General features: G+C 60.4%; 49 protein-coding genes. 28 read left to right on the top strand and 21 right to left on the bottom strand.

Annotated features, from left to right (window positions below; all coding sequences use genetic code 11):
- Positions 1-1,572, bottom strand: a 1,572-nt coding sequence (locus HU762_RS24920) for a DUF6531 domain-containing protein (protein WP_238340437.1), incomplete at its 3' end; no start/stop codon positions are given.
- A gap of 233 nt (positions 1,573-1,805) precedes the next feature.
- On the opposite strand from HU762_RS24920, the gene HU762_RS24925 reads away from it, so the two are divergent.
- The 8 genes from HU762_RS24925 to HU762_RS24960 all read left to right on the top strand — a co-directional run bounded on the left by HU762_RS24925 (position 1,806) and on the right by HU762_RS24960 (position 11,250).
- On the top strand, positions 1,806-3,059 hold the full coding sequence (locus tag HU762_RS24925; protein WP_186641399.1) for a cystathionine gamma-synthase family protein: 1,254 nt from the start codon (positions 1,806-1,808) through the stop codon (positions 3,057-3,059).
- Between the two features lie 134 nt (positions 3,060-3,193).
- Positions 3,194-4,624, top strand: a complete 1,431-nt coding sequence (locus HU762_RS24930; protein ID WP_186641401.1) for an amino acid permease — start codon at positions 3,194-3,196, stop codon at positions 4,622-4,624.
- 57 nt (positions 4,625-4,681) lie between these two features.
- The gene (locus tag HU762_RS24935) at positions 4,682-5,566 is read left to right on the top strand and encodes a LysR substrate-binding domain-containing protein (protein ID WP_186641403.1); all 885 of its coding nucleotides are present in this window, start codon (positions 4,682-4,684) and stop codon (positions 5,564-5,566) included.
- Between the two features lie 19 nt (positions 5,567-5,585).
- Entirely contained in the window at positions 5,586-6,950 is a 1,365-nt protein-coding gene (gene thrC / locus HU762_RS24940; protein ID WP_186641406.1) for a threonine synthase, read from the top strand.
- An 11-nt stretch (positions 6,951-6,961) separates the two neighbouring features.
- Positions 6,962-7,399, top strand: a complete 438-nt coding sequence (locus HU762_RS24945; RefSeq protein WP_186641408.1) for an Lrp/AsnC family transcriptional regulator — start codon at positions 6,962-6,964, stop codon at positions 7,397-7,399.
- 267 nt (positions 7,400-7,666) lie between these two features.
- Positions 7,667-8,725, top strand: a complete 1,059-nt coding sequence (locus tag HU762_RS24950) for a homoserine dehydrogenase (RefSeq protein ID WP_186641410.1) — start codon at positions 7,667-7,669, stop codon at positions 8,723-8,725.
- On the top strand, positions 8,722-10,134 hold the full coding sequence (locus HU762_RS24955; RefSeq protein WP_186641411.1) for an aldehyde dehydrogenase family protein: 1,413 nt from the start codon (positions 8,722-8,724) through the stop codon (positions 10,132-10,134). The genes HU762_RS24950 and HU762_RS24955 overlap by 4 nt, the downstream gene beginning before the upstream one ends.
- Before the next feature lie 756 nt (positions 10,135-10,890).
- Positions 10,891-11,250 (top strand): DUF6124 family protein, encoded by a 360-nt coding sequence (locus HU762_RS24960; protein ID WP_186641413.1) that lies wholly within the window; start codon positions 10,891-10,893, stop codon positions 11,248-11,250.
- Between the two features lie 190 nt (positions 11,251-11,440).
- On the opposite strand, the gene HU762_RS24965 is transcribed toward HU762_RS24960, so the two are convergent.
- The 3 genes from HU762_RS24965 to HU762_RS24975 are packed head-to-tail and all read right to left on the bottom strand — an operon-like array spanning position 11,441 to position 13,748.
- On the bottom strand, positions 11,441-12,529 hold the full coding sequence (locus HU762_RS24965; RefSeq protein WP_186641415.1) for a macro domain-containing protein: 1,089 nt from the start codon (positions 12,527-12,529) through the stop codon (positions 11,441-11,443).
- On the bottom strand, positions 12,526-13,170 hold the full coding sequence (locus HU762_RS24970; protein WP_186641417.1) for a DUF4433 domain-containing protein: 645 nt from the start codon (positions 13,168-13,170) through the stop codon (positions 12,526-12,528). Before HU762_RS24970 ends, HU762_RS24965 begins: the two co-directional genes overlap by 4 nt.
- The gene (locus HU762_RS24975) at positions 13,167-13,748 is read right to left on the bottom strand and encodes a DarT ssDNA thymidine ADP-ribosyltransferase family protein (RefSeq protein ID WP_186641419.1); all 582 of its coding nucleotides are present in this window, start codon (positions 13,746-13,748) and stop codon (positions 13,167-13,169) included. Before HU762_RS24975 ends, HU762_RS24970 begins: the two co-directional genes overlap by 4 nt.
- Before the next feature lie 229 nt (positions 13,749-13,977).
- Here HU762_RS24975 and HU762_RS24980 point away from each other — a divergent pair, with 229 nt between their 5' ends.
- Positions 13,978-15,093 carry an endonuclease NucS domain-containing protein gene (locus HU762_RS24980; protein WP_186641421.1) on the top strand — a complete coding sequence of 372 codons (1,116 nt, stop codon included), beginning with the start codon at positions 13,978-13,980 and terminating at the stop codon, positions 15,091-15,093.
- Between the two features lie 165 nt (positions 15,094-15,258).
- Here the strand turns inward: HU762_RS24980 and HU762_RS24985 are convergent, their stop codons facing one another.
- The 12 genes from HU762_RS24985 to HU762_RS25040 all read right to left on the bottom strand — a co-directional run bounded on the left by HU762_RS24985 (position 15,259) and on the right by HU762_RS25040 (position 31,897).
- Complete coding sequence (locus tag HU762_RS24985) at positions 15,259-18,459, bottom strand: DEAD/DEAH box helicase family protein (protein WP_186641423.1); 3,201 nt, start codon at positions 18,457-18,459, stop codon at positions 15,259-15,261.
- On the bottom strand, positions 18,459-19,859 hold the full coding sequence (locus HU762_RS24990; protein WP_186641425.1) for a restriction endonuclease subunit S: 1,401 nt from the start codon (positions 19,857-19,859) through the stop codon (positions 18,459-18,461). Before HU762_RS24990 ends, HU762_RS24985 begins: the two co-directional genes overlap by 1 nt.
- A complete protein-coding gene (locus HU762_RS24995; protein ID WP_186641427.1) occupies positions 19,856-21,832 on the bottom strand; it encodes an N-6 DNA methylase in 1,977 nt (658 codons plus the stop codon). Before HU762_RS24995 ends, HU762_RS24990 begins: the two co-directional genes overlap by 4 nt.
- Positions 21,833-22,352: 520 nt before the next feature.
- Complete coding sequence (locus tag HU762_RS25000; protein WP_186641495.1) at positions 22,353-23,084, bottom strand: helix-turn-helix transcriptional regulator; 732 nt, start codon at positions 23,082-23,084, stop codon at positions 22,353-22,355.
- Positions 23,085-23,279: 195 nt separating this feature from the next.
- Positions 23,280-23,807 carry an inorganic diphosphatase gene (gene ppa, locus HU762_RS25005; RefSeq protein ID WP_186641429.1) on the bottom strand — a complete coding sequence of 176 codons (528 nt, stop codon included), beginning with the start codon at positions 23,805-23,807 and terminating at the stop codon, positions 23,280-23,282.
- Between the two features lie 111 nt (positions 23,808-23,918).
- Complete coding sequence (locus tag HU762_RS25010; protein WP_186641431.1) at positions 23,919-24,731, bottom strand: M90 family metallopeptidase; 813 nt, start codon at positions 24,729-24,731, stop codon at positions 23,919-23,921.
- 6 nt (positions 24,732-24,737) lie between these two features.
- Positions 24,738-25,394: a DedA family protein gene (locus HU762_RS25015; protein WP_186641433.1), complete on the bottom strand. Its 657-nt coding sequence runs from the start codon at positions 25,392-25,394 to the stop codon at positions 24,738-24,740.
- Between the two features lie 473 nt (positions 25,395-25,867).
- Positions 25,868-26,329: a GNAT family N-acetyltransferase gene (locus tag HU762_RS25020; RefSeq protein WP_186641436.1), complete on the bottom strand. Its 462-nt coding sequence runs from the start codon at positions 26,327-26,329 to the stop codon at positions 25,868-25,870.
- Positions 26,330-26,435: 106 nt separating this feature from the next.
- The gene (eutC, locus tag HU762_RS25025; protein ID WP_186641438.1) at positions 26,436-27,260 is read right to left on the bottom strand and encodes an ethanolamine ammonia-lyase subunit EutC; all 825 of its coding nucleotides are present in this window, start codon (positions 27,258-27,260) and stop codon (positions 26,436-26,438) included.
- An 11-nt stretch (positions 27,261-27,271) separates the two neighbouring features.
- Complete coding sequence (locus HU762_RS25030) at positions 27,272-28,666, bottom strand: ethanolamine ammonia-lyase subunit EutB (RefSeq protein ID WP_186641440.1); 1,395 nt, start codon at positions 28,664-28,666, stop codon at positions 27,272-27,274.
- A gap of 57 nt (positions 28,667-28,723) precedes the next feature.
- The gene (eat, locus tag HU762_RS25035) at positions 28,724-30,172 is read right to left on the bottom strand and encodes an ethanolamine permease (RefSeq protein ID WP_186641442.1); all 1,449 of its coding nucleotides are present in this window, start codon (positions 30,170-30,172) and stop codon (positions 28,724-28,726) included.
- Between the two features lie 204 nt (positions 30,173-30,376).
- Positions 30,377-31,897, bottom strand: coding sequence for an aldehyde dehydrogenase family protein (locus HU762_RS25040; protein WP_186641444.1), 1,521 nt, complete (start codon positions 31,895-31,897; stop codon positions 30,377-30,379).
- A 469-nt stretch (positions 31,898-32,366) separates the two neighbouring features.
- On the opposite strand from HU762_RS25040, the gene HU762_RS25045 reads away from it, so the two are divergent.
- From HU762_RS25045 to HU762_RS25060, 4 genes are all read left to right on the top strand, one after another.
- On the top strand, positions 32,367-34,271 hold the full coding sequence (locus HU762_RS25045; protein ID WP_186641446.1) for a sigma-54-dependent Fis family transcriptional regulator: 1,905 nt from the start codon (positions 32,367-32,369) through the stop codon (positions 34,269-34,271).
- Between the two features lie 114 nt (positions 34,272-34,385).
- On the top strand, positions 34,386-35,735 hold the full coding sequence (gene mpl / locus HU762_RS25050; protein ID WP_186641448.1) for a UDP-N-acetylmuramate:L-alanyl-gamma-D-glutamyl-meso-diaminopimelate ligase: 1,350 nt from the start codon (positions 34,386-34,388) through the stop codon (positions 35,733-35,735).
- Entirely contained in the window at positions 35,732-36,379 is a 648-nt protein-coding gene (ubiX, locus tag HU762_RS25055) for a flavin prenyltransferase UbiX (protein ID WP_186641451.1), read from the top strand. Before mpl ends, ubiX begins: the two co-directional genes overlap by 4 nt.
- Positions 36,372-36,656, top strand: coding sequence for a YceK/YidQ family lipoprotein (locus tag HU762_RS25060; RefSeq protein WP_186641454.1), 285 nt, complete (start codon positions 36,372-36,374; stop codon positions 36,654-36,656). The genes ubiX and HU762_RS25060 overlap by 8 nt, the downstream gene beginning before the upstream one ends.
- 73 nt (positions 36,657-36,729) lie before the next feature.
- Here the strand turns inward: HU762_RS25060 and HU762_RS25065 are convergent, their stop codons facing one another.
- The 3 genes from HU762_RS25065 to HU762_RS25075 form a co-directional block, all read right to left on the bottom strand.
- Entirely contained in the window at positions 36,730-37,371 is a 642-nt protein-coding gene (locus tag HU762_RS25065; RefSeq protein WP_186641456.1) for an NAD(P)H-binding protein, read from the bottom strand.
- Positions 37,372-37,398: 27 nt separating this feature from the next.
- On the bottom strand, positions 37,399-39,117 hold the full coding sequence (locus HU762_RS25070; protein WP_186641466.1) for a C13 family peptidase: 1,719 nt from the start codon (positions 39,115-39,117) through the stop codon (positions 37,399-37,401).
- Positions 39,118-39,210: 93 nt separating this feature from the next.
- Entirely contained in the window at positions 39,211-39,666 is a 456-nt protein-coding gene (locus HU762_RS25075; RefSeq protein ID WP_186641468.1) for a MaoC family dehydratase, read from the bottom strand.
- Positions 39,667-39,855: 189 nt separating this feature from the next.
- Between HU762_RS25075 and HU762_RS25080 the strand changes: the two genes are divergently transcribed.
- The 3 genes from HU762_RS25080 to HU762_RS25090 are packed head-to-tail and all read left to right on the top strand — an operon-like array spanning position 39,856 to position 41,535.
- Positions 39,856-40,221, top strand: a complete 366-nt coding sequence (locus tag HU762_RS25080) for a CidA/LrgA family protein (protein WP_186641470.1) — start codon at positions 39,856-39,858, stop codon at positions 40,219-40,221.
- On the top strand, positions 40,218-40,934 hold the full coding sequence (locus HU762_RS25085; RefSeq protein WP_186613720.1) for an LrgB family protein: 717 nt from the start codon (positions 40,218-40,220) through the stop codon (positions 40,932-40,934). The genes HU762_RS25080 and HU762_RS25085 overlap by 4 nt, the downstream gene beginning before the upstream one ends.
- 10 nt (positions 40,935-40,944) lie before the next feature.
- On the top strand, positions 40,945-41,535 hold the full coding sequence (locus HU762_RS25090; RefSeq protein ID WP_186641477.1) for an LON peptidase substrate-binding domain-containing protein: 591 nt from the start codon (positions 40,945-40,947) through the stop codon (positions 41,533-41,535).
- Positions 41,536-41,553: 18 nt separating this feature from the next.
- Here the strand turns inward: HU762_RS25090 and HU762_RS25095 are convergent, their stop codons facing one another.
- Positions 41,554-42,870: a bifunctional DedA family/phosphatase PAP2 family protein gene (locus tag HU762_RS25095; protein WP_186641479.1), complete on the bottom strand. Its 1,317-nt coding sequence runs from the start codon at positions 42,868-42,870 to the stop codon at positions 41,554-41,556.
- Positions 42,871-42,930: 60 nt separating this feature from the next.
- A complete protein-coding gene (locus HU762_RS25100) occupies positions 42,931-43,611 on the bottom strand; it encodes a DNA-3-methyladenine glycosylase (protein ID WP_186641481.1) in 681 nt (226 codons plus the stop codon).
- Between the two features lie 198 nt (positions 43,612-43,809).
- On the opposite strand from HU762_RS25100, the gene HU762_RS25105 reads away from it, so the two are divergent.
- The 12 genes from HU762_RS25105 (at position 43,810) to lipA (ending at position 55,256) form a co-directional block, all read left to right on the top strand.
- Positions 43,810-45,081, top strand: a complete 1,272-nt coding sequence (locus HU762_RS25105) for a glutamate-5-semialdehyde dehydrogenase (protein WP_186613712.1) — start codon at positions 43,810-43,812, stop codon at positions 45,079-45,081.
- 28 nt (positions 45,082-45,109) lie between these two features.
- Complete coding sequence (nadD, locus tag HU762_RS25110; RefSeq protein ID WP_186641497.1) at positions 45,110-45,766, top strand: nicotinate-nucleotide adenylyltransferase; 657 nt, start codon at positions 45,110-45,112, stop codon at positions 45,764-45,766.
- A 70-nt stretch (positions 45,767-45,836) separates the two neighbouring features.
- Complete coding sequence (gene rsfS, locus HU762_RS25115) at positions 45,837-46,331, top strand: ribosome silencing factor (RefSeq protein ID WP_186613710.1); 495 nt, start codon at positions 45,837-45,839, stop codon at positions 46,329-46,331.
- A gap of 9 nt (positions 46,332-46,340) precedes the next feature.
- Positions 46,341-46,808, top strand: a complete 468-nt coding sequence (gene rlmH / locus HU762_RS25120) for a 23S rRNA (pseudouridine(1915)-N(3))-methyltransferase RlmH (protein WP_047229490.1) — start codon at positions 46,341-46,343, stop codon at positions 46,806-46,808.
- A 10-nt stretch (positions 46,809-46,818) separates the two neighbouring features.
- Positions 46,819-48,714: a penicillin-binding protein 2 gene (gene mrdA, locus HU762_RS25125; RefSeq protein ID WP_186641483.1), complete on the top strand. Its 1,896-nt coding sequence runs from the start codon at positions 46,819-46,821 to the stop codon at positions 48,712-48,714.
- Positions 48,715-48,745: 31 nt separating this feature from the next.
- Positions 48,746-49,849 (top strand): rod shape-determining protein RodA, encoded by a 1,104-nt coding sequence (gene rodA, locus HU762_RS25130; protein WP_186641499.1) that lies wholly within the window; start codon positions 48,746-48,748, stop codon positions 49,847-49,849.
- A gap of 17 nt (positions 49,850-49,866) precedes the next feature.
- The gene (mltB, locus tag HU762_RS25135; RefSeq protein ID WP_186641485.1) at positions 49,867-50,877 is read left to right on the top strand and encodes a lytic murein transglycosylase B; all 1,011 of its coding nucleotides are present in this window, start codon (positions 49,867-49,869) and stop codon (positions 50,875-50,877) included.
- Complete coding sequence (locus HU762_RS25140) at positions 50,877-51,905, top strand: septal ring lytic transglycosylase RlpA family protein (protein WP_186641487.1); 1,029 nt, start codon at positions 50,877-50,879, stop codon at positions 51,903-51,905. The genes mltB and HU762_RS25140 overlap by 1 nt, the downstream gene beginning before the upstream one ends.
- 168 nt (positions 51,906-52,073) lie before the next feature.
- Positions 52,074-53,231: a D-alanyl-D-alanine carboxypeptidase family protein gene (locus HU762_RS25145; protein ID WP_186641489.1), complete on the top strand. Its 1,158-nt coding sequence runs from the start codon at positions 52,074-52,076 to the stop codon at positions 53,229-53,231.
- An 81-nt stretch (positions 53,232-53,312) separates the two neighbouring features.
- On the top strand, positions 53,313-53,585 hold the full coding sequence (locus HU762_RS25150) for a DUF493 domain-containing protein (RefSeq protein WP_186641491.1): 273 nt from the start codon (positions 53,313-53,315) through the stop codon (positions 53,583-53,585).
- Complete coding sequence (lipB, locus tag HU762_RS25155; RefSeq protein WP_186641493.1) at positions 53,585-54,232, top strand: lipoyl(octanoyl) transferase LipB; 648 nt, start codon at positions 53,585-53,587, stop codon at positions 54,230-54,232. Before HU762_RS25150 ends, lipB begins: the two co-directional genes overlap by 1 nt.
- Positions 54,233-54,257: 25 nt before the next feature.
- Positions 54,258-55,256 carry a lipoyl synthase gene (lipA, locus tag HU762_RS25160; RefSeq protein WP_186613785.1) on the top strand — a complete coding sequence of 333 codons (999 nt, stop codon included), beginning with the start codon at positions 54,258-54,260 and terminating at the stop codon, positions 55,254-55,256.
- The last annotated feature ends 206 nt before the right edge of the window (positions 55,257-55,462 follow it).

Raw genomic sequence — 55,462 nt, forward strand, 5'->3', positions numbered from 1 at the left:
CAGGCTCGGTCGGGGAAACGTGGTGCGGCGGTTTTCCTGGTCGATCCAGATGACCTGCTCGCCTTCAATCAACAGGCGATGGGCCAGGGCATGGCTCCAGCCACGGCCGAGGCCAATGTCCAGGTCGGCGGCGCTGGTGCGATAAAGGCGGGTGAAGACGAAGGGCAAACGCCCGTCGAGGGTGCCGTCTTCCAGGGTCAGCAGTTCTTCGCCGGTGACCATCGACACCGGGCAGCCGTGGGTGCGGGTTTGGTCGGCGCTGTCGGCGGGATCGCCGTTGGGGTTTTTCGATTGGGTGGGGGCGTCGTCGTGGTGTTCGTGCCTGCTCAGTTGCGTCGCTGCCTTGGACTTTTCCCGCACGACCGGGGCCGGATTGCTGACCGACAGCGGCGCGGAATCCCCAGCGGTGATCTGTAAAGGCGTGACCGGCGTCGGTCCCACCGACGTTCCTCGGCCACTGACCACCAGTGGTTTGAGAACATCGGCGTGTTTGTCGAGGCTGTCGCCGCCGAGTTGTCCCAGGCGTTGGCTGGATGCCTGCAACCACTCCCGGGCTCGTTCCGAACGGATCAAGTTCAGCGCCTTGCCACTCACGCGCAGACCCAAGCCCAGGCCACCGGTAATGGCCGTCAGGAGAAAGTTGATCAGCACCGAGGCGCGCATTTCGCCCATGACTTCGGCAACGTACTGCGGCGGCAGCATCTGCAGCCAACTGGTGAAGGCCGCGGTGTAGACGAAGAGCAAAGGCTCGTCACTCAAGATCATCAGGGCCTTGGCAATCGCCTGCGATGAAGCTTCCACCAATTGCTCAAGCTCGACCTCGGTGAGGTATTCCAGCAACTTTTCACTGTTGGCCTGCAGGTCCGCCAACAGATCAAAGATCTGTTTGACGTTGTCCCACAGTCCATACACGGCTCTTTCAAAACCGCGCTGCTCGGCTTCTTGCAACACGTTAAAACGCTTCACGAAGCCGCTTTCGGAGAACTCTTTCCACAGCGGTTGAAACTCGTCCCACTCGGCTTTCAGCCAACCTTCGAGTTCGGCGATCACGAGGTGGTAGGAGGCGTACAGAGCCTTCACATGATCGGTCGTGACATCAGGGAAAAAGGTGATGCGGTAGCGCTGCCCGCGATCGCACTTGGGGATTTCCAGGATGCCGCTGGGGCCGATAACGTGACGGACTGGCTCGCCAAATACTTCCTTCCCCTGCTCGCCCCCAATGATCGGTTCGAGCATCACCGGCGTGTCGCCGATCGGCACGAAACGCGCGGCCTGGAACATGTGCACCAGCGTCAACGGGCCTTGGGCCGGGCAGGCCGCCACTAAGGCGCTGACCTGTTTGCCGCCATTTTTTGCTGGCGCGAGCGACACCTCGTTGCCCACCTTGAACATCTGTTCGATGTCCAACGCCCGACCAGTCCAGAAACGCTCCGCCCAACTGTCGTAGTCGTTCAGGCAGTGGCGAAAGTCCTGCAACATCGCCTCGACATCCGGCTGGTCAGAGTCCATGGCTGCCATTACCAGCGAACCAATGATGTTGCCCTGGGCAAGGATTTTGTCGTAGTTGGACATGCAGACATCTCGCAACACAGAAGTGGGCGCGAGACTGTGCCGGGGTTGGCTGAAGAAATAAGTCAGGGAAGGTGACAGTACGTGTAGGGCAAATCCCTAATTCATCCAGCCATTAAAAAAACCGCCCCTTTGGCACCGATAACATCGTTTCTCGGCGGCACGGCTTTTCCCTATATTGGCCCACAGATCCGGCGGATGGCTCAACGTCCGCCCCCTCAGTGCGAGTAGTCACAATGAACAAAAAACCTGACAGCGCAGGGCTGATCAACGCAGGAGCGGGCACCCGGGCGGTGTGGGGCGGGGAGCAAGTCAGGCATCCCTACAACGCCACCCAAACCCCCATCGTGGTCAGCGCCGCATACGGTTACGACGACATCGACGTCTGGTACGACGTCGCGCTGGGCAAGGCCCCCGGCTTCATCTATAGCCGCATGAGCAATCCGACTGTCGAGACCGTCGAAGCGAAGATTCGCGAGTTGGAAATGGCTGAGTCCGCCGTGGCGTTCAGCAGCGGCATGGCGGCGATCAGCAGCGTGCTCTACACCTTCCTCGCCAATGGCGATCGCGTGGTCTCGACCAAGGACAGCTACGGCGGCACCAATAAAATCTTCGAAGAATTCCTGCCGCGTACCGGCGTCGCGGTGACCTTGTGCGAGACCTTTGATCACGAGGAAATCGAGCGTGAGATCGCCAAGGGCTGCCAAGTGCTGTACCTGGAAACGCCGACCAACCCGACCTTGAAAATACTCGATATCCGCCGTCTGGTCGCCGCCGCAAAACGCGTCGGCGCGGTGGTGGTGGCGGACAATACCTTCGCCACGCCGCTGAACCAAAACCCGCTGGCGTTGGGCGTGGACGTGGTGATCCACAGCGCGACCAAATTCCTCAGCGGCCACGGCGATGTGCTCGGCGGCCTGGTGTGCGGCAGCGAAACCTTGATGGCCAAGGTGCGTCACTACCGGGAAATCAACGGCGCGACACTCGATCCGTTCTCGGCCTACATGATCATCCGTGGCATGAAGACCCTGGCCCTGCGCATGCGCCAACAGCAGGCCAGCGCCCGCGCCCTGGCCGACTACCTCTGCACCGAACCCTTGGTGGAATCGGTCAACTATCCCGGCCTGCCGAGCCATCCGAATCACGCCGTGGCCTGTGCGCAAATGTCCGGTTTCGGCGCCATCGTCAGCTTTGTCCTGAAGGGCGGCATGGACACGGTCAAGGTGCTGTTGCCGCGCCTACGGTTTGCCCATTGCGCGGGCAATCTTGGCGCGGTGGAAACCATCTATGGCCCGGCCCGCACCACCAGTCACGTCGAAAATACTTTAGAGGAACGCCTCGCCCTGGGCATATCCGAAGGGCTGGTGCGGGTCTCGGTCGGCATCGAAGACACGGACGATCTGGTGGACGATCTGAAACAGGCATTCGCCTTCGTCAGAAAGACCCTTGATCCGCAACTCCATGAAGTCCACAGCGAGACCGCAAGCTGAAGTTTGCACGTTGATACTCCGCAACAAGGCCGTTAGCGGGGCGTTCATGAATAGGAATAATAATAAAAGCTCAGCGGCGCTTGTCTTCCTCGCGCAGACGCAGATGCGCGCCCTGGCATTTCATGAGAACAACCATGTCCATAACAGAACAACAACTCAATACGCGGGCCGGCTTCAAGCAGGAAATGCAGACGCGCCATATCGTCATGCTCGCCTTGGGCGGCGTGATCGGCACCGGGCTGTTCCTGACCTCCGGCTACACCGTCAACCAGGCAGGGCCGATGGGCGCGGTGATCGCCTATATCATCGGCGCGCTGATGGTCTACATGGTGATGATGTGCCTGGGTGAACTGGCGGTGCAGATGCCGGAAACCGGTTCGTTCAGCACCTACGCCACGCGCTTCCTCGGCCCCGGCACCGGCTACACCGTGGCGTGGCTGTATTGGCTGACGTGGACGGTGGCGATCGGTTCGGAATTCACCGCCGCCGGCATCCTCATGACCCGATGGTTTCCCGACACACCGGTGTGGATCTGGAGCGCACTGTTCGCGGGCTTGGTGTTTTTGACCAACGTGATTTCGGTGCGGCTGTTCGCCGAAACCGAGTTCTGGCTTTCGCTGATCAAAGTGCTGACCGTGGTGGTGTTCCTGCTGATCGGCGGTGGCGCAATTCTAGGCCTGTTGAACATCGACCAGGCCCACAGCATCGGCTTGAGTAACTTCACTCGTGAGGGACTTTTTCCTACCGGCTTCATGCCGATTGCGATGACGCTGTTGGCGGTGTCTTTCGCCTTCTCCGGCACTGAACTGATCGGCATCGCCGCCGGCGAAACCAAGGACCCGCAACGCAACGTGCCCCGCGCCATCCGCACCACGGTGCTGCGCCTGGCGGTGTTTTTCGTCGGGACCATTTTTGTCCTGGCGACGCTGCTGCCGCGCGAACAGGCCGGTCTGGTGGAGAGCCCGTTCGTCACCGTCTTCACCTACATCGGCATTCCGTATTCGGCCGACATCATGAACTTCGTGATTATCACCGCCTTGCTGTCGGCGGCCAACTCCGGTCTGTACGCCGCCTCGCGGATGCTCTGGACCCTCAGCGACCAAGGCCACCTGCCCAAGCAGTTCTCGTCCCTGACCCGCATGGGCACGCCGCTCAATGCGATCATCGTCAGCATGGCCGGTGGCGCGGCCTCGTTGCTCAGCAGCGTGTTTGCCGCCGACACCATCTACCTGGCGCTGGTGTCGATTTCCGGCCTGGCCGTGGTGGTGGTGTGGATGAGCATCGCCGCAAGCCAGATAGCGTTCCGTCGACACTTCGTCGCCAACGGCGGCGATGTGCGCGACCTGACGTTCCGCGTCCGTGGTTATCCGTGGGTGCCGCTGGGAGCGCTGGTCTGCTGCAGCCTGGCGTGCGTGGGCATTGCCTTCGACCCAGAACAGCGGGTGGCGCTGTACTTCGGCTTGCCCTTCATCGCCTGGTGTTACTTCGTGTATTACATTACCCGCAAAGGCCGTCAGCGACGCTTGTCGGTCGCCCTTGCGGCACAACCGTCCGACGCGTTCTAGGCGCCGTCGGCGGGACGGGCAACCTGCCCGGTGCCTGGGGGTTAACGAGGTAAGACCATGAAGCAGAAAACGTTGCCCCCGTTGAACTGGCTACGGGCGTTCGAAGTGTCCGCCCGCTGCCTGAACTTCACCCACGCCGCCGACGAATTGTTTTTGACCCAAGGTGCGGTCAGCCAGCAGATCCGCCAACTGGAAAGTCACTTGGGCGTGGCGCTGTTCAAGCGTTTGCCCCGTGGCCTGGGCCTGACCGAAGAAGGCCAGGCCTTCCTGCCCGTGGTCCAGGACGCGATCACGCGATTGGCGGTGGGCACCAACGAGATCTTCGGCCAGCACAAACGCCGGCCGATCAAGGTGCGCGGCAGCCTGGCGTTTTTCGTGCATTGGCTGGCGCCGAAACTGGTGGATTTTCGCCAGGCTCATCCGCAGGTCGACATCCGCTACATCAGCAACATCTGGGTCAAGGAACTGGACGGTGAGGATGACATGGAAATTCGCTGGGGCCACGGCCAATGGCCTGGCCTGGTGTCGCAGCGCCTGACCTGGGACACCTTGTTCCCGGTGTGTTCGCCAGCCCTGATGGCCACGCTGAACGTGCCGGCGGACGTGGCAAAACATCCGCTGTTGCACGTGCTGGGCTACGAAGAAGGTTGGGGTTATTGGTTGAACAGGGTCGGCGCGGACTCGGTTGATTCCTCGACCGGCATGCAGTTCGACACGCTGGTCTGCACCTTGCGCATGGCCGAGCTGGGGCAGGGGATTGCCTTGGCGCGGTCGTCGATGGTCAGTGACTTGCTGGCGGACGGGCGTCTGGTCGAACCCTTCGCCCAGCGCATCGAAGCCAGCGAATCGTTTTACCTGGTGCGCAGTTCCGGGGCCGAGCAACACCCGGACGCGGCGAAATTTTCCACCTGGTTGGTGGAGCAGGCGCATCGTTTCAAATGAAGTGTTTACGGAGTTGACCATGCGCTATGTGAGTACCCGAAATTCCGCCGTGCAGGTCGATTTCGAAAAAGTCGTGCTGTCGGCCATCGCCGAGGACGGCGGCCTGTTCGTCCCCATCGAATTGCCGCAATTCGAACCCCAGGACATCGCCAATTGGTCCACTTTGTCCTATGACGAACTGGCCTATCGAGTGATGCGTCCATTCGTGGGCGAGGCGATCCCGGAAGATGATTTCAAGCGTCTGCTCAAGGAGGCCGGCAGCCAGTTCAGCCATCGCTCCCTGGCGCCTTTGCATCAAGTCGATCGCAACGAATGGGTGCTGGAATTGTTCCACGGCCCGACCCGTTCCTCGAAGGATTTCGCCGCGCAATTGCAGGCGCGGCTGGTGCAATATTTTCTGCGCAAACGCGGACGCCGCGCCGTGGTGATTGGCGTCACCAATGGCGACACCGGCCTGGCCGCCATCGAAGCGTTCAAGCACTGCGACGAGACCGACGTGGTGGTGATTTATCCCGAGGCCGGCGTACCACAAGACCAGCTTCAAGACCTGCAAGCGACGGCCCATCCGCGGGTGCATCAAGTGGCCGTGGAGGGCAGTTTCGATGAGTGCCAGACCCTCGTCACGCAACTGTTCCGCCAGCATGAGGCGATCAGTTTCAACTCCAGCAACTGGGTCAGCGTCATGGCGCAGCTGGTGTTTTATTTCCACGCCGTGCTGCAACTGGGCGGCGGTCAACGGCCCATCGGTTTCAGCGTGCCGGCGGCGAGTTTCGCCGAAGTCTATGCCGGCTACATCGCGCAGAAGATGGGTTTGCCGATCACGCAAATGATCGTCGCCACCAACCAGAATGACGCGTTGCATCAGTTCTTTTTGAAGAACCACTACTCGCGACTGCGCGCCAGCAAGACCCTGTCGCCGGCCATGGATCTGTCGATCTTCTCCAACCTGGAACGGTTTCTCTGGGAGCTCTACGGGCACGATGACCAAGCCGTGAGCGCGCTGATGCACACCTTTGAAACCCGTGGCGAAATGAGCATCGCCAACGAGTTCTGGTTGCAGGCGCGGATGATCATCGACTCGTACGCGGTCAGTGATGAGCAGACGCTGGAGGAGATCACTTCGTTGTACCGCGACACCGGTTATGTCATCGATCCACACACTGCCACCGGCGTGCTCGCGGCCCGTTTGTACCGCCGCAGTCTGGTGGCGCCGATGGTGACCCTGGGCGAGATCTCGCCTATTAAATCGGCGGTGTTGCTCGGTGAGTTGGGGATCCCCGTGGCGGCTCAACAACGTTCGATGTCCGCGCATGGCCCGGCGCAGATCCATCGCATCCAGCCGGACGACCTCGGCGCTCTCCATCAACTGCTCGGCACCCTGTAGCCGGAGGCCCCATGAAGCGAATCCTCGACCCCCTCGACGAACGCATCATCGCCGAACTGCGCCTCAACGCCCGCGCCGCCCACGCCGAGCTGGCGGCCAAGGTCAACCTCTCGCGCAACGCCGTTCGCCAACGCATCGAACGCCTCGAACGCGACGGCGCCATCCAGGGCTACACCGTACGCACCGGGGAGGGCACGCAAGCGTCGTCGAACATCAACGCGGTGATCTTCGTCTACCGCTACGACCGCATGCGCGGCGCCGAAGTACTTCAGGCCCTGCAAGCCATGCCCGAAGTGCTCCAGTGCGATGTGATGAGCGGCGAGTTTGATTTGATGCTGCGGGTGGCTGCTGCGAACCCGGAGCGGGTGCACAAGGTGTGGAAAGACATCTCTGCGCTGCCGGGAGTGGAGAACACCGTGACGTCGTTTGTGTTGTCGTCGGTGGTCTGAAGCCCGGTGATGCCGATCATTCCCACGCTCCGCGTGGGAATGCCGCCAGGGACGCTCCGCGTTCCGCTTCTGAGAGAGTGACGCAGAGCGTCACGGGCTGCATGCCCACGCGGAGCGTGGGAACGATTGAATCCACACCCACCACTTCGCCCACCCCTTGGTCAAAACGCCCAAAAAATAGAGCAAATTGGCATATTTCACTGCCCACCCCACACCCCTAATCTTGATCCAACAAACCTCATCACCCGGATCAAGGACATAACAAAAATGATTGAATACAAACTCGCGCTAGTCGGCTTCGGCGGTGTAAACCGGGCCTTGGCTCAGCTGATTGCCGAGCGCAATCCACAGTGGAAAACCGAACTCGGCTTCACCCTTAAAATCGTCGGCGTGACGGACCTGTTCCTCGGTTCGGTGATGAACCGCCACGGCCTCGACGCCGCGTCGCTCGCCCGACTGCCCGCCACCCAAGGCGCCATGGCGCAACTCCCCGGCGGCACCGTCGACGCCCTCAACGAAGCCGTGATCAAAGACTGCGGCGCCGACATCATCGCCGAAGCCACCTTCACCAATCCGGTGGATGGCGAGCCCGCCACCTCGTTCTGCCGCTGGGCCCTGGAGCGCGGCAAACACGTGGTCACCACCAACAAAGGCCCCATCGCCCTGCACGGCGCCGAACTCAAGGCCCTGGCCCAACGCAACAACGTCGCCTTCGAATACGAAGGCTCGGTGATGAGCGGCACCCCCGTCATCCGCCTCGCCAAACAATCCCTGGCCGGCAGCGTCATCACCGGCTTCGAAGGCATCCTCAACGGCACCTCCAACTTCGTCCTCACCTGTATGGAAGGCGGCCTCGGGTTCGCCGAAGCCGTCAGCCAGGCCCAAGCCCTGGGCTACGCCGAAGCCGACCCAACGGCAGACGTCGCAGGCCATGACGTGCGCCTGAAAGTGGTGATCCTCGCCAACGAACTGCTCGATGCCAAACTCACCATCAACGACGTCACCTGCAGCGGCATCGCCTCCCTCAGCCTCGACGACATCGAAAAAGCCCGCCACGACAACGCCCGCTGGAAACTCATCGGCGCCGCCACCCGCCAGGCCGACGGCTCCATCAGCGCCAGCGTCGAACCGCGCCTGCTCAGCAACGACCACCCCCTGGCGAGCATCAGCGGCGCCACCAACGCCGTCTCCTTCACCAGCGAACTGCTCGGCGCCGTCACCGTCTCCGGTCCGGGCGCAGGCCGCACCGAAACCGCCTTCGCACTGCTGTCGGACATCATCCACATCCACCAATCGGCAACCCGCAAACAGGAGCACAACCAGTGAACGTATCGCGCCTGGCCCTGGCGGTCGTCGAGCCGCACATCGAAGTCCTCAACCCGTTTGACGGCAGCGTCGTCGGCACCGTCGCCGACGTCTGTGCCTCAGAAGTCCCACACCTGCTCGAGACCGGACGCAGCGGCGCAAAAGCCTGCGCCGCACTGCCGCGCCATCGCCGCGCAAGCATCCTCGAACACGCCGCCCTCAACATCGAACGCGACGCCAAAGCCTTCGCCCGGCTGATCGTCGACGAAGCCGGCAAGACCCTCAAACAGGCGGAAAAAGAAGTCAAACGCTGCGTCAACACCCTCAAACTCTCCGCCGAAGAAGCCAAGCGCAACGCCGGCGAAATCGTCCCGTTCGACGCCTACGAAGGCGCCGAGTCGCGCCAGGGCTGGTTCACCCGCGAACCCCTCGGCCTGATCGTCGCCATCACCCCCTACAACGACCCGCTCAACCTGGTCGCCCACAAACTCGGCCCCGCCATCGCCGGCGGCAACGCGGTCATCCTCAAACCGTCCGAACTGGCGCCGTTGTCAGCCCTCAAACTCGTCTCCTACCTCGTCGCCGCCGGCCTCCCCGAAACCGTAGTCACCGTCGCCACCGGCGGCGCCGAACTCGGCAAAGCCTTGGTCGCCGCCCGCGACGTGCGCATGATCTCCTTCACTGGCGGCTTCGTCACCGGCGAACAAATCGCCCGCACCGCCGGCCTGAAAAAACTCGCCATGGACCTCGGCGGCAACGCCCCCGTCATCGTCATGGGCGACTGCAACCTCGACGCCGCCGTCGAAAGCTGCGTCTCCGGCGCTTTCTGGGCTGCTGGGCAAAACTGCATCGGCACCCAACGGCTGCTCATTCATGCACCGATCTACGAAGCTTTCCGCGAACGCTTCGTCAACCAGGCCCAAGCGTTGGTGGTCGGCAACCCACTGCTCGGCAACACCGACATCGGGCCGATGATCACCCAACAAGCTGCGCAGAACGCTGAGCAAGTGGTCAACGAAGCCCTGCAACAAGGCGCCACGTTACTCTGCGGCCATCGGCGTCAGGGCAATTGCTATGCGGCTACGGTGCTGGAAAATGTCGATCACTCCAGCCGGATTTGGTGCAACGAAGCGTTTGCGCCGGTGGTGGTGTTGCAGGTGTTCGAGACGTTTGATGAGGCGATTGCGTTGGCTAACGAGCCTGAGTACGCGTTGCATGCGGGGATTTTCACCAATGATTTGTCTACGGCGATGAGCGCTGCGCGGCGGATCGAGGCGGGGGGTGTGATAATCAATGACTCGTCGGATTTCCGGTTCGATGCGATGCCGTTTGGCGGGTCGAAATACGGCAGTTTGGGCAGGGAAGGGGTGCGGTTTGCGTATGAGGAAATGACCCAGCCGAAGGTGGTTTGTTTAAATACGTTGGGGTGAGGGGCGAGTCAGTCCGAAGGAGTCGCTTTACCTGTCATGTCGCTAAAACGCAATTTTGACGACACGTTCTCTTCTCATGTCGCCGGCAGCGACATGAGGAGGGAACGTGTCGCAGAAATCAAAAAACAGCGACACGTTATGTCAGCCCTCTGTGAAGCGGGCTTGTTCACGAAAAGGCCAGTAAACCCGACCTCGCGACCAAGTCAAACCCTTGTGGGAGCAAGGCTTGCCCGCGATGAACGATAACGCGGTTCAGTTGTTACACCGCGGCGCAGCCATCGCGGGCAAGCCTTGTTCGCAATAGCGCAACACCAGCCACATCAAAACAACTGACCCACCGCCATAACAGGCATTCCACACATCCCCCCTGTGTGCGAGCCTGCTCGCGATAGCGGTGTATTCGCAACATTTCAGCCAGTTGTTTATCGTGACGCCACGAGACCAGCCACGACCGACATCGCCTTGCGCCATTGCCTACAACTACGCCAGAATCCGCCGGCTTGTGCGTCCTTGGCCGCGTCGGTAGCTTTGATCCTGTCACTGCCCATCAGTGATCGGGTTTAGCAGCCCGTCGAGTTGAGTCGCATCAAGCTTCATCAGTCAGGTATTCCCATTCCTGCATTTGATGGTGGCTGTGCGTGGGGCGCCCTCGGGCGCGCCGATTTCTTAACTCGTCGGTCTGCTAACCCGCGTACAGCTGCCACCCACTCGTTTAGCAGCGAGAGGGTTGTGGCCTCACCAAAGAGAGTTAAGGCTATGGTCAAAATTACACCGAACCCTCCGACTGCAGATGAGCATGTGTCTCGCGCTCAGTCTGCTCGTAACAATAAGCTTGATGACGCTGCCAACCGGGCGTTGGATTACTACCTGAAGCCTAAGCCGAAGGAAGAAACGTCTGACAAGCCCAACACTATTTTCCGTATTGCGCCTGATGTTGATCCGGAGTGTCTGCTGGCCAATCTCAGTGAGAACCTGGCTTCGGCTAATGCCATGATCAGTGATTTGGCGTTTGGGCTTGAGGGCTCACGACGGCATTTTGCGTTGGGGATCTTGCAGGTGATTGAGGTGAGTGAGCTGCTGGCGAATCGGGCTTTGGATATTGTTGAGGTGAGGTAGAAGGGGCCGCGCTTACCCCAGGTATGAAAAAAGGTCTTGCTCGGCAAGACCTTTTTGTATTCGAGAGTCCCCGAAACGATGAGCTCTAATTGTGCAAGAGGTACTTGCACAATTGCGGAACGTCATCGTGAGGATGAACGCTGAGATTGTCCAACAACCTGTTGGATAATTGTCCAGTCACGCGTTACCCCTAACAGGTCGCAACCTCCGGCCTGAAACTACTGGAAGTAAGCCGCTTCAGTGCGATATCAAGCGCCTGATCATCGAACAACTTGCTTTTACGAGCCGCAGCACCAGCGCCGCCATCCCAGAGCTTCAATGCCTCGCGAACGGCAGGAACAGTTGGGGAAATACCTTCCTGGCTCAGCAACCAGTCGACCGTAGCCAACAACTCCATACCGAAAGGCGACTCAAAACCATCGATCAATTCGGCGGTGCGCTCCAAGGCCTGGGTGTACTCCTTGGCCTCTGTTTGAATATAGGTCTGCAAGAATGTTTTGCGCCCTTCGTCAAACCAGATCACGTCACTAATACCCGCATCACTGATGCGCTTGTCACAATGCAGATAGCTGCCGTCCAGGTTATTGAGCAGATGCTCCAACCGGTTGGCATACGGCCCGTACTTATGAGCGACGAACTGAAGATTCAGAGGGTTTTCGGTGTTTGGCAGCTTTTCGATGGCGCGCTCGAGGAACCAGGCCAGCTTCTGAATCTCAAGCAGGCTGCATTCCATACCCAGAACCCAGTAACGACGAACCAACTCAGCAATCAGTGCACGAGCAGGCGTGAGCTTCTCCACACCGTTACGCTTAGCAACGTTCAAATACTGGTTGGACGGCTCGAACACCAGCACATCGACATCCAGATCACTCAAGACTTCAACAATCTGCTCGCGAACCTCGGGCCACTTCAAACCACCGTTGCCAGCGCCTAACGGTGGAACCGCCACGGACTTCACATCGTTTTCGATCAGAAAGCGACGTAGGTCGTGCAGACCTTCGGTTATCCACGCCATCTGCGAAGGTGAGCGCCAGTGACGTTTGGTCGGGAAGTTCACAATCCAGCGTGGCCCCTCCAGTTCGCTGACCGCCGTCACGTGAACCTTGCCCGTCTCCACTTCGCCAGCCTTGCAGGCCGCCAAGTACAGACGGTAATTCTCCGTGAAGCGCTCTTTGAACATCAGCGCGATACCTTTACCCATCACGCCCACGGTATTCACCGTGTTGACCAGGGCTTCGGTTTTGGCTTCCAGAAGGTTGCCTTGGGTGAAACGGATCATTGGAAATACCATCCCGGACGCGCATGAACAGCCAACGTCAAGCCACGATCGGCTACGTCCCGTTCTATGCGTTTTTTCACTGCATCGGTGTAGCACATGATGCCAAGGAGTCCTGTAATGGGTAGATGACTGTGGATCAGCGCTTCGGCCTGATACCGCTCCATCTTCTGAGGGTCGTCAGGATCGCGTTTGAAGTCGCGTCGTTGAATGATAGACCAATCGATCTGGCCGAGATTCGCCAAGTCGCTGTAATAGTCTGTCCAATCAGGGTAGGCATGGGCAGTCGTGTAGACAAACGGAAGGCCCATCTGCTCAATGCGATACAGGCTAGAGACCAGAATCACGATCTCGTCATTGCTGCGCTGCTGAACACTCCGCCCCGAGTGGATATTTTTCATCATCACAGAGAAGGGCGTGAAATAGAAGGGCACGTAGTCGGCTAATACCCCTCCCGGAGCTATGGGGACGTGCCGAGCTCGGCGTTTGTCGATCAAGTCAACGTTGCCGATGTTTACGTACTGCGGTGACTGAACGTTCGAATTTGCACAGTGCAGACCGTTATCCAGAATCCAAGGCAGGTTATCCCGATGGACGATACGCCAAATCAGAGCCTTCTCTGGATTCAGTCTGCTGTAGATCATTTACGAAACATTCCGGGATTCACGGTGAGGCGTACATTAACACCGGCCCCCCGCATTTTTTCCGTGCAAAGCGCCTCGACGTCAGAATTCGGAACAAAAAGTGTAGAAAAGTCATTCGGAGCGACGATGCCGGGAGAGAGGCATTCAGCCATGCAAATGCTCTTGCAGTCGTGGTCCTGGTAGTCTCGGGTGCTCATGACCTCCCAGTTGATGGCTTCGAAGCCCTGGTCGTACTCAAGTAGCTGAATCTCATCGTTTGCCAGCGGGTGGCGAGGAATGACTTTCCAACCATTTTTTTGGGCATGTGATCGGTAAACCGAGATCAGTACAAATGTTGTTTTCGGTCTGTTGAACTGCACACTCCCGTCAAATGGATTTGCAGCAAACCAGTGGAAGGGCACATAGCGATCAAGCTCAAGGGCTTGGCGTTTTTTCAGAATCTCGCTGTCGGCTACGTCAATAAAGGTGGTGAGAGCAGCTCGAGGTTTCAGGCCTTCCCTAAATATCCCGTCGAGGTTTTCAGCCGAGGTAAGGTGGTACAGAAGCTTTTGATCCTTGATATTTTTGACTTCTGACATGCTGGTCTCCTTGACCTATGTATCTAATCTGAGCATCTGAGCAGGCTTCAGCCCCTCATTATTGTTCGATCTAGCAAATGGCGCGTTCCCCTGTAGAAATTAGTAAAGCATTTTTTGTGATTCTGTTGTGCCATTATTCGGGGGCGGCTCGGTCCCTTGTCTTGACCGGTCATCAAGGTAGCAATCACCCTTCATCGCTCGGTTACGCAAATCCCAAAGGACTCAAAACTTGCCTATCAAAACGGACGTCTGGACCGTCGGCCTTGTACCGAACAAGCTTCGCCAAAGCCGATTGGCCAGCGAGCAGTTGCTGGAAGAAATGATCATCAGCTCGCCCAGCATTCTCTCTGAGGAGTGGATGCTGGTAGGCAGGCAAGAATCCACCGGAATGGGCGGCCGCATTGACCTGCTGGCCATTGCACCTGATGGAAGTCTGGTTCTGATTGAACTCAAAAGAGATCGCACACCCCGTGAAGTCGTTGCTCAGGCCCTCGACTATGCCGTTTGGGTTGAAAGTTTGCGTGAGAACGAAATCGCGGCGATCTATCAACGGTTCCGACCTGGGAGCAGCTTGTATGCAGATTTTCTCGCGCGCTTTGGTCGTGTGCTTGACGATGATGATCTGAATAAAAGCCATCAACTGATCATCGTCGCCACAGAGTTGGACGCCAGCAGCGAACGAATCGTTGAATACCTCAGCAAGCGAGATATTCCGATCAACGTGCTTTGCTTCCAAGTTTTCCAGGTAGGTGATCAGCAGTTGCTGAGTCGCTCCTGGTTACTCGATCCTGTTCAGACTCAGGTGAACGCCGTATCGACAAGTGAAGGGCACGGCGAGCCTTGGAATGGAGAGTTTTACTGTTCGTTCGGCGACTCCGTCTCGCGCTCATGGGCTGATGCCGTGGAATTCGGTTTCATTTCTGGTGGCGGAGGTGCGTGGTACAGCAAGACCTTGCAACTCCTCTCTCCGGGAGATCGGGTCTGGGTAAATATTCCCCAGCAAGGTTATGTCGGTGTTGGGCGTGTTTTGGGAACGTCCACGCCTGCAAATGAGTTCACAGTCATGCAGGATGGCGAAGAGCGGCCGGTACTGGAGGTTGCGAAACGCGCCACCTATCACGCTGAGTTTGCCGACGATCCGGACCGCTGCGACTACTTTGTTCCGATTCAATGGCTGCAGAGCGTGCCTGTAAGTCAGGCTGTGCGGGAGGTCGGAATGTTTGGAAACCAGAATACGATTTGTCGTCCCACTACGCCCAAATGGCGGTGGACGATTGAGCGACTGAAGCAACGATTTCCGCATTACGACGAAGTGGCTGTTGCCGAGGATGTGAGCAAGCGGTAGCGGCGTCTATATTCGCAGGGTTGGGGGATGGGATCGCGCTGAAAATGGGCCGCATCGTCAAAGCGTAAGCCATTGTGTCGCCCGGGGGGAGTGGTGCAGCAGAGCTTTTCTGCACCGCAAAATCCCCGTCGTTTTAGTAATTGAGTTTTTCCGATGAATGCGCCATCAGGCACCGTGCCGCGGATCCTCATCGAAGCCAGCCGTCGTCTTCAGCATCTTTAGAATCACCAGGGCGAATGCCCGGCTTTTGGTTTCGTTGTCCAACACTTCCAACGACAATTTTTCGTGGTCGGTCATGGCGTCCAGTACGGTGTTCAGCACTCGCTTCGGAAACAGGCCGTGCATCACTTGTTCGATCGAGTGGTTATTTACCTGCGCCATCACATCTTCCTGACGACTGATGCGTTGAGCGATGCCGGCAAGGAATTGCAACTGGTCGTCGTCACTCACTTCGGCGCCAAATATCTCGTTGAGGGCCTCAATGATTTCCGATAAGCGTTTTTTCTCCGGGTCATGAGGTTTACCGCTGCCCACATCGCTGCCAGGCTTTAACTGGTACTTACCTTGTTCCTCGCTCAGGTGCAGTTGATGCTCGGCACGTTTGCTCAGTCGGTAATGGGTCAGTTGCAGCTCGCCCACGTCCACGTCGTCTTGTTGCAGGCGATCCAAACGCAGCAGTGGGTGCAAATGCTTGGCATATACACAAAGCTGCTCCAGTTCGCGGTCCTCGTAAGCCACAATCTGCGAGAGGAATTCGTATAGACGCACGAAGCTCTGTAGATTTTTTCGGAACAGGTCGAGTTGATCTATTTGTTCACCAGCGTCTTTCAGCGCGAACTCAGCTTTTTTCAGTCCGTTATTATCGCCGTTAGCTTCGGCCGTACGTTTGAAGTCTAGCGCCTGCTGGCGCGACTCCAACGACATGGCGTAGCGCTTGGCAAAGCGCTCCTTGGCGGGCGCGCAGTAATAGCTGAGCTTACTGGCCGCAGCCTTGGGGTCGAAGAAGGCCATGGCGAACGCCTCGACCTCCTGCCAGTAGTAGATTCCCTCGGCATCCAGCTTCTTCTGAAGGTCATAGATGATTTGTGGGTCGGTTATATCGCTCAGCTCGGCTTTGGTGTAGTACGGCAAGAAGGCGTCGAGAATATCCTGTGGCTCGTTGAAGAAGTCGAGGATGAAAGTTTCCTTGCTGTCGCCGAAAGTGCGGTTCAGCCGCGACAGGGTCTGCACACAGTCCACGCCTTGTAGCTTCTTGTCCACGTACATGGCACACAGCTTGGGCTGATCGAATCCAGTTTGATACTTGTTGGCCGCGATCATCACATTGAAGTCTGGGGCATCGAACGCCAGTGCCAGGTCGCGGCCATTTAGGCCAGGGTTGAGCAGGCTGCTGCTTTCCGTCACTTCTTCAGGGATCGCCTCATCGGGTAGCACGCTGCCAGAGAATGCCACCAGCGGGTGGACGTCGTTGTAGCCCATCTGCTTTACATAAGCTCTCACCGCTAACTGGTAACGCACCGCTTCCTGGCGGCTGCTGGTCACCACCATGGCCTTGGCTTGGCCATTGAGCAAATTGCGGATATTGGCGCGGAAGTGCTCGACGATCACTTCAACCTTTTGACTAATGTTGTATGGATGCAGGCGCACCCAGCGAGCTAGCTTGATACGCGCCTTCTTGCTCTCCACCTCGTCGTCTTCGCCATCTGGGTGGGCAATCTTCCAGGCGGTGCTGTAGGTGGTGTAATTGCGCAGCACGTCGAGAATGAAACCTTCCTCGATAGCCTGGCGCATGGAGTAAAGGTGGAAAGGTTCCGGCCTATTACTGGAACTGGCCGGCAGCGTAGGATCAGCCGGACGACCGAACAGCTCCAGGGTCTTGGGTTTGGGCGTCGCAGTGAAAGCGTAGTAGCTGATGCGCTCGTTCGGTTGGCGCGCTTGTACGGCGGCGTCCAACAATTCTTCGGCGCTGATTTCCTCGGCGTCTAGTGCATCGCTACCGAGTATCTGCTTCAGCTTGCTAGCTGAGGAGCCGGTCTGCGAAGAGTGCGCCTCGTCGGCGATTACCGCGTAGCGCCCGCTAGCCAGCTTGGGATACTTGTCTAACGCATCGAACAGTGCAGGAAAAGTCTGGATGGTGACAATGATGATGCGCGTCTGTTCGGCAAGCGCCTCAGCCAATTGTTCGGATTTGCTCTGGTTGCCGATATCGCGACTGATTGGTTTAACTACACCCTGGGCATGCTCGAACTGGTAGATGGTGTTCTGCAGCTGGCTATCGAGCACTGTTCGGTCAGTGACTACGATCACCGAGTTAAACAGGCGCTGACCGGCATCGTCGTACAGCGAAGCCAGTTGATGCGCCGTCCAGGCGATGGAGTTGGACTTGCCTGAGCCGGCGCTGTGTTGGATCAGGTAGCGCTTTCCCGGGCCTTCGGCACGGGTTGTATCAATCAGTGTGTTGACCACCTCCCACTGGTGATAACGCGGGAAGATCATTGTTTCCTTGGTTACCGGCGTGCCGTCGAAGCCTTCGCTGGTCTTCTTGTCCAAATGCAGGAAGCGGCCCAGCACCTTGAGCCAGGCATCCGGCTGCAACAGGCGTTGCCACAGATAGCTGGTGGCGTATTGGCTGTCGTCGGCAGGCATTGGGTTGCCTGCACCGCCTTCCTCGTTGCCGAGGTTAAACGGTAGGAAGAAGGTGTCCTTACCTGCCAGCTTGGTGGTCATCGCCACCTCGTTCTGGCCCACAGCGAAGTGCACTAGCGCACCGCGTTTGAAGGTCAGTAGTGGTTCGGGCTTGCGTGTGAGCGGATCTTTTACCGGGCGGTCGTAGCGGTACTGGCGCTTGGCGTTTTCCACCGACTGCTTGAATTCACTTTTCAGCTCCAGCGTGGCGGTGGGGATGCCGTTGACGAATAGCACCAGATCGAGCCGTGGGTCGTAGCTTTGCCCGCCGCTGCCGGTCTCACGCGCATGAGGGGAGTAAGACACCTCCGGCACCACGCGCAGGCGGTTGCACTCATAGCGCTTGAGGGTATCTGGGTTCATGTCGTGGTCGGGCTGGAAGCTGCACAGCTCGACTTTTACCGCCGGCAGCTTAAAGCCATGACGCAGCACATCCAGGGTGCCACTCTGTTCCAGCTCACGTACCAGCTTTTGTACCAGCACATCATTCGGGTTATTCGGGTTGGCCTTGGCGAACTTGTCCCAACGCTCTGGCCAGGCGTCCTTGAAGTAGCCCAGCACATCTTCTGTGTATAGCGCCGTGCGGCGGTCGTAGCCGCTGGCCATGCCCACTAGCCAGCCTTGGGTGACCAGGGCGTTGATGATGTCCTGTTGAAACTGCGCTTCCTTGCTGTTCGCCATTACACGGCCTCTTGTGCTAATTCGGGAGTTGGAGAACAGGCCGGTGGCTGCCAGCCGCGTACGTCGATTTTGCCGGTGACGGCGGCGGAGATTAAGGCGGAGCGGCGCTCAGCCAAAAGCGTATGTGATTCAGTGCCGACCCTTATCAACTCATCAAGCTTACAAAGCTTTTCCGAAATAAATTTTGAGATTTCAACTTGCTCGCTGTAAGTAGGCAGAGCTAATAACCATGCTTTTATATGGCCTTGAGATATTTTGGCCATCGACATGCTAGAGCCGCGCGCATCGCTCTTAATCTGGGCCCGGCCAACGTGGCTGAGTAGAAAATAACAAATAAAGCTAGCGTCAATGCTAGGCAGCAATCTTAGGCGATAAACCAAATCAGATAGCATCAGGCGTGAACCTGAGTCATTTCTTACAATGCAGGCGTCGCCAACCAAATTCGGCGTGTTGGCCCTAGTGATAAGTACATCACCATTTTTTATCTCAAAGGCCGGTTCGGGCTGTGTGTCTTCAAGCAGGGCTTTGTTTTCTGAGTCGAAAAAAACTCCATTTTTTATAGCGCTAATTTTAATTACGCCCCACTCATTAGGACCTGCCGGTTCATTCGACGCGTTGGGACTCCAACCTTGCTCAACTTTTTCTAAGACGCGAGACAGTTGCATCACCACCCAATGCGCCGGCACTGCGCCCAGCCACTCTCCCCCGGAGTCTTTCAACGGCACCGTCGAGTCGAGGCCTTTGGTGACAGCGTGGGAGATTAAGGCTTGGCGTTTTTCCTTGAGCAGTTCGATCAGGCGCTGCTGTTCTAAGATTAGAGCGTCTATACGGGTAGTTTCATGGTCTAGGAAACGGGCGATGTGAGTTTGCTCTGTAAGAGCGGGCAAAGCATAGGGTAGATTTTCAAATGTCTCTTGGTACAAATGGATAATAGTGCTTCCGGTTTTGTTTAATCCAATAAAATCATGAAACACCGATGACTGCATAATCCAAAAATAGAAGCGTGTAGAGTATTTTTGCTGGAGTGGCCGGATAACAAATATTCCGCTGTTCAAAGTGGCTTTCCCAGGAAGGCCTTCGACAAGAATCAGTTTCCCAATGGTTCCGTCTTTCGTGATAAGAAGATCACCTTCCTCTAGCTGTATATATTTATCCTGCTCAAATCGTTCGCTTGTGCAGTGATAACAGCTAGCCCACTCGACGGTTCTATTCTTGAAGTCACTCCCCGTCACAAGATAAGGCCCTACATCAGTGAATTCGTCAGACTTAAGGCCATGCCATCCTACTCGAGCTTTAACATAGGAGTCGTATTTAACCTTTGATAGCACCCAGTCAATAGGGATATCACCGAGCCATTTCACGCCAGAGGTTTTATAGGCTGGATAAGCTGGAAAACTCATGTAGACAGTCCCTCGATCATCTGCTTGATGCGGTCGGTGCAGGCTTTCAGGTCTTGGTCGATTTCGGCCAACGGACGCGGCGGCAGGAAAACGTAGAAGTGACGGTTAAAGGGAATCTCGAAGCCAACAATGCCGACTTCGCCATCCTGAGCATCAGTTTTGCTTTCGTCTATCCAGGCATCCGGTACATGGGGAATGACTTCGCGCTGGAAATAGTCGTAAACCGACTCCCCCAACGGCACGTTCTCGTTGTCGCGTCGGCTGGTGTCCGCTTCCGGCTGGCCCTTGATGGTGCAGATATCCGCCTCGGGGTCGCGCTCGCTCAGGGCATTGAGCAGGGCTTTCAGCTCTGGCGCGCCGAGGTTAACGTTATGCGCGGTAAGAGCTTTTTTCAGCAGCTTGCTGAATTGCTCACGGTTGCGGTGCAGCCCGCTGGCGTCGATGGTTTGCAGGGCGGCTATTAGTTGCTGTTGGGTGGTGCTGTCAAGTTTTTGTAGAGTCTTTTCTTCCAACACGTTGCCGATTCGCTCGGCGCTGGTCTGGAAGTTCAGGCGCAGCGGGCGCTCGACGGTTATGCGGCGATAGCCGAAGGCGTCGATGGAGAAGATCTTACTCTGCGCGGTGTGCTCGAAGCTGCCATATAGGCGCACCAGTTCATTGATTTGATCCTCAGTGATGTACTGGCGCTTGCTGCCCAGTGACTTGCGCATTTTGGCATAGTGCTGACTGCCATCGATCAACTGCACTTTGCCTTGGCGCGCAGCGGTCTTGCGATTGCTGAGTATCCACACATAGGTGGCGATGCCGGTGTTGTAGAACATGTCCGTCGGCAACGCGACAATGGCTTCAATTAAGTCGTTCTGTAGCAGGTAGCGACGAATCTCCGACTCACCCGAGCCCGCGCCGCCGGTAAAGAGCGGCGAGCCATTGAGAATGATGCCGATGCGCGAGCCACCGTCGCGCGGGTCACGCATCTTGCTGACCAGGTGCAGGAGGAACAGCAGCGAGCCGTCGGATACCCTCGGCAGGCCGGGGCCGAAGCGGCCATCGAAGCCCTTTTCCTTGTGCTCGTTGGTGATCTGCTTCTGCACCTTCTTCCATTCCACGCCGAACGGTGGGTTGCTGAGCATGAAGTCGAAGCGTTTGTTGGCCAGTTGGTCGTTGGACAGAGTGTTGCCGAGTTTGATGCTGGCCACGTCCTGGCCTTTGATCAGCATGTCCGCTTTGCAGATGGCGTAGGACTCGGGGTTGAGCTCCTGGCCGTGCAACGACACACTGACCTTTTCGCTGATGGATTGGATGTACTCATCACCCTCAGACAGAAATCCACCCGTGCCCGCCGTCGGGTCATAGATCGTGACGATGCTGTTGGGCGTAAGTTTGTGATCCTGATTGGTAATCACCAGGGAGGTAGTCAGATGCACGATATCGCGTGGAGTGAAGTGCTCCCCGGCAGTTTCGTTTGAGCTTTCCGCAAATTTGCGGATCAGCTCTTCGAAAATGATGCCCATACCGAAGTTGCTGATGCGCTCGGGACTCAGATCGGTAGCAGCAAATCGTTGCACCACTTGATAGAGCAGGTTGGCGCTGGATAACTGTTGAACGAAGTCTTCGAAGTGGAAGTGCTCGAAGATCTCGCGGGCGTCCTTGCTGAAGGCCTGTACGTAACTCATTAAGTCGGCGGCGGTCTGGGTGTCCGACAGAGTTCCTAACGTCAGCGGCGAAGCATTGAAAAATTGCTGGCCTGCGGAACGCAGCAGGATCATTTCTCGCACGGTATCTGGACGGCCTTCTTGGGCGAAAGTTTGCTTGATCACTTCGTCTTTCGTCGGTGCCAGCACACATTCCATACGGCGCAATAAAGTGAACGGTAGGATGATGCGGCCATACTGGGATTGCTTGAAATCACCACGCAGCAGGTCGGCAATCGACCAGAGAAAGGCGGCCGTCTGGGAATGATTTTCCGTATTCACGCAGCAACTCCTTGGAGTAGGCAAAAAAGCGGAGTTTAACCCGCCGGACTGCCTACATGTCATAGGCGATGCAGGATCGATAGGTTCTTGGGGGATCTGGGCGTTGATCGCTTGGGTACGGGGGGGAGTCTGGGCTGGAGCAAGGGTTATGGAATTAAAACTCAGACATTAAAAAGCCGGCTTATGGCCGGCTTCTCGTTGACTGATTCAGCTCGTTTTTGACAAACCTTACCAGCCTTCAAAACGTACATCCGGCTCTTGCGGCCGGCTGTGGGACTTGGTCAGAAAGTGATCTGCCTTGTCGGTGCGAGGCGTGGGCTCGCAAATGTGGGGCGGAGGATACGCGGGTTTTCTTTGGAATCCCAGTGGTAAGTGGTGTGGAATCATTGGGTTAGGGGTGATTCAGGGGGAAAACAGGGGGCTGCTGCGCAGCCCAGCGGGGATAAATCCCCTCGCCACAAAAAAGCTCCTGCCACAGCTCCTATTGCAGTTCCTGCCACGGTTTCTGCTCTTGGGTGGGTTAGTCGAACACCGGCGGTCTCTGTTTGTTGAGGGTTGACCACCAGAACACCCAGCCGATCACGTGGATGTGTTGCGCGTCGATCTGTTCTGCGCTGAAGACCTCGTCCGGATACGCAGCACTGTTATGACTACGCAGCCGCAGTCGGTTACCGGGGATTCGATGCAGGTATTTGATGCGCAACATGCCGTCGTGTTCGAGGGCATAGATCTGACCATCAACGATCTGCGTCAAGCCGCGGTCGATGGCGAGGGTGGAGCCGTCTTCGATGCGTTCGGCCATGCTGTCGCCGACCATGGTGGTGCAGATGGCGTCTTTAGGGTCGATTTCGAGCGATTCTAAATGGCTGCGTGGGAGGCGGATGGATTGGTCGGGGATTTCGGTGATGTGGGTTTTGCTTTCGCCGGGGGCGATGGGGACTTCCTTATAGAAAGGCAGTTCGATGTCCGTGGGTTCCGCGACGCTGTAGACGCCGTCGTTTTCGGCGGCTTCATAGGTGATGCCGGGGCCGAGGCCGAGCGGGGTCTGTGGGCCTTCGCCGGTGGCGAGCCATTGCGGGCTGACGGTCAGCAGGCCGGCGATGCTGTAGATGCGTCCCGGTGGGATGCCACGGTTGAACCAGTTGTTCACGTGCTGCGATTTCACGCCGTACAACTTCGCGAAGTCGGCGGATCGGATGTTGGCTTCTTTGAGAAGGGCTCTGAAGCGATCGCCACTGGAAAGTATTTTCATAAACGGAAAGTTTAGAGACGACCGTGCGTTCGGCAATAAACATGTCGTGCAAATTTATAAGATGATCTTTCCGTTTGCAGGAATCGAAACTGGCGCGTTAAACGCATTTAAACGCTGCTAATACGAGGTTGTATTAACTTCCCTGAAAGCATAAAAAAACCCCGGTACGAGCCGGGGTTCTTTCTTAGTTCGGTCTTAGCCTTTGTAGGCGGCAACCGACTGGGTGATCGCTTCGCGGGCGGCGTCTGCGCCGGCCCAGCCTTCGATCTTGACCCACTTGCCTTTTTCGAGATCTTTGTAGTTCGCGAAGAAGTGCTCGATCTGCTGGATCAGCAGTGGCGGCAGGTCGGTGTATTCCTTCACGTCGACGTACAGTTGCGACAGTTTGTCGTGTGGCACTGCGATGACTTTGGAATCGCCGCCGCCGTCGTCGGTCATGTTCAGGATGCCGACTGGACGGGCGCGGATGACCGAGCCTGGGGCAACCGGGTAAGGGGTCACGACCAGCACGTCGAGGGGGTCGCCGTCGTCGGCCAGGGTGTTGGGGATGTAACCGTAGTTGGCCGGGTAGAACATGGGGGTGGCCATGAAACGGTCAACGAACAGGCAATCGCTGTCTTTGTCGATTTCGTATTTGATCGGGGCGTGGTTGGCCGGGATTTCGATCGCGACGTAGATGTCGTTCGGCAGGTCTTTGCCAGCCGGAATCTTGCTGTAGCTCATTGGGCGGTGCCCCCGTTAGTTGACCAAATGACTGGTCGGATTGACCAAAAAGTGGCGGCGATTATAGGCATATTCGACCGCTGATGCCACGTTACCAGGGTCGTAGAGACCTTAGTATGACGCCTGATAGACCGGATCTTCGGCCTGAAGTTGCCGCAGCCGGGCCAACGGGTCCTGGCGGTAGAACGCTTTGAGCTGTTCATACACTGCCGGATAGGCCTGGTGCAGCAGGTCCGGGGCGCTGAAGAAGTATTCGCTGGTGACGGCAAAGAACTCCGCCGGGTTTTCCGCCGCGTAGGGATCGATGGCGGTTTCAGCGTCGGGGTTCTGGTCAAGTTGGCGGTTGAGGTCGTCGAAGGCGTGTTGCATGGCCTCGGCCCAGTCGCCGACGCGCATGTCGGCGTGCAGCGGTGGCAGGCCGTTGGCGTCGCCGTTGAGCATGTCGAGTTTGTGCGCCAGTTCGTGGATCACCAGGTTGTAGCCTTCCCAGCCGCCGCTGGCGAGCACGCCGTCCCAGGCCAGGATGATCGGGCCTTGGGGCCAGGCTTCGCCGCTGTGTTCGCCGTCCCACTCGTGTTCGATGCCGCTGGCGTCGCGGTAGCGCTGGGGGCTGAGGAAGTCGTCGGGGTAGAGGACGATTTCGTGGAAGCCCTGGTACCAGTTCAATTCGCCGAGGTGCATCAGCGGCAATTGGGCTTGGGCGGCGAGCAGCAGGCGTTGTTCCTGGTGCAGTTCGACGCCGGGCAGGGCGGTGAGGTGCTTGTCGTGCAGGAACAGTACGCAGGCTTCCCTTAGCCATTGGTCTTCTTCAACGCTGATGCCGTCGAGAAAGCTCAACTGATGACGCACCCGCTGCCAGGTTTCTTCGGTAATGGGGTGTTTGGCGAGGGTGCGTCGGCGACGCCAGTTGCTTAGCGACCACATGGGCGATCAGCGCGTTTCGGCGTTCGAGCCGCGCTGGCTCATTTTGCTGCGCACCAGGCCGATGATCATCGGCAGCAGCGACAGCAGGATGATGCCGACCACCAGCAGCGACAGGTTTTGCTTGATGAAGGGCACGTTGCCGAAGAAGTAGCCGAGGGTCACCAGGCCGCCGACCCAGAGGATGGTGCCCAGCACGCTGAAGCCGAAGAAGCGTGGGTAGGGCATTTTGCCGACGCCGGCAACGAAGGGGGCGAAGGTGCGGATGATCGGCAGGAAGCGCGCCAGGGTCACGGTTTTGCCGCCGTGCTTGGCGTAGAAGTCGTGGGTTTGTTGCAGGTAGTCGCGGCGGAAGATTTTCGAGTTGGGGTTGCTGAACAGTTTTTCGCCGGCGGTGCGGCCGATGATGTAGTTGGTGCTGTCGCCGAGGATGGCTGCGAGCATCAACAGGCCGCCCAGCAGGACCGGGTCCATGGCGCCACCGGCGGCTACGGCGCCAGCGATGAACAGCAACGAATCGCCCGGCAGGAACGGCATGACCACCAGGCCGGTTTCACAGAAGATCACCAGAAACAGGATGGCGTAGACCCATGTCCCGTAGTTGGTCACCAGCAGGTCGAGATAGACGTCGAGATGCAGAATGAGGTCGAGGGGGTTGAAGTCCATGCGTAACACCTTGGTGGCGGCCCGGCTCGGCGGGCTGGTGGGTCTGGCTTTGAGTATGACTACAGCGTGTGTAGCTTTTTCTTACAAGCCGGGAAGAGCGGCATTATACGGCGGGGCGGGGGAAGTGCGGGGTGAGTTTGTAGCTGGGGATTTCTGGGGGAGGGGCTGGATGAGGCCTGACTCGGATCGCTTTTGTGGCGAGGGAGCTTGCTCCCGCTGGACCGCGAAGCGGTCCCAAGGCAGCCAACTTGGGCAGCCTAGTGTACCGGGTGCTTAGGTTTTGGGGGCTGCTGCGCAGCCCAACGGGGATAAATCCCCTCGCCACAGGGGGCGGTGCTGTGTCATTGGATTTTTGGGTTGCAGGAAGGTTGGGGCTGCTGCGCAGCCCAGCGGGAGCAAGCTCCCTCGCCACAGGGGTTTTACTCAGCCACAGGGGGTTCACTCAGCCACAGAGGTTCACCCAGCCATAGCGCTCAAAGCCCTTCGCTGATCGGCAGCACGTAGTTCTTGAACTCGGTGTCTTCCTTGAAGCCGATCGATTCGTAGGTTTTCTGCGCGACGTCGTTGTTGCTGCTGGTGGAGACGCGCATGCGGACGGCGTTGGTTTCCTTGGCCATTTTCTTCGCGGTGCGGATCAGGTTGTCGGCGACGAGTTGGCGGCGGGCGTCTTCGGCGACGTAGATGTCGTTGAGGATCCACACGCGCTTGAGCGACAGCGACGAGTAGCTTGGGTAGAGCTGGCAGAACCCCAGCAATCGGCTGTCGTCGTCATCCGGCAGGGCCAGGTAGATGACCGATTCCTTGCGGCGCAGGCGTTTTTCCAGGAACGCCCGGGACGAGTCCGGGTAGGGCAGCGAGCCGTAGAATTCCCGGTATTTGACGAACAATGGGGTCAGCAGGTCCAGGTGTTCCAGCGTCGCTTGGATAATCCGCATGGTAGGTCTCGTCTGCAAAGGTCGACATCAAGTCTGACAACAACGTCGGACCGCCGTGCCAAGATGCTGCCTGAAAGCGGATCGAAAGCGCAATTGCAAATCAGGATCAGCTTGGGGGCGGCGCCAGTAGGAAATTACCTTTCATATCGGCACCATTTTCCGACTCTAGAGTGTGAAGCTGGGCTTCGTCCTTCAGATTGACCCCCGAGAGCTGCCGACGACAGGCCTCGCGCATCAGGTAGATCAGGCGGTGGGCCGCCATGCCGTAGCTCAGGCCTTCGAGCCGGACATTGGATATGCAGTTGCGATACGCATCGTTCAGGCCGACCTTGGGTGCGTAAGTGAAATACAGGCCCAGGCTGTCGGGGGAGCTGAGGCCGGGGCGTTCGCCGATGAGGATCACCGACATCTTGGCACCGAGCCGTTCGGCCACTTCATCGGCCACGGCGACGCGGCCTTGCTCCACCAGAACGATGGGCGACACAGACCAGCCTTCAGTCGTGATCTGTTCTTCCAGTCGCGCCAAAAACGGCAAGGTATGGCGATGCACCGCCAGCGCCGACAGGCCGTCAGCCACGACGATGGCCAGGTCCACGCCGCCGGGATGGGCTGTGGCGTGGTCCTGCAGAATCTGCACCGAAGCCTCGTCGAGCCGTCGGCCCAGGTCTGGGCGTTGTAGATAGCTGTGTCGATCTGCCGCCGCACTGTGCAGTAGCAGGCTTTCACGGCCGCGCTCAGTGAGTTGCGCGCGGATGCCTTGATGGTCGAACGCCAGGTGCACCGCATCGCGGGCTTGGGCGTGGGCGAACTGGAAGTCCAGTTGCGCCGAGGTCGGCAGGCTGGTGCCGGTGCGGCCCAGGGCGATGCGCGCCGGGGTCAGGTTGCGCAGGTTCAGCCAAGGGTTTTGTGGATCGACAGGTGGTTTATCCATGGACAGGTCTCTTATCCCAAATGTGCGAGGGCGTGACGAAACGCCGGCGGCAGGTTGTCGCCAAACCGCACCCGGCCATCGGCCTGGGTGAAGATGCCCATGTTCGCCAGCCACGTTTCGAATTCCGGCGCCGGTTTCAGGCCCAGGGTCTGGCGGGCGTAGAGGGCGTCGTGGAACGAGGTGGTCTGGTAGTTGAGCATGATGTCGTCGGAGCCGGGGATGCCCATGATGAAGTTGATCCCGGCCACGCCCAGCAACGTCAGCAGTGTGTCCATGTCGTCCTGGTCGGCTTCGGCGTGGTTGGTGTAGCAGATGTCGCAACCCATCGGCACGCCCAAAAGCTTGCCGCAGAAGTGGTCTTCGAGGCCGGCGCGGATGATCTGTTTGCCGTTGTACAGGTATTCCGGGCCGATGAAGCCTACAACCGTGTTCACCAGGAACGGGTTGAAATGTCGCGCCACGGCGTAGGCCCGCGTCTCGCAGGTCTGTTGATCGACGCCGTGGTGGGCGTTGGCTGACAGCGCGCTGCCCTGGCCGGTTTCGAAATACATCAGGTTGTTGCCGAGGGTGCCGCGATTCAGGCTGAGCCCGGCGTCGTAGCCTTCCTTCAAAATGTTGAGGCTGATGCCGAAGCTGGCGTTGGCCGCTTCGGTGCCGGCGATGGACTGGAACACCAGGTCCAGGGGCACGCCGCGGTTCGCCGCTTCGATGGAGGTGGTGACGTGGGTCAGCACGCAGCCCTGGGTGGGAATGTCGTAGCGCTGGATGATGGCGTCGAGCATTTCCAGCATCGCGCAGATCGAGGCGGTGCTGTCGGTGGCCGGGTTGATGCCGATCATGGCGTCGCCGTTGCCGAACAGCAGGCCGTCGAGGATGCTCGCGGCGATCCCGGCCGGTTCGTCGGTCGGGTGGTTGGGTTGCAGGCGGGTGGACAGTCGCCCGCGTAGGCCAAGGGTGCCGCGGAACTGGGTGACCACGCGGATTTTCTGCGCCACCAGCACCAGGTCCTGCACGCGCATGATCTTCGAGACAGCGGCGACCATTTCCGGCGTCAGGCCGGGCGCCAGTGCCCGCAGGCTTTGTTCATCGGCGGCGTCGCTGAGCAGCCAGTCGCGAAAACCGCCGACCGTGAGGTGGCTGACCGTGGCGAAGGCTTTTTTATCGTGAGTGTCGACGATCAGCCGGGTGACTTCGTCGACCTCGTAAGGAATCAGCATTTCTTGCAGGAAATGGCTGAGGGGCAAGTCAGCCAAAGCCATTTGCGCGGCCACGCGCTCGCCATCGTTGAGCGCGGCGATCTCGGCGAGGAAATCTCCGGAACGCGCCGGGCTGGCCTTGGCCATCAGGTCTTTGAGGCTGTCGAAGCGGTAGGTCTGGGCGCCGACCGTGTGTGCAAAACTGGCCATACAGGTTCTCCGTGACGGCGCCGCTGGGCGGCGCCGTGGTTTTCGGCACGTTACGGCTTAGTGCAAGGCTTCTTCGGCTTTTTGAATGGCCGCGAATTCCTCTTCGGGGGTACCTGCGACCAAGTGATGCCGACTGTAGAAGGCAAAGTAAGCAATTAACACTCCATAGATGATCGCGGCGCCGATCACTACTCGGGGATCGACCAGGAAGCCCGCCACCACGGCGATGCACGCCAACACCAGGGCCACGCCCGAGGTGAAGATGCCGCCCGGCGTGCGGTACGGCCGGTCCATTTTGGGGCGACGGATGCGCAGGGTGATGTGCGCGGCCATCATCAGCACGTAGGAAATGGTCGCGCCGAACACCGCCACCAGAATCAACAGGTCGCCCTGGCCGGTCAAGGACAGGCCGAAACCGATGATGCCGGGAATCACCAGCGCCAAGACCGGTGCTTTGCTTTTATTGGTTTCCGAGAGTTTGCGCGGCAGGTAGCCAGCGCGGGACAAGGCAAAGATCTGCCGCGAGTAGGCGTAGATGATCGAGAAGAAACTGGCAATCAAACCGGCCAGGCCGACAAGGTTGACGAAGTGTCCCATCCAGGTCGAGCCGCCGTAGGCCTTGGCCAGGGCTTCCACCAGCGGGTTGCCCGACGCCATCAGCGCGTTCGAGCCGGCGCCGCCCGGCCCGATCACCAGGATCAGCAGGGCGAAGGCCACCAACACCAGCATGGCGCCGATCAGGCCGCGCGGCAGGTCGCGCTTGGGGTTCTTGGTTTCTTCAGCGGCCAGGGGCACGCCTTCCACGGCGAGGAAAAACCAGATCGCATAAGGGATCGCTGCCCAGACGCCGACGTAGCCGAACGGCAGGAACGAACTGGCCCCCGCGGCCTCGGTGACCGGGATATCCAGCAGGTTGGCGACGTTGAAGTGCGGGACCATCGCCACCAGGAAAACTCCCAGCGCCAGGGCGGCGACGGCGGTGATGATGAACATCAGCTTGAGGGCTTCGCCGACACCGAATATGTGGATGGCGATGAAAATAATGTAGAACGCCAGGTAGATCATCCAGCCGCCAATGCCGAACAATGACTGGCAATAGGCGCCGATGAACACGGCAATCGCCGCCGGGGCGATGGCGTATTCGATCAGGATCGCCGTGCCCGTGAGAAACCCGCCCCAGGGCCCGAATGCGCTGCGGGCAAAGCCGTAGCCGCCGCCGGCGGTGGGGATCATCGAGGACAGCTCGGCGAGGGAAAAGCACATGCACAGGTACATCGCGGCCATCAGCAGCGTGGCCAGGAACATCCCGCCCCAGCCGCCCTGGGCCAGGCCGAAGTTCCAGCCGGCGTAGTCACCGGAAATGACATAGGCCACGCCGAGGCCCACCAGCAGGATCCAGCCCGCCGCGCCTTTTTTCAGTTCGCGTTGTTGGAAATATTCGGAGCCGACTTTTTCGAAGTCGACCGAGGACGTTGCCGGTTGCGGATTTGCATGATCGCTTGGCATAAGGGTTTACCTGTTTTTATTGTTTTTTGGCCCTGTTGGAGCGGGGCTGCTCTTGAAACCAATGTTGCATTGGATCGTTCCCACGCTCCGCGTGGGAATGCCTCTACGGACGCTCCGCGTTCGGCTCTTTGGGACGCGGAGCGTCCCTGGCTGCATTCCCACGCAGAGCGTAGGAACGATCAGCCGGGCGCAATTTCCCGCAGGTTAGAAGAACCCCAACGGATTGATGTCGTAGCTCACCAGCAGGTTCTTGGTCTGCTGGTAGTGATCGAGCATCATCTTGTGGGTTTCACGCCCGACGCCGGACTTCTTGTAGCCACCGAACGCGGCGTGCGCCGGGTACAGGTGGTAGCAGTTGGTCCAGACGCGACCGGCCTTGATCGCCCGGCCCATGCGGTAGGCGCGGTTGATGTCGCGGGTCCAGAGGCCGGCGCCAAGGCCGAACTCGGTGTCGTTGGCGATCGCCAGGGCTTCGGCTTCGTCCTTGAAGGTGGTGATGCTCACCACCGGGCCGAAGATTTCTTCCTGGAACACGCGCATCTTGTTGGTGCCCTTGAGCAGGGTCGGCTGGATGTAATACCCGGTCGCCAGGCTGCCCTCGAGTTTTTCCACCTTGCCGCCGGTCAGCAGCTCGGCGCCTTCGCCCTTGGCGATTTCCAAGTAGGACAGGATCTTGTCGAATTGCTGCTCGGACGCCTGGGCGCCGACCATGGTGTCGGTGTCCAGCGGGTCGCCGCGCTTGATCTGCTGGATCTTTTTCATCACCACTTGCATGAATTCGTCGTAGATCGACTCCTGCACCAGGGCGCGGGATGGGCAGGTGCAGACTTCGCCCTGGTTGAAGAACGCCAGCACCAGGCCTTCGGCGGCTTTTTCGATGAAGCTCGGCTCGGCCTGCATGATGTCTTCGAAGAAGATGTTCGGCGACTTGCCGCCCAGTTCCACGGTGGACGGGATGATGTTCTCGGCGGCGCATTTCATGATGTGCGAGCCCACCGGGGTGGAACCGGTGAAGGCAATCTTGGCGATGCGCTTGCTGGTGGCGAGGGCTTCGCCGGCTTCTTTGCCGAAACCTTGCACCACGTTCAGCACGCCCGGCGGCAGCAGGTCGCCGATCAGTTCCATGAGCACGCAGATGCCCAATGGGGTTTGCTCGGCGGGCTTGAGCACCACGCAGTTCCCGGCGGCGAGGGCCGGGGCGAGTTTCCAGGCGGCCATCAGCAGCGGGAAGTTCCACGGGATGATCTGCCCGACCACGCCCAGCGGTTCGTGGATGTGATAGGCCACGGTGTTGCCGTCGATCTCGGCGGCGCTGCCTTCCTGGGCCCGCAGGCAACCGGCGAAGTAGCGGAAGTGGTCGGCGGCCAGGGGGATGTCGGCGTTGAGGGTTTCGCGCACGGCCTTGCCGTTGTCCCAGGATTCGGTGATCGCCAGGGTTTCGAGGTTCGCTTCGATGCGGTCGGCGATTTTCAGCAGGATCAGCGAACGGGCCTGGGCCGACGTGGCACCCCAGGCATCAGCGGCGGCGTGCGCGGCGTCCAGGGCCTTTTCAATGTCTTCGGCGGTGGAACGCGGGAATTCGGCAATCGGCTGGCCATTGACCGGGGACGTATTGGTGAAGTACTGACCTTTGACCGGCGCGACGAACTCGCCGCCGATGTAGTTGCCGTATTTTGCCTTGAACGAAACGATAGCGCCTTCAGTACCGGGGTGAGCGTAACGCATGATGAGTTCTCCTTGGCTTTTGTGCTTATTAGGGAGCCGCGCAAAAACGCGCTGGTACTTAAGCCTAGAGCAAAGGTTGGGCCATTGCCTTGCAGGGCCCGGAAATCAAGACTTTAGGAGGAGTTGGCCGGACAAACGGAGGGCCTGTGTCACGGTTGCGATACGCAAGGTGTGACAGTTTGTGCCAGATACGAGACGGTCTGTGACCGGCAGGTCGCGCCAGCATTGCAAAGGCGATTGGGCTGGAGGATGCTGGCTCCGACGGCGAGGCCATGGACGGACCGCTTTTGTGGCGAGGGAGCTTGCTCCCGCTGACCGCGAAGCGGTCCCAAGGCAGCCAACTCGGTCAGCCTGATACACCGCAAACTCAGGTTTTGGGGTTGCTGCGCAGCCCAGCGGGAGCAAGCTCCCTCGCCACGGGGTAATGTGTCGGCAGGTCCAAAAGGTCCTTCGGGGAGAACAATAAGAAATGCACAGCAACCATTTGAGTCGCCATGCCCGGCAAGTCCTGACGGTCACCCAAGGCAAGGCCCATCTGCAGGGCCCTGGCAGCGATCCGTCGATTGCCCGTTCCTGGCTGCGCTGCCTCGAGGACTATCACCTCGACCCGGCCCAGAACCTGGCGCCGACGGTGCTGGAGCATGGCCGTGTGCTGGAAAGCCGCGAGCGCCTGCAACAAGTGCTGCACATCGCCGGCAATGAAATGACCAGCCTGCACCAGCAACTGTCCGGCGCTGGCCACGCGGTGCTGCTGACCGACGCCCGGGGCGTGATCCTCAATTGCGTCACCGCCCCCAGCGAACGGAAGATTTTCGAACGGGCCGGCCTCTGGCTTGGCGCCGACTGGAGCGAAGCCTGCGAAGGCACCAACGGCATCGGCACCTGCCTGGTGGAGCGCCAGGCCCTGACCATCCACCAGGAAGAACACTTTCGCGGTCGTCACACCGGCCTGACCTGCTCGGCCAGCCCCGTGTTCGATCCCCAGGGCGAACTGCTGGCGGTGCTCGACGTGTCCTCGGCCCGGCCAGACGTCTCGCGCCAGAGCCAGTTCCACACCATGGCCCTGGTCAATCTCTCGGCGAAGATGATCGAGAGCTGCTATTTCCTCCGCTGCTTCGACAATCAATGGCTGCTGCGCTTTCACTTGCAGGCCGAGTCCGTGGGACTGTTCAGTGAGGGTTTGCTGGCGTTCGACGGCGAAGGGCGGATTAACGCGGTCAACCAGAGCGCGTTGAACCTGTTGGGACACATCCGTGGCAGCCTGCTCGGCCAGCGCGTCGAGGACTTTTTCGATTGTTCGCTGGATGAGTTGCTGGGCCGGGCCAGCGCCCAGGCGAGTGCAAGTTGGCCGTTGCGCACTCGCGACGGCCGGCCGCTGTTCGCTGTCCTGCGCGGCCAGCCTCGTAGCGTGCCGGCGCCGGTCGCGCCGAAGCTCAAAGTTGTCGAACCCGCACGCCTGCCGGGCATCTGCCTCGGCGACGCGGCGTTACAGGAGCATTTTCGCAAGGCGCTGCGAGTCTTCGAGCGCGACGTGCCGCTGTTGATCCACGGCGAAACCGGCTCCGGCAAGGAGGCGTTCGCCAAGGCGGTGCACCACGCCAGCCAGCGCGCCGGGAAAAATTTCGTCGCCCTCAACTGCGCGGCCATCCCGGAAAGCCTGATCGAGAGCGAGCTGTTCGGTTATCGCGGCGGCAGCTTCACTGGCGCGCGCAAGGAAGGCATGCGCGGCAAGCTGCAACAGGCCGACGGCGGCACGCTATTCCTCGATGAAATCGGCGACATGCCCCTGGCCTTGCAGACCCGTTTACTGCGGGTGCTGGAAGATCGCCAGGTAGTGCCCATCGGCGGCGAACCCGAGGCGGTGAACGTGCGCATCATCAGCGCCACCCACCGGCAATTGCTCGACCGGGTCCAGGACGGCAGTTTTCGGGAGGATTTGTATTACCGGCTCAACGGCCTGGAAATCCCGTTGCCGGCGTTGCGCGAGCGCAGTGATAAAGCCCAACTGCTGGATTTCCTGCTGGCCGAGGAGAGTGGCGCCGACACCGTGTTCATCGACGAACCAGCGCGCCAGGCACTGCTGGGATTCGATTGGCCGGGCAACGTGCGGCAACTACGCAATGTGCTGCGGACCCTTGCCGCGTTGTGTGATGGCGGGCGGATTGGGATCGAGGACTTGCCGGCGATGATTCGCCAGCGTCCGGTGGCAGTGGTTGAAACGGTGGCGGAGCGGCCGCTGGAAGACGCCGAGCGCCTGGCATTGCTCGATGCCCTGGAGCGCCAGCGCTGGCACATGACCCACACGGCGGCGCAACTGGGGATCAGCCGCAATACCCTCTACCGCAAGCTGCGCAAACACGCCATCGCTCGCTGAGCTACGGACGATCGTACCCACGCGGAGCGTAGGAACGATCAATCGATCAGATCAGAAAGAGTGCGGTTTCCCCCTCCCTACGCTAACCTGCGGCCATGTTTTACGAGGTCGACTATGCACATCCATATTCTCGGTATTTGCGGCACTTTCATGGGTTCGATGGCGGTCCTGGCCAAGGAGCTGGGCCATCACGTGACCGGTTCCGACGCCAACGTCTACCCGCCGATGAGCACGCAACTTGAAGCCCAGGGCATCGAGCTGACCCAAGGTTATGACCCGGCGCAGTTGGACCCGGCGCCGGACCTGGTGGTGATCGGCAATGCCATGTCCCGTGGCAACCCGGCGGTGGAATACGTGCTCAACAAAGGCCTGCCGTACGTGTCCGGGCCGCAGTGGCTGGCCGATCATGTGTTGCAGGGGCGTTGGGTCCTGGCCGTGGCCGGTACCCACGGCAAGACCACCACCAGCAGCATGCTCGCCTGGGTGTTGGAGCACGCAGGCATGAGCCCTGGCTTCTTGATTGGCGGCGTGCCGCAGAACTTCTCGGTGTCGGCACGCCTGGGCGGTACGCCGTTCTTCGTGATCGAGGCCGATGAATACGACAGCGCGTTCTTCGACAAGCGTTCGAAATTCGTCCACTACCGTCCGCGTACGGCGATCTTGAACAACCTGGAGTTCGATCACGCCGACATCTTCCCTGATCTGCCGGCCATCGAGCGGCAATTCCACCATTTGGTCCGCACGATTCCAAGCGAAGGCCTGGTCATCCATCCGACCACCGAGCCTGCTCTGCAGCGCGTCATCGAAATGGGTTGCTGGACCCCGGTGCAGACCACCGGCGCGGGCGGCCAATGGCAGGTGAAGTTGCTCAAGGATGACGGCTCGGAGTTCGAAGTGATGTTCGAGGGCCAATCCCAAGGCGTGGTCGAGTGGGACATGACCGGCCAACACAACGTCGCCAACGCCCTGGCCACCTTGGCGGCAGCACGGCATGTCGGCGTCGTGCCCTCCATGGGCGTTGCCGCGTTGAGCGCCTTCAAAAGCGTAAAACGGCGGATGGAGAAAGTCGCCGAGGTCAACGGCATCACCATCTATGACGACTTCGCTCACCACCCGACGGCCATCGCCACCACCCTTGACGGTTTGCGCAAGCGCATCGGCGACGCGCCGCTGATTGCCATCATCGAGCCGCGCTCCAACTCCATGAAGCTCGGCGCGCACCGTGATGGCCTGCCGGAAAGCGTGGTCGATGCCGATCAGGTCATCTGGTACGCACCGGCCAACCTCGGTTGGGACCTCGGCGCGATCGCCGCGCTGTGCACGGTGCCGTCGATTGTCAGCGATTCCCTGGAAGGCATTATCGAGCGGGTGAAAAGCCAGGCCCAGCCCGGCACTCACGTGGTGATCATGAGCAACGGCGGCTTCGGCGGCCTGCACGGCAAACTCGCCGAGGCGCTGAAATGAGCACTCTTTTGCAGGACGGCGGCCCGGAGCGCATCACGCTGGCAATGACCGGTGCGTCCGGCGCCCAGTATGGCTTGCGCTTGCTCGATTGCCTGGTGCGCGAAGACCGCGAGGTGCACTTCCTGATCTCCAAGGCCGCGCAATTGGTGATGGCCACCGAGACTGACGTGACCCTGCCACCCAAGACGCAGATGATGCAGGCCTTCCTCACCGAATATACCGGTGCGGCGGCGGGGCAGATTCGCGTGTACGGCAAGGAAGACTGGATGTCGCCGGTGGCTTCGGGTTCCGGTGCGCCGGCGGCCATGGTGGTGGTGCCGTGTTCCACCGGGACGCTGTCGGCCATTGCCACCGGGGCTTGCAACAACCTGATCGAGCGCGCCGCGGACGTCACGCTCAAGGAGCGCCGCCAGTTGATCCTCGTACCGCGGGAAGCGCCGTATTCGAGCATTCACCTTGAGTACATGCTCAAGCTGTCGAACATGGGCGTGACCATCCTGCCGGCCTCGCCGGGCTTCTATCACCAGCCGCAAACCATCGACGACTTGATCGATTTCGTGGTCGCGCGGATTCTCAATCTGCTGAACATCCCCCAGGACATGTTGCCGCGCTGGGGTGAGCATCATTTGAGCAGTGATGAATAAGCTGCTGATCGTGCTGCTGGCGCTGCAACTGACCGGTTGCGCCACCGCCCGCACGCTCGACGCCGCCAAACCGGGTGCGCCGGTGGTATACGCGGGCACGCGCCTGGATCTTTACGCCCTGAACGGTGGTTGCTGCGCCAAGGACCGCTTTGGTGCCGAGGCGCCGAGTTATCCGGGTGTGGATCTTCCGGGCAGTGCGCTGCTCGATACCTTGTTGTTGCCGCTGTCGTTGTTCACGGCATTAGGTGTGGGATTTCAGGCCACGGGTGGGTTGTAGCACCAATTCTGACTTAAAAAGATCTAACTGTGGCGAGGGGATAAATCCCCTCGCCACAGTCCCAGGTGTCATTTCATTTGCCAAGCCTGCGCAACTCATCCGACTCCACCACCCGCACCCCCTCCTCTTCTTCCAGCGCCAGCCGCCACATGGCCCGGGCCAATTGGCAGGCTTCGATGCCGTGGTACTTGCCTGGGATCAGCTTCGACAAAGGCCCGGCCAGTTGCTCGGCCAGTCGCGGTTCGACGCGGTCGCCCAACAACAGGGAAGGGCGGCAGATAGTCAGTTGCGGCCAGTCCTGGGCCTTCAGGGCTTCTTCCATCTCGCCTTTGACCCGGTTGTAGAAAATCGATGACTTCGCATCGGCATTCAAGGCGCTGATCACGATCAGGTGTCGCGCGCCGAGTTCGCGGGCGCGTTTGGCGAAGGCCACCACCAGATCCAGGTCCACCGCCCGGAAGGCTTGTTCGGAGCCGGCTTTCTTGATCGTCGTGCCGAGGCAGCAGAAAGCGATATCGACCGGGCCGGCCAAGCTTGGCAGCACCTCGGCCGGTTCCCCAACCGGATTCTCCAAGTGCGGATGCTCGGCCAGAGGCCGGCGGGAAGGCGCCAGTACCCGAGTAATGGTCGGCTCGTTGAGCAGCCGGTCCAGTAGATGTTCCCCGGTCAACCCGGTCGCGCCGGCGAGCAAAACATGCTGAGGCGTCAAGTACATAGTGTTTCCCCCTTGATACGGTTCAGCTTAGTTGCTCTTTTTACCCTCGTCGTTCAGTGCAGCACTTTGCAATGCTTTTCGCGCCTGTTGTTTGCGCAGCAATTGCCAGTGGGACAATACGGTCCGGGGCGCCCAGATCTGCGGCTCCGAGGCTTCGAAGTTGTCCGCCTGCTCCCGTTCGGCAACGATGCCCTTGGCGAGCTTGAAGGCTTGTTCCAGGTCGTCGGTCTGGTTCAGCGCCTGGGCGAACAGGGCGTCGCCGAAGTAGGTGAAGTTGGCTTCTTCGGAACAGCCAAAAGACACCCGGTCGGCCCGGGACGCGGTCATGACCAGCGTGCGCTCATTTTTCAGGGCCGGGATGAAACCGCCGGAATAACAGGCTGAAATCACCACGATCTTGTCGCGATTCTTCAGCGGCGCCAGGACCACGGCCAGTTCATCGGCGGGCAGGTCGGCCAGTTCCATGCGTGGTTGATCGAGCACCAATTCATGCTCGCTGGTGCCGTGGCTGGTCAGGTAGATGAAGATCAGGTCTTCCGGGCCGCTGCGCTCGGCCAGGGTAGCGGCGGCACGGCGCAGGCTTTCACGGCTGGCCATGGGCCGATCGCCGAGGTGATCGCGGTGGTTCACCAGTCGGATCTGGCCAAATGCGTTGAAACGGCTGGCGAGCATGTTGGCGACGTAGTCGGATTCGCGCAGGAACACGCTTTGCTTGCCGTCGCCGCCCAGGGTCAAGCTGTACAGTTCCACGGCCGGGGTCGAGGCCGGGATGTTGGCGAGGGCATCGTCCAGCAGCCGGCCTTGGGCCAGGACGCCGAGTTCCAGGACGTCCGGCAGCAGCTTGCCGTCGGCGTCGCGTATCCGCTGGCCGTTGGCCCAGGTGCCGCTTTGCACAGTGCCGTCGGTCAGCACCAGGGTGCCGCGCCCGTGGTAGCTGTCGCCTTCGAACTGGCCGATGTAGAAGCTGCCGTCGGGCAGGTTGAGGCGGCCCTCACCGGTGAAGCGCCATTCATTGAAGCGGCCGAGGTAATGGCTGCCGTCGGCGCCAATCAACTCGCCCTTGCCGGTCAGCGCGCCGTCCTTGAACTGACCGATCCAGACGTCGCCATCGGCATTTTCGTAGCGGCCACGACCGTTGAGTTGGTTGTTCCTGAAGCCGCCGACATAAACGTCGCCATCGGCGCTGTTGAAGGTGCCCTTGCCCTGGAGCTGGCCGTCGACGAAGTGCCCGGTGAATTGGTTGCCGCTGGCATCGAAGCGCTGGCCTTCGCCGTTGGGCTTGCCGTTGGCGAAGGGGCCCTGGTATTGGCTGCCGTCGTCGAGCTCCAGGCGTCCGAGACCGGAGTAGCGGTCGGCCTTGAACTCGCCCCGGTAGGTCATGCCGTTTTCCTTGAGCGTCCCTTCGCCGTCCCGCCGGCCCAGCTTGAAGCTGCCGGTGTAGCTGCTGGTCGGTGTAGTCAGGCTGCCCTGGCCGTGGAACAGGCCTTGCTGGAACTGGCCGCGATAGACTTCGCCATTGCTGCCATGCCATTCCCCGGTGCCATGCCACTGGCCTTTGTCGAATTGGCCGGCGTACCAGCTGCCGTTGGGGTAATCGATGCGGCCCTGGCCTTGCAAGAGCCCATCCACCAGATCGCCGCGATAGCGCCCGCCGTCGGGCAGGCGCGCATCGGGGGGCAACAGCGATTCGCCGTCGCCACAAGCGGTGAGCAATAGGGCCAGAGTCAGGGGGACAAGTGCGCGCATAACCGGATCCAAGTAATCAGGCGAGGAGTATGCCGCAGCTATGCGCGTTGAAGCGATGCGAAACTGCATGAGCGGTTTCGCGACCGCGGGGGTTTACACGAAGCAGAGCGACAGCGGCTCGGCAATGTAGGCCGGTTTGTCCGACCCTTCGATTTCCAGGGTGGCGATGGCCTTGAGCAGCCATTGGCCGGGCTTTTTCTCGGTGACTTCCACCAGGTCGACCTTGAGGCGGACCTTGGAGTCGACTTTTACCGGTTGGATGAAACGCACGCTGTCCAGCCCGTAGTTGACGACCATTTTCACGCCCTCGGGCAGGATCAGGATGTCTTCCATCAATTTGGGCATCAGTGACAGCGACAGGAACCCGTGGGCGATGGTGCTGCCGAACGGGGTCTGCGCGGCCTTGACCGGGTCGACATGGATGAACTGGAAGTCGCCGGTGGCTTCGGCGAACAGGTTGATGCGGTCCTGGTCGATGGTCAGCCAGTCGGAACGTCCAAGTTCCTTGCCGACATAATCTTTGAGCGCTGTTACGGGAACGTAGGGCATTGAGACTCTCCTTGGTTCATCTGTCCTGCTTTTTTGGAACGGGGATCTGCGCCCCCGAGAACCACTGTAGATCAACATGGCGCGCCGGGAAGGTCATCGACCATGCTTTTTACGAATGCCGAACCATAGCGCCGGCGTGCTTATAATGCCGGCGCATTCTTTGAGTAAGTGTTGCAGGGGAGAGAGCGGATGTTGTTACGGGGCCTGACCTGGCTGGTGCTGTTCCAATTGCTGGGCACCGCCTTGAATCATTTGTTCCTGCCAATCCTGCCGGGGCCGATCATTGGCCTGCTGCTGTTGCTGGGCTACCTGATCATCCGCGGAGAAGTCAGCGAGCCGTTAAACCTGGCCGCCAGCAGCCTGTTGCGTTATCTGCCGTTGCTGCTGGTGCCGCCGGCGGTGGGGGTGATGGTGTACGCGCGGGCGATTGCCGCCGACTTCTGGGCGATTGTCGGTGCACTGGTGTTGTCCTTGATCCTGTCCGTGGCGTTGACGGGCGTGCTGATGCAGCGCCTGTCCCGGCGTCACAGTGTCGAGCCGGAGGACGCCCAATGATGTTCGACTGGCAGGGCGCCTGGACTTCGGTGATTCATCATCCACTGTTCGGCATCGGCATTACCCTGGGCGCTTATCAACTGGTCTTGGCGGCGTTCGAAAAGACCCGCTGGGTGTTCCTGCAACCGGTATTGATGTCGATGCTGCTGTTGATCGCTGTGCTGGTCGGCTGCGGCATCAGTTACGCGGAGTACCGCAAGAGCACAGAAATTCTCAGCATTCTGCTGGGTCCGGCCACGGTGGCGCTCGCGGTGCCGTTGTATTTGAACCTGCGGCGAATCCGTCAATTGTTCTGGCCGATTTTTACTACGCTGGTGATAGGCGGGGTGTTCGCCACCGGTTCTGCGGTGGTACTGGGCTGGGCCTTCGGCGCCGAACACATGATTCTGATGACCATGGCGCCCAAGTCCGTGACCTCGCCGATCGCCATGCTGGTGGCCGAGCAGATCGGCGGCGTGGCGGCGATGGCGGCGGTGTTCGTGTTGATCACGGGCGTGCTCGGGGCGATTTTGGGCCCGAGCATTTTGACCCGGCTGGGTGTCCACAGTCCTGAGGCCCGTGGCATGGCCCTGGGCCTGACCGCCCATGCGGTGGGTACGTCGGTGGCGTTGCAGGAAAGCGAGGAGTCGGGTGCCTTCGCGGCACTGGCGATGAGTCTGATGGGCGTGGCCACGGCGGTGTTGCTGCCGCTGGTGGTGTCGATGACTGTTTAAGGAATGGGTTATGAGCTTGCCGCTGTTCCCGTTGAACACCGTACTGTTCCCTGGTTGCACTCTCGATCTGCAGATATTCGAGGCGCGTTACCTGGACATGATCGGGCGCTGCATGAAAAAGGGCGAAGGCTTCGGCGTGGTCTGCATCCTCGACGGCGAGGAGGTTGGAATCGCGCCGGACGGCTATGCGCGGGTAGGTTGTGAAGCGCTGATCACCGATTTTTCCCAGCAAGAGAATGGCCTGCTGGGTATTCGCGTGCAGGGCGGACGACGATTCCTAGTGCACAGCAGCTGCGTCCAGGCCGATCAACTCACCGTGGCAGAGGTCGAGTGGCTCGAGGACGAGCCGGAACAACCGCTACAGGATGAAGACGCCGATCTGGTCGCCTTGCTCAAGGCCCTGGCCGAACACCCCATGGTCGAAGCGCTGAACATGGGCACCGAAGCGACCGGCCAGCAATCGCTGGCCAATCAACTGGCCTATCTGCTGCCGTTCAACGAACTGGACAAGATCGACCTGCTGCAACTCGACGATCCCCAGCAGCGCCTGGATGCGATCCAGGCCTTGCTCGATGAATTGCAGGGCGAACTGTTCGCCTGACACGACTGCGCCGATGCATCAATAGGCATACCGCAACATCGCGTGCGGCAGATGCCGCAGGGCGAAGAAGCTGAACGCCGCCATCAGTGCCGGGAGCACCAGCCACCAGACTTTTGGCGACATGGCGCGAAGCGGCTCCTGGCGCTGGCTCAACCACAGGACCGCGGCGCAGACGGTGGCGGCGAGCATGGCGCCGGCGACAACGTCGCTCGGCCAATGGGCGCCGAGGTACACCCGCGACAAGGCAATGGCCAGCGCCGGCAACGAGGCGAGTAACAGCCAGGTCAGGCGCAGGCGTGGCGGTTGGCCGCGCCCGGCCAGTATCGCCAGGGCCAGGAACAGCGCAAAGGCGCCGGAGGCGTGGCCGCTGGGCATGCTGTAGCTGGTCAATGGCTCGCTCAGGATTTCAGGGCGCACGCGGGCGAAGAACAGCTTGAAGCCAGTGTTGGCCAGGGCGGTGAGCAGCATTGTGCCGCCGGCAAAGATTGCCTGCCGCCATTGTCGTGCCACCAGCAGCAACCCGGTCACCAGGCTGCAGACAATCAACATGTAGCGGAATTCGCCGATCAGCGTGAAGGTCACGGCGATCTCGTCCAGTGTCGCGCTGCGATGTTCCTGGACCAGGGCGATCAGGCCTTGGTCGAACGCCGTCAGGTAGCGAAAACCGATAAACAGGCCGATCAGGATCGCCAGGCCAACCACCGCGATGATCGCCGAGGCGTGGCGATGGCGACGCAGGCTGCTGTTGACGCTGAGTCCAAGCATCACGGCGATGCTGCCGATGACGACACCGGCCTGTGGCCAGAAACCTTCGGGCAGCGGCAGGCGGAACGCCGCTCCGGTGGCCCAGCCCGGCAGCAGGTACGCCACGGTCCAGCCTGCCGCCGCTACCAGGCTGACAGCGGCGAAGCGCAGGAACGGCATGTCGCACATCCCGGCCACCATCGGCAGCATTGGCCGCAGCGGCCCGATAAAGCGCCCCACCAGCAGGCTGGCGATGCCGTAGCGTTGGAAGTAGCTCTCCGCCGCGCTCATCCATTCCGGATGTTGCCGCAGCCCCGGCAGGCGCCGGATGTTCTGGTGGAAATGCCGGCCGAGCAAGTACGACACTAGATCCCCGAGCAGTCCCCCTAGCAGGCCCAGCAGCAACGTTTCGCCCAGGGACAACGCGCCGCTGCCGGCCAGCACCGCAATCGCGAACAACAGCACCGTGCCCGGTACGATCAGCCCGGCGATGGCCAGGCATTCCACGCAAGCGACGACGAACACCGCCACCGCCAGCCATTGCGGATTTACAGTCAGCCAGCCGGTAATGCTATCGAGCCATGGGCCCATAAAGACAACTCCATTGTTATTCAAGCGGCATGCAATTTTTGTCAGGGAGCGGTGCTGCGTTCAGGCAAGCAAAAAATAATCACGGCCCTCGACCTGGCCGCGCCGCAACGGATTGCGGGTGCACCACGGCGCGTAGGCGGCATCGACGAAGCGGTAGAGCAGGTGTTCGTCCCGTCCCAATGGGATGCCCAAACGAGTGGTCTGGATCACATTGACCGTCGGCACGCCCACATCTTCCACCAGCAACCGTTCGGGGTCGAAGCGCTTCGCGTCCCAGTCCGGCACTTTCAGTCCCAGCGCCTTGCACAGCAAGGTCTGTCCTGCACAAAGCTTTTGCGGTGTGCGTGGTCGACCCTGGGCGTCGGGGTTGTTGAGCAGCATCTGCGCCAGGCTCGCCGGGCCGCTGATGGCGTCGACCCAGGGATACGCCGATTTGATCAATACCGCGTTGCCCGGGCCCTGGGCGCTGAAGTTCAGCGAATCGCCGCCGCGGGCGTAGTACATATAGATGTGGCCGCCATCCAGAAACAAAGCCCTGCGTTTTTCCGTATAGCCCAGGGAGGCATGGCTGCCTTTCTCTGCGAAGTAATACGCTTCGGTCTCGATGATTCGCGCGCCGAGCCACACGTCACCGACTTTGTGGCGAATGACTTTGCCCAGCAGATCCTGGGCGAGTACTTGGGCGTCGCGATCAAAAAAAGCGTGGGGCAAGGCAATGGGCGCGGTTGGCGAATCGGTCATGGCGAGGAACGGAGTAGGGCCAAAGATAGCGCGATGATAACAACGCAAAGCTTAATTACCGCTGAACATTCGCGGGAATACCTGCGAATAGTGCCGGTTTTGCTCCTCCGCCGGTCACCGCTGCGAGTCCATGCTGTTAGTCGAGGGTTACGACAGCTATAATCTGCCGCTTTCCTCTTTGCCAAGACCACACAGACCATGACTGAGTCCGTTCTTGACTACATGACCCGCCTGGGTCGCGCCGCCCGCGAAGCGTCGCGCATCATCGGCCGTGCCAGCACCGCGCAGAAAAACCGCGCCCTGCAGGCCGCCGCCAATGCGCTGGACGCCGCGCGCGCCGAGTTGTCCGCCGCCAACGAACTGGACCTGGCCGCTGGCCGGGCCAATGGTCTGGAGCCGGCGATGCTCGAGCGCCTGGCGCTGACTCCGGCGCGTATCGACGGCATGATCGTCGGTCTGCGTCAGGTCGCGGCACTGCCGGACCCGGTCGGGGCGATCCGCGACATGAGCTATCGGCCGTCGGGTATCCAGGTCGGCAAGATGCGCGTACCCCTGGGCGTGGTCGGGATCATCTACGAGTCGCGGCCAAACGTGACCATCGACGCCGCGAGCCTGTGCCTTAAGTCCGGTAACGCGACCATCCTGCGCGGTGGCTCCGAGGCGATTCATTCCAACCGCGCCATCGCCGCCTGCATCCAGCGCGGCCTGGCTGAAGCCGATCTGCCGGCGGCAGTGGTGCAAGTGGTAGAAACCACCGATCGCGCGGCAGTCGGCGCGTTGATCACCATGCCTGAATTCGTCGACGTCATCGTGCCGCGCGGCGGCAAGGGGCTGATCGAACGGGTCAGCCGCGACGCCCGTGTGCCGGTGATCAAGCACCTGGACGGCATCTGCCACGTCTACGTCAGTGCCCACGCCGAGCTGCCGAAAGCCCAGCGCATCGCCTTCAACGCCAAGACTTATCGTTATGGCATCTGCGGTGCGATGGAGACCCTGCTGGTGGACCAGGCTGTCGCCAAGGATTTCCTGCCGTCGATGGCCGCCCAGTTCCGCGAAAAAGGCGTCGAGCTGCGCGGCTGCGAGCGGACCCGGACGATCATCGACGCGGCGGTCGCCACCGAGGAAGACTGGAACACCGAGTACCTGGCGCCGATCCTGTCGATCCGCGTGGTCGACGGGCTCGACCAGGCGATCGAGCACATCAATCGCCATGGCTCCCACCACACCGACTCCATCGTCAGCGAACACCAGGGCGAAACCCGGCGTTTCGTGGCCGAAGTGGACTCGGCGTCGGTGATGATCAACACCCCGACTTGCTTCGCCGATGGCTTCGAGTATGGATTGGGTGCCGAGATCGGCATTTCTACTGATAAGCTGCACGCCCGCGGCCCGGTGGGCCTCGAGGGCCTGACGTGCGAAAAGTACATTGTGGTCGGTGACGGCCAGCTGCGCGGCCAGGAGCCGGTCTGACTTGGGCGATCTCGACCCACTGGCCTCTATGACTACGACGGCGCCAAAGCGCATCGGTATCCTGGGCGGCACGTTCGACCCGGTGCACATCGGTCATCTGCGCGGTGCACTGGAAGTCGCCGATGCCCTGGGCCTCGATGAGCTGCGCCTGACGCCAAGCGCCCGGCCACCTCATCGGGATACGCCGCAGGTGTCGGCGCAAGACCGCCTGGCGATGGTCGAGTGCGCGGTGGCCGGTGTGGCGCCGTTGGTGGTGGACGCCCGCGAATTGCAGCGGGACAAGCCGTCCTACACCATTGATACCCTGGAGCTGATGCGCGCCGAACTGGCCGCCGATGCCCAGGTTTTCCTGCTTCTGGGCTGGGACGCATTTTGCGGCCTGCCCACTTGGCATCGCTGGGAAGAGTTGCTCCAGCATTGCCACATCCTGGTGCTGCAACGCCCGGATGCCGACAGCGAACCGCCGGATGCCTTGCGCAACCTGTTGGCGGCGCGCTCGGTGAGCGACCCGCTGGCCCTCAAGGGGCCGAGCGGACAGATTGCATTCGTCTGGCAGACACCGCTCGCGGTATCCGCCACCCAGATCCGTCAACTGCTGGCCAGCGGTAAGTCGGTACGTTTCCTGGTGCCCGACGCGGTCCTGGCCTACATCGATGCGCACGGTCTGTACCGTGCGTCGAACTGAACAAGGTGTGCTTCGCCGACACGAATCAACGTGTACCGAAGTGCCCGAACATGAGCAAAACGAGTTTTATATGACTGACAAAGACCTGAACAAAGTAAAGCGCAAGGGCACCTTCAAGAGCGCCCCGCTGCCGGTAGAGGCGCATACCGGCGTGGTGCTGGCTGGCGAAGAGCTGGTCAAGGTGGCCGTGGCGGCCCTGGAAGACGTCAAGGCCCAGGACATCCAGGTGATCGACGTTCGTGAAAAGCAGAGCATCACCGACTACATGATCATCGCCACCGGTACCTCCAATCGCCAGATCGGCGCGATGCTCGACAAGGTCCGCGAAGCGGTCAAGGCCCAGGGCGTCAAGCCGTTGGGCGAAGAAGGCAAGGGCGACAGCGACTGGGTCCTGTTGGACATGGACGACGTCATCGTGCACATGATGACCGCCTCGGCGCGCCAGTTCTATGACCTGGAACGCCTGTGGGCAGGCGCCGAGCAGAGCCGTTCGGCCAGCGCCGCGCACCACAGCCCGGAAAACCCCCATGAGCACTTCACCAAGCTCAACAAAGACCAGCAATAAGGGATCGCTGTGCGACTGCGCCTGATCGCCGTCGGTTCTCGCATGCCCAAGTGGGTGGAAGAAGGCTGGCATGAATATGCCAAGCGTCTTCCGTCCGAGCTGGCCTTGGAACTGGTGGAAATTCCGCTCAATACCCGTGGCAAGAACGCTGACGTGGCGCGCTTCATCCGCCAGGAAGGCGAAGCCATGCTGGCCAAGGTCGGGCCGAACGAGCGGATCGTCACCCTCGAAGTCCATGGCAAGCCCTGGAGCACCGAGCAGTTGGCAGTCGAGCTCGATCGCTGGCGGCTGGATGCGCGCACGGTCAATTTCATGGTTGGCGGCCCGGAAGGGCTGGCGCCGGAAGTCTGTGCCCGTGCCGATCAACGCTGGTCCTTGTCGCCCCTGACGTTGCCGCACCCGCTGGTGCGGATCCTGATCGGTGAACAGTTGTATCGTGCCTGGACAGTCCTGTCCGGGCACCCTTATCACAAGTAATCCTGCCCTCATGCCCCAGCCGATTCGCATCAAGGACCACGAAAAAGACGCCCGCCTGGTGCGGGGCCGCGTCGTGTTCGGTGCTATTGCGGTAGTCACGCTGATCGGCGTGCTGATCGCGCGGCTGTATTTCCTCCAGGTGATCCAGTACGAGTACCACTCGACCCTGTCGGAAAGTAACCGTGTACATGTTCAGCCGATTCCGCCGACACGCGGGCTGATTTTCGACCGCAATGGCGTGGTGGTGGCCGACAACCGGCCCAGCTTCAGCCTGAGCATGACCCGCGAGCGCTCCGGTGACTGGCAGCAGGTGCTCGACGTGATCGTCGAGGTGTTGCAACTGACGCCCGAGGATCGGGCGATCTTCGAAAAGCGCATGCGCCAGGGCCGGCGTCCCTTCGAGCCGGTGCCGATCATGTTCGAGCTGACCGAAGAACAGATCGCCCTGATCGCCGTGAACCAGTTCCGCCTGCCGGGCGTCGAGGTGGTGGCGCAACTGGTGCGGCATTATCCCCAAGGGCCGCACTTCGCCCATTCGGTCGGCTACATGGGACGGATCAACGAAAAAGAGCTCAAGACGCTCGATCCGGTCAACTACAGCGGCACTCACCATATCGGCAAGACCGGCATCGAGCGTTTCTACGAAGCCGAGCTGCACGGCCAGGTGGGTTACGAGGAAGTCGAGACCAACGCCCGCGGCCGCGTGCTGCGAGTGCTCAAGCGCACCGACCCGATTCCCGGCAAGGACATTGTCCTGAGCCTGGACATCAAATTGCAGGAAGCCGCCGAAGCAGCGCTGGGCGGACGGCGTGGCGCGGTGGTTGCCTTGGACCCCAATACCGGCGAAGTCCTGGCGATGGTCAGCCAGCCGAGTTTCGACCCGAACCTGTTCGTCACCGGCATCAGCTTCAAGGCCTACGCCGAGCTGCGCGATTCCATCGACCGGCCGCTGTTCAACCGTGTGTTGCGCGGGCTCTATCCGCCGGGCTCGACCATCAAGCCGGCCGTGGCGATTGCCGGGCTGGACGCTGGCGTTGTGACTGCGTCGAGCCGGGTCTACGACCCGGGTTACTACCAATTGCCGAACTACGACCACAAGTACCGTAACTGGAACCGCACCGGTGACGGCTACGTGGACCTGGAAACGGCGATCATGCGTTCCAACGACACCTACTTCTACGACCTGGCCCACAAGCTGGGGATCGACCGGTTGTCGTCCTATATGAACAAGTTCGGCCTCGGTCAGAAGGTGTCCCTGGACATGTTCGAGGAATCCCCTGGCCTGATGCCGTCGCGGGAATGGAAACGGGCGACTCGCCGCCAGGCCTGGTTCCCCGGCGAAACCCTGATCCTGGGGATCGGCCAGGGCTACATGCAGGCAACGCCCTTGCAACTGGCCCAGGCCACGGCCCTGGTGGCGAGCAAGGGCAAGTGGTATCGCCCGCACCTGGCCAAGACCATTGAAGGCCAGAAACCGGTGGACCCGGACCCGGTGCCGGACATCATCCTGCGCAACCCGTCGGACTGGCAGAAGGTCAACATCGGCATGCAGCAGGTGATGCATGGCGCCCGGGGCACCGCGCGCAAGGCGGCCATTGGCGCGCAATATCGCATCGCCGGCAAGAGCGGCACGGCCCAGGTCGTGGCGATCAAGCAGGGCGAGAAATATGACCGCTCCAAGGTTCAGGAGCGCCATCGTGACCACGCCTTGTTCGTCGGCTTCGCGCCGGCCGAAAATCCCAAGATCGTTGTGTCGGTGATGGTCGAGAACGGTGAGTCCGGTTCTGGTGTCGCCGCGCCGGTGGTGCGCCAGATCATGGACGCCTGGCTGCTGGATGAGCACGGTCAGCTCAAGCCCGAATACGCAAGCCCCACCACTGCGGAGGCTACGGCCCGTGAAGAATAATTTCGACCGCATCCTGTCCAGCGAAGACGTGATGCGCCGCCGCGCCACTTTGCTGCAACGCATGCACATCGACGGGCCGTTGCTGATCCTGCTGCTGACGCTGGCCGCCGGCAGCCTGTTCGTGCTGTATTCGGCCAGTGGCAAGAGCTGGGACCTGCTGGCCAAACAGGCCACCTCGTTCGGCATCGGCCTGGTATCGATGATCGTCATCGCGCAGCTCGAACCACGGTTCATGGCGCGCTGGGTGCCGCTGGCCTATGTCGTAGGCGTGGGTTTGCTGGTGGTGGTGGACATCATGGGCCACAACGCCATGGGCGCCACCCGCTGGATCAACATTCCCGGGGTGATCCGTTTCCAGCCCTCGGAATTCCTCAAGATCATCATGCCGGCGACCATCGCCTGGTACCTGGCCAAACGTTCCTTGCCGCCGCAGCTCAAGCATGTGTGCGTCAGCCTGTTGCTGATCGGCATCCCGTTTATCCTGATCGTCCGCCAACCGGACCTCGGCACCTCGCTGCTGATCCTGGCCGGCGGCGCCTTCGTGCTGTTCATGGGCGGGCTGCGCTGGCGCTGGATCCTCAGCGTGATCGCCGCCGCCGTGCCGGTGTCGGTGGCCATGTGGTATTTCGTTATGCACGACTACCAGAAGCAGCGCGTGCTGACCTTCCTCGATCCGGAAAGCGATCCGCTGGGCACCGGCTGGAACATCATCCAGTCCAAGGCCGCCATCGGTTCCGGCGGGGTGTTTGGCAAGGGTTGGCTGATGGGCACCCAGTCGCACCTGGACTTTTTGCCAGAAAGCCACACCGATTTCATCATCGCGGTGATGGGCGAAGAGTTCGGCCTGGTGGGCATTTGTGTGCTGCTGCTGATCTATTTGCTGCTGATCGGCCGGGGGCTGGTGATTACCGCCCAGGCGCAGACGTTGTTCGGCAAATTGCTGGCGGGCAGCCTGACCATGACGTTTTTTGTTTATGTTTTCGTCAATATCGGTATGGTCAGTGGCCTGCTGCCGGTCGTGGGGGTGCCGTTGCCATTCATTAGCTACGGAGGAACTTCGCTGGTGACACTACTGTCAGCGTTTGGGGTTTTGATGTCGATTCATACGCACCGCAAGTGGATCGCACAGGTTTGAATAAGGTGAAGAGTTCAATGCAAGCAATGCGTGGCTGGTCGACGCGATATGCGCCGTGGGTCGGCCTGGTCGGCTTCCTGGGCTGCGCGCCGCAGGCCCTGGCCGGCGAATACGAGGGCTCGCCGCAGGTGGCCGAGTTCGTCGGTGAAATGACCCGTGACTACGGTTTCGCCGGTGAACAGCTGATGGGCGTGTTCCGCGAGGCCGAGCGCAAGCAATCGATCCTCGACGCGATTTCCCGGCCCGCCGAGCGCGTCAAACAGTGGAGCGAGTACCGGCCGATGTTCATCACCGAGGCGCGGATCGCCCGGGGCGTGGACTTCTGGCGCCAGCATGAGGCGGCCCTGGCCCGCGCCGAGCAGGAATATGGCGTGCCGGCCCAGGTCATCGTGTCCATCATCGGCGTCGAAACCTTCTTTGGCCGCAACACCGGCAATTTCCGCGTGGTCGACGCACTGTCGACCCTGGGCTTCGATTACCCGCCGCGCGCCGAGTTCTTCCGCAAGGAGCTGCGCGAGTTCCTGCTGCTGGCCCGCGAAGAGCAGGTCGATCCGCTGACCCTCAAGGGATCCTACGCAGGCGCCATGGGCCTGCCGCAATTCATGCCCAGCAGTTTCCGCGCCTACGCGGTGGACTTCGACGGCGACGGCCACATCAATATCTGGACCAACCCGACCGATGCCATCGGCAGCGTCGCCAGCTATTTCAAGCGTCACGGCTGGGAGGCTGGCCAGCCTGTGGTCAGCCGCGCCGACGTGCGTGGCGAGCAGGTGGACGAGGGCTTGACCGAAGGTATCGAGCCGACGAAAACCGTCGGGGAGTTGCGAGCGCTGGGCTGGTCGAGTCATGATGCGCTGCGTGACGACATGCCGGTCACCGCGATGCGCCTTGAAGGCGAGCAGGGCCCTGAATATTGGATGGGCCTGAAGAATTTCTACGCGATTACGCGTTATAACCGCAGCGTGATGTACGCCATGGCCGTACATCAACTGTCTGAAGAGCTGGTCAAAGCACGGGGCGTCAAATAATGCGGGCATTGCCTACCTATCAACCCCTGAAAGCCAGGCCCCTCAAGCTGGTGGCATTGGCGGCGCTGTCGTTGTTGGTCGTCAGTTGTTCGACCAGTCGCGCACCGACCCAGAAAACCCCCACCACCGCCGTGCGCGCCACGCCGGGCCTGGACATCAACCGGGCCCACAAGGACGGCGCGCCGTGGTGGGACGTTGATGTCTCGCGCATTCCCGACGCGACGCCGACGCTGCACACCGGTCCCTACAAGGCCAATCCGTATACGGTGCTGGGCAAGACCTATTTCCCGATCGCCGAATCCAAGCGCTACGTCGCTTCGGGCACGGCGTCCTGGTACGGCACCAAGTTCCACGGCCAGAACACCGCCAATGGCGAGGTGTACGACCTGTACGGCATGAGCGCGGCCCACAAGACCTTGCCGCTGCCCAGTTATGTACGGGTGACCAACCTGGACAACAACAAGACGGTGATCCTGCGGGTGAACGACCGTGGGCCGTTTTATTCCGATCGCATCATCGACTTGTCGTACGCGGCGGCGAAAAAGCTCGGTTACGCTGAAACCGGCACTGCGCGGGTCAAGGTCGAAGGTATCGATCCCCAGGAATGGTGGGCCCAGCGTGGCCGTCCGGCGCCTTTGATGCTCAACGAGCCGAAAGTGGCGCAAAATGCCGCGCCGACCCTGACGGCCTCCACCGGCACGGTCGAGCAATGGACCCCGCCGCCGCAGCAACATGCCGCGGCCGTGGTGCCTGTGCAGGTCGACGCAAAAAAAAACGCTTCTGCAACAGCGTCTGGCCAGTATCTGCAAGTGGGCGCGTTCGCCAACCCGGACGCTGCAGAGCTGCTCCGATCGAAGCTGAGTTCGATGGTCAGCGCGCCGGTGTTCATCAGCTCGATCGTGCGCAACCAGCAGACACTGCATCGGGTGCGCCTGGGGCCGATCGGTTCTCCGGGTGAAGTCCAGCAGGTACAGAACAGCGTGCGCCTGGCCAATCTCGGTTCGCCGAGCCTGGTCACCGCCGAGTAACTGATTGAAAGCCCGCTGCGGTTGGAGCGGGTCAGGTTGTTGGCTCCATGAATAACAAAAGCCCGGCAAGGGTTGTGAGTGAGCAACTTAAATACGCGGCAGCTCCTTAATGAGTTGCCTGTTTTAGTTCTGCCTTCGGGCAGTTCCATTAGCGATTTCGAGAGACGGATGAACATCACCACCTTTGCCAAGCGCCTTTGCCTGCTAGTCCCGCTGCTTCTTTCACCGGCCGCGTTCGCGGTCGAGATGATGCCTGCGCCCCCTCAATTGGCCGCCAAATCCTTTGTGCTCATGGATGCCAGCAGCGGCGAGGTCCTGGTAGAGAACAACGGTGACCAGCGCCTGCCACCGGCCAGCCTGACCAAGCTGATGACCGCGTACATCGCGACCCTGGAGATCCGTCGTGGCCAGATCGGTGAAAACGATCCGGTGACCGTCAGCGAAAACGCCTGGCGCACCGGCGGTTCGCGGATGTTCATCAAGGTCGGTTCGCAAGTGACCGTCAGCGACCTGCTGCACGGCATCATCATCCAGTCCGGCAACGACGCCAGCGTCGCCCTGGCCGAGCACATCGCCGGCAGCGAAGATGCGTTCGCCGACATGATGAACAAGACTGTCGCCGACCTCGGCATGACCAACAGCCACTTCATGAACCCGACCGGCCTGCCGAACCCGGAACACTATTCTTCGGCTCACGACATGGCACTGCTGGCGCGGGCGATCATCCACGAAGACCCGGCGCACTACGCCATTTATTCCCAGAAGGAATTCTTCTGGAACGGCATCAAGCAGCCTAACCGCAACCTGCTGCTGTGGCGCGACAAGACCGTCGATGGCCTGAAGACCGGCCACACCGAAGAGGCCGGCTACTGCATGGTGTCCTCGGCTGTCCGTGACGGTATGCGCCTGATCGCCGTGGTGTTCGGCACCAACAGCGAAGTGGCTCGCGCCGCCGAGACCCAGAAGCTGCTGACCTACGGTTTCCGCTTCTTCGAAACCCAGACCTTCTATCAGAAGGGCACCGAACTGGCTCAGGCCCAGGTCTGGAAAGGCGCCACCAACCAGGTGAAGGCCGGCCTGGCCCAGGACCTGACCATGACCTTGCCGAAAGGCCAGCTCAAGAAGCTCGCCGCCAGCATGACCATGAACCCGCATCTGACCGCGCCGATCGCCAAGGGCGACGTCATCGGCAAGGTCGAAGTCAAACTGGACGACAAAGTGGTGCACAGCGCCGACCTGATCGCGCTGGACGCGGTCGAGGAAGGTGGTATCTTCCGCCGCATGTGGGATAGCATCCGTCTATTCTTCTACGGCTTGTTCAACTGATTCGAGTGTTGACCTGCATGGCCCCGTTCCTTTCCGGCACGGGGCCATGTTCGTTACCACGGCTTGCGAGGCCGTTACGCCATGACAGACGAAGTAAAGGCGCCAAAGATCGAATTTCCCTGCGCGGATTATCCGATCAAAGTAATCGGCGACACCGGTGTGGGTTTCAAGGACAGGATCATCGAGATCCTTGAGAAGCACGCCACCGTTGACCACAAGACCCTGGCCGAGCGCCAGAGTACCAACGGCAAGTACACGACGATCCAGTTGCACATCATTGCCACTGGCCAGGAACAGCTCTACGACATCAACAGCGAGCTGCGAGCGACCGGTTTCGTGCACATGGTGTTGTGATGCCGGGCACGCTGGGCTTTCGCGAGCTGGGCACCATGGTTTACGAGCCGGTCTGGCATGCCATGCAGCGCTTCACCAACGAACGCGGCACCACCGCCGGCGATGAAGTCTGGCTGGTCGAGCACCCGTCGGTGTTCACCCAGGGCCAGGCTGGCAAGGCCGAGCACCTGTTATTGCCAGGGGATATCCCGGTGGTGAAGGTCGACCGGGGCGGACAGGTGACTTACCATGGCCCCGGCCAGTTGGTTGCCTATCTGCTGCTGGACGTGCGCAAGCTGGGGTTCGGCGTGCGCGAGTTGGTCACCCGCATGGAAACGTGCCTGATTGACTTGCTCGCCAGCTACGGTGTGAGCGCGGCGGCCAAGCCGGATGCACCAGGCGTGTACGTCGACGGGGCGAAGATCGCCTCGCTGGGCTTGCGCATCCGCCATGGCTGTTCGTTCCACGGCCTGGCGTTGAACGTGGACATGGACCTTGAGCCGTTTCGACGGATTAATCCCTGTGGCTACGCAGGGCTGGCGATGACCCAGCTGCGCGATCACACAGGATCGATTGAATTTGCCGAGGTAAGTGCCCGGCTGCGTGCGCAGCTCGTCAAACACCTCGACTATGCTGAGCAGACGACCCTCACGGGCGGAATCGACTGATATGACTACTGATGCAGTGCAAACCATGATCCCGACGCTGGACGTCACCGAACGTCCGGCCCCGCGTGCCAAGGTAGAGGCCGGCGTCAAGCTGCGCGGCGCCGAGAAGGTTGCACGCATTCCGGTCAAGATCATCCCGACCACTGAACTGCCAAAGAAACCCGACTGGATCCGCGTGCGCATCCCGGTTTCCCCGGAAGTCGACCGGATCAAGGCCCTGCTGCGCAAGCACAAGCTGCACAGCGTCTGCGAAGAAGCCTCCTGCCCGAACCTGGGCGAGTGCTTCTCCGGCGGCACCGCGACCTTCATGATCATGGGCGACATCTGCACCCGTCGCTGCCCGTTCTGCGACGTCGGCCACGGTCGTCCGAAGCCACTGGACACCAATGAGCCGCAAAGCCTGGCCATCGCCATCGCCGACTTGAAGCTCAAGTACGTGGTCATCACCTCGGTGGATCGCGACGACCTGCGTGACGGCGGTGCCCAGCACTTTGCCGACTGCATCCGCGAGATCCGCAAGCTGTCGCCAAACGTCCAGTTGGAAACCCTGGTGCCCGATTACCGTGGCCGCATGGACATCGCCCTGGAAATCACCGCGGCCGAGCCGCCGGATGTGTTCAACCACAACCTGGAAACCGTGCCACGCCTGTACAAGGCCGCGCGCCCCGGTTCGGACTACCAGTGGTCGCTGACCCTGCTGCAACGCTTCAAGCAGATGATGCCGCACATTCCGACCAAGTCCGGCTTGATGCTGGGCCTGGGTGAAACCGACGAGGAAGTCATCGAGGTCATGAAGCGCATGCGCGAGCATGACATCGACATGCTGACCCTGGGCCAATACCTGCAACCGTCCCGTAGCCACTTGCCGGTGCAGCGTTTCGTGCACCCGGACACCTTCGCCTGGTTCGCTGAGGAAGGCTACAAGATGGGCTTCAAGAACGTTGCGTCCGGTCCGCTGGTACGGTCTTCGTACCATGCTGATGAGCAGGCGAAACTGGTCAAGGCAGAGCTGTTGGGTTCCTGATCGGTACCCAAATGCAACAATGACTGCAGGGCTCATCGGCGGCCCGTAGCGGTTCACTTATGGAAAAGGCGCTTCTCCTGAAAGGGAAAAGCGCCTTTTTTGCGTGCGCCAGGCATGGCGCGTTGCGCGTAAGCGCAACCAGCTTGGCTGTGGTGGCCACGCTGGTGACTTGGAGGTGCAAGTCCTCTACACACCCGGCAAGGGGA

Source organism: Pseudomonas sp. SWRI92 (assembly GCF_014268685.1).
Classification (GTDB): Bacteria; Pseudomonadota; Gammaproteobacteria; order Pseudomonadales; family Pseudomonadaceae; genus Aquipseudomonas; species Aquipseudomonas marvdashtae.

Coding starts and splice junctions, on each gene's coding strand:
- HU762_RS24990 (WP_186641425.1), bottom strand. CDS start 19,859: ATGAGTTTTCCAGCTTATCCAGCCTATAAAACCTCTGGCGTGAAATGG.
- HU762_RS24975 (WP_186641419.1), bottom strand. CDS start 13,748: ATGTCAGAAGTCAAAAATATCAAGGATCAAAAGCTTCTGTACCACCTT.
- HU762_RS25070 (WP_186641466.1), bottom strand. CDS start 39,117: ATGCGCGCACTTGTCCCCCTGACTCTGGCCCTATTGCTCACCGCTTGT.
- HU762_RS24925 (WP_186641399.1), top strand. CDS start 1,806: ATGAACAAAAAACCTGACAGCGCAGGGCTGATCAACGCAGGAGCGGGC.
- HU762_RS25010 (WP_186641431.1), bottom strand. CDS start 24,731: ATGTGGTCGCTAAGCAACTGGCGTCGCCGACGCACCCTCGCCAAACAC.
- HU762_RS25015 (WP_186641433.1), bottom strand. CDS start 25,394: ATGGACTTCAACCCCCTCGACCTCATTCTGCATCTCGACGTCTATCTC.
- HU762_RS25100 (WP_186641481.1), bottom strand. CDS start 43,611: ATGACCGATTCGCCAACCGCGCCCATTGCCTTGCCCCACGCTTTTTTT.
- HU762_RS24930 (WP_186641401.1), top strand. CDS start 3,194: ATGTCCATAACAGAACAACAACTCAATACGCGGGCCGGCTTCAAGCAG.
- ppa (WP_186641429.1), bottom strand. CDS start 23,807: ATGAGCTACAGCAAGATTCCGGCTGGCAAAGACCTGCCGAACGACATC.
- HU762_RS25020 (WP_186641436.1), bottom strand. CDS start 26,329: ATGCGGATTATCCAAGCGACGCTGGAACACCTGGACCTGCTGACCCCA.
- HU762_RS25095 (WP_186641479.1), bottom strand. CDS start 42,870: ATGGGCCCATGGCTCGATAGCATTACCGGCTGGCTGACTGTAAATCCG.
- HU762_RS24965 (WP_186641415.1), bottom strand. CDS start 12,529: ATGATCCGTTTCACCCAAGGCAACCTTCTGGAAGCCAAAACCGAAGCC.
- HU762_RS25105 (WP_186613712.1), top strand. CDS start 43,810: ATGACTGAGTCCGTTCTTGACTACATGACCCGCCTGGGTCGCGCCGCC.
- mltB (WP_186641485.1), top strand. CDS start 49,867: ATGCAAGCAATGCGTGGCTGGTCGACGCGATATGCGCCGTGGGTCGGC.
- HU762_RS24960 (WP_186641413.1), top strand. CDS start 10,891: ATGGTCAAAATTACACCGAACCCTCCGACTGCAGATGAGCATGTGTCT.
- lipA (WP_186613785.1), top strand. CDS start 54,258: ATGATCCCGACGCTGGACGTCACCGAACGTCCGGCCCCGCGTGCCAAG.
- mrdA (WP_186641483.1), top strand. CDS start 46,819: ATGCCCCAGCCGATTCGCATCAAGGACCACGAAAAAGACGCCCGCCTG.
- eutC (WP_186641438.1), bottom strand. CDS start 27,260: ATGGATAAACCACCTGTCGATCCACAAAACCCTTGGCTGAACCTGCGC.
- HU762_RS25090 (WP_186641477.1), top strand. CDS start 40,945: ATGAGCTTGCCGCTGTTCCCGTTGAACACCGTACTGTTCCCTGGTTGC.
- HU762_RS25145 (WP_186641489.1), top strand. CDS start 52,074: ATGAACATCACCACCTTTGCCAAGCGCCTTTGCCTGCTAGTCCCGCTG.
- HU762_RS25030 (WP_186641440.1), bottom strand. CDS start 28,666: ATGGCCAGTTTTGCACACACGGTCGGCGCCCAGACCTACCGCTTCGAC.
- nadD (WP_186641497.1), top strand. CDS start 45,110: ATGACTACGACGGCGCCAAAGCGCATCGGTATCCTGGGCGGCACGTTC.
- HU762_RS24950 (WP_186641410.1), top strand. CDS start 7,667: ATGATTGAATACAAACTCGCGCTAGTCGGCTTCGGCGGTGTAAACCGG.
- rsfS (WP_186613710.1), top strand. CDS start 45,837: ATGACTGACAAAGACCTGAACAAAGTAAAGCGCAAGGGCACCTTCAAG.
- HU762_RS25085 (WP_186613720.1), top strand. CDS start 40,218: ATGATGTTCGACTGGCAGGGCGCCTGGACTTCGGTGATTCATCATCCA.
- mpl (WP_186641448.1), top strand. CDS start 34,386: ATGCACATCCATATTCTCGGTATTTGCGGCACTTTCATGGGTTCGATG.
- HU762_RS25065 (WP_186641456.1), bottom strand. CDS start 37,371: ATGTACTTGACGCCTCAGCATGTTTTGCTCGCCGGCGCGACCGGGTTG.
- HU762_RS25140 (WP_186641487.1), top strand. CDS start 50,877: ATGCGGGCATTGCCTACCTATCAACCCCTGAAAGCCAGGCCCCTCAAG.
- HU762_RS24945 (WP_186641408.1), top strand. CDS start 6,962: ATGAAGCGAATCCTCGACCCCCTCGACGAACGCATCATCGCCGAACTG.
- thrC (WP_186641406.1), top strand. CDS start 5,586: ATGCGCTATGTGAGTACCCGAAATTCCGCCGTGCAGGTCGATTTCGAA.
- HU762_RS24935 (WP_186641403.1), top strand. CDS start 4,682: ATGAAGCAGAAAACGTTGCCCCCGTTGAACTGGCTACGGGCGTTCGAA.
- HU762_RS24985 (WP_186641423.1), bottom strand. CDS start 18,459: ATGGCGAACAGCAAGGAAGCGCAGTTTCAACAGGACATCATCAACGCC.
- HU762_RS25000 (WP_186641495.1), bottom strand. CDS start 23,084: ATGAAAATACTTTCCAGTGGCGATCGCTTCAGAGCCCTTCTCAAAGAA.
- HU762_RS25060 (WP_186641454.1), top strand. CDS start 36,372: ATGAATAAGCTGCTGATCGTGCTGCTGGCGCTGCAACTGACCGGTTGC.
- HU762_RS25045 (WP_186641446.1), top strand. CDS start 32,367: ATGCACAGCAACCATTTGAGTCGCCATGCCCGGCAAGTCCTGACGGTC.
- lipB (WP_186641493.1), top strand. CDS start 53,585: ATGCCGGGCACGCTGGGCTTTCGCGAGCTGGGCACCATGGTTTACGAG.
- HU762_RS25040 (WP_186641444.1), bottom strand. CDS start 31,897: ATGCGTTACGCTCACCCCGGTACTGAAGGCGCTATCGTTTCGTTCAAG.
- eat (WP_186641442.1), bottom strand. CDS start 30,172: ATGCCAAGCGATCATGCAAATCCGCAACCGGCAACGTCCTCGGTCGAC.
- HU762_RS25150 (WP_186641491.1), top strand. CDS start 53,313: ATGACAGACGAAGTAAAGGCGCCAAAGATCGAATTTCCCTGCGCGGAT.
- rodA (WP_186641499.1), top strand. CDS start 48,746: ATGCGCCGCCGCGCCACTTTGCTGCAACGCATGCACATCGACGGGCCG.
- HU762_RS25080 (WP_186641470.1), top strand. CDS start 39,856: ATGTTGTTACGGGGCCTGACCTGGCTGGTGCTGTTCCAATTGCTGGGC.
- ubiX (WP_186641451.1), top strand. CDS start 35,732: ATGAGCACTCTTTTGCAGGACGGCGGCCCGGAGCGCATCACGCTGGCA.
- HU762_RS24970 (WP_186641417.1), bottom strand. CDS start 13,170: ATGATCTACAGCAGACTGAATCCAGAGAAGGCTCTGATTTGGCGTATC.
- HU762_RS25075 (WP_186641468.1), bottom strand. CDS start 39,666: ATGCCCTACGTTCCCGTAACAGCGCTCAAAGATTATGTCGGCAAGGAA.